Raw genomic sequence first — 57,671 nt, forward strand, 5'->3', positions numbered from 1 at the left:
GCGATGCCGTCGAGTTGGCGGACCGTGTTTTGGTCAACCGACGAAACCCGCCTGTAACCGACGCGCTGATGTTTGCTCATTGTCGTCCTTGCCGTTAAGTGTCAAGGTGAAATCTAGATCCCCATTCGGCATACGTCAAGTAAGTTCTTTTAGACCCTGTTCTGACATGTTTTCGGCTGGTTCCTGACAGTCAGATTGGGCTATACGCAAATTGGACATTCGAGGATGTTGGGTGTGTTTCGTCACGCAGTGCACGTGATCCGCTACGCTGGATGTGGACCATTAGTTTTTATCCACTCCCGTCGAATAGCTGTCGTGCTCTCTGGTGGAGCAAATCGATAACCGCGTCGATCCTTCGCTCGGATAAAGGCATTACCGTGTCCGCAATCCAGGCAAGGATGTCGCCCACCCGGTGCTGGAAGTCCTTCAGCACCAAATGCTCTTCGCGATCCTCTTGTCCGATACAGGCGGGGTCCAAACCGGTGAGGGCGGCTTCAAGTTCGTCATGCTCATCCTTCCAATAACGCACGATCTTCAATCGGTCTTTCGCGCCTGAAATAGGCAGTTCGCCTGCTCTCAGTGGCACCAGTTTGCGCATCAAGTGCTCTCGATCGCCAAGGCTTTGTTGGAAGAGGAAAAGCATTTCCTTCATGCAGTAAATTGAGCGCAGGTACTTCTCGCTCAGGACCACCACGACGAGATCCGCTCGTCCGATCTCCTTCATGAACGAGGAATCCAGGCGCCTCTCCGTAGTTCGTTTTTGTCACGCTTCAGTTTCATATCAGCCGGAAAGCACCGCTCGAGTTCATCCACCAGCGCGGCACTTTCCCCGCTCCACGCGTAGGAAACGTAGACAGGATGCGGTTCTCCCGGAAGCCGAGGCGGTTGCGCAGGATGATGGCTTTGAATGCTTGCTCTTTGGTAATCGATGCCTGCTCTTCGGGCTGCGGATCTCGCCCGGATTGTCCAAGCTCCCAAGTGATCGCTGGCGCCAGTCCGATATTAATTCGCTGGATCGATGCCATGAGGTGCTGGACGAGTGAAGTCGCGCCGGGACCAGCCGCTTCTACCGTTATATTCCCGCCGGTATTGCCGCCACTAACGTCGGGGAGCCTGGAAAAGATACGCACGGTCGAGCGGTGATGGGCATCATAGAAGCACACGCCATAGGCCCAGTAGACGGCATGAACACCGGCTTGCCGGCCTAGGCCGCACAGCATGCCCCTCACCACCCCTTCGTGAAAAAGGGGTAGTCCAGACGCACCGTTGCATCAGGGGCGGCGCCGCGCCAGATTTGCTGAATGTCACTTTCTACCGCTGCATGCGTCGGCAACAGGGCTGGCGCGACGAATACATCATCCGTCACCTTGAAACAGATCTGGCACTGCTCCATCAAGGAGAGAAAGAGTTCTTGCTCTTTCTCTCCATAGTTATGCCACACGAGTAGCGCCAGCAAATGCGGGCTGAAGCGGCCGGCTTGACTGCGGATAACTGATAGCGATGTATTGCGTTCAAGCACGGCGTACACGCCGTCCAACGCCCAAGCGAGGTCGAGCACCAGCCGGTCGCCAAACAACCCCTGATGCCAGAACACCTGGCCGCTTCGGTGCAGATACTCCAGTACAACGTCTGGAACGGAAGCACCGTGTTGCGCATGGCATAGCACGTCGAACTCGTCCCGCGACAAGGTCTTTTCGCCGATGCGAGCGCGCAGTTCCTTACCCACTGCGACCCAACTGGACGGCAGGCGCACCTTGCCATACCGTCCCAACAAATAGCGGGCGGCCCTCTTCAGTTCCAGTTCCAGCCCTTCCATGCCGTCATCCTGCATCGCACTGGACGAAGTGATGCGCATCCGTTCAAACCCATGCTCGGTGGGCAAGGGCGGTGGTCGTACATCCAACTCTTGATCACACTGCGTCTGCACCACAATTACGGGAGCCTGCAGTCCGGCAAGGGAGCGCACGTATTCCAGCCAGTAGACCAAGGGCCGATTGCGCATGGGCACACCATTCAGCTCAGCTTCCTCAGTATTTTCGTACTGAGGCGCCCAGGCGATCACGTAGATCGCCCGCTCGTCCAGAAATAGTGCGTGAGTTCCTAGATAAATGTCCTGCCCACCGAAATCCCACACGTTGGCCGTTACTGCGGGGTAGTCGTTACTGGCATTAGCCAACTGAACTTGGCTCAGACTTATGCCATGCGTGGACGGTATTGAGGAGTCGAAGAGGTCATCGCGAAAGCGACGGCAGATCTGCGTCTTGCCGACTCGCCCGTTGCCGAGCACAAACAATTTGACAGTGCTATTTGGAGCTTCACCAGCCAGAAGGTCTACCTGCCACGCTCGGATTCGCGGCAAGGCGTCGTCGGAATGGTCATCCCGAGATCCGAGATCCATTGGCGCACCAGTCAGGTGATTTGCAAAAAGTTGTTGCAAACGATCCCATGACGCCAGAGGCTGGGCGGCTGGCGAGCAGTCTAGAAAGCTGCAGTCATTCAACTTGAGGGTTTTGAGACTTTGCAAGCTACAAAGCGGCGACAGATCCTGCACCTGCGCGCACCCGCTCAGGCCAAGGTACTGCAGCCTCGACAGGCCGGCGAGCGGCGACAGGTTCTGCAGTTGCTCGCACCATCTCAGGTCAAGGTGCTGCAAGCCCGTCAGGCCGGCGAGCGGCGACAGGTCCTGCAGCTGTTCGCACCCGCTCAGCTTAAGATTCTGCAAGCCTGTCAGGGCGGCCAATTCCCGTGGCAGACGCTCCAAGTCGAGGCCAGCTAGAGATACCTCTGTCGCTCCGGTCGCAAGCGCCTGCTGGATGCGCTGCAACGCTTCGTGGTAGTCGTCGTGCTCGGTTTCCATAAAAAACCCCACGCCGGTACGGTCGGGCAATTTTGAACCCATCCGGTTCATTTGTGGCGATGCCGTATGCCACTACACCGCTGAGCCGATTTCGTGCGACGAATACAAGCTCCGCATTGCCGGCGTCGGAATTGCAGGGAAGCAATGGAAGCAATCTTTTAATTAGATCGGGTTTGCTCTCCTCCGCCATTCTTCTTATCTGCGTGACGTTTGCGCCGCGGGTTTGGCTCTTGATGAACCACCGACACGTCCTGTCACACTGTCGCGAGTAGCGCGATTCGGCCCCTCTGCCGGTTGCACATTCCGATGGCAAACGAACCCGGCTTGCTAATCATCTGTCAGGGTAGACGGCAATACCTATGAATGCGAACCCCACCTGAGCGACCAGTTGACATTTTCGCCCGTGATCCTCGAATTCACGTCAAGTGGTGACGATGCTCGACAGGGCGCGGTGTTGCTCGTTCGTGCTGTGCTCGACTGTCGGCGTTGCGCTACGAGCCGCCGAGCCGCGATCGGCTCGCGCGCGCGTGATACCTGTATGGGGTGCTGACGCGGACGACGCCGCACAGGGAGCGAACGAATCGGGCCAACCGGATCCGAGTTTTCCGCCCGGAAGTGACGATGCGACGCTCCGAATCGTCGATGTCGACAGCGATGAACTATTTGTCTCAATGCCGGTTAGTGGAGTGAAACGCGCGGGCCTGCGCTCGCAGTTCGTCGAGCAATACCAGCTTGCCCGTTTCAATTGCCGCCCATATCATTGCCAGCGCCCTGTCGACCGTGGTCGAGGTGCCGAGGAGCAACGGCATATTGTCCGCCGCTGCCGTGCCGACACGGCAGAATCCCAGCTTCATTCTGCTCCCGTCGCGGACGCGACGGACGAACATGCCGGGGCGTACCATGGCCATTGCCCTTCGAACATGCGCCGTTAGCCTCGGCCCGGCCCGGCCCGGATGGCGAACCATCGGTCGTCGGTCTGCGACGGGCCATCCGTCTAGGGAGCCCACCGCCAGCTCTCGGTGCTGCTGGAGGAAATTGAATTCCGGCAACTTCCCTTCTTCGCTGCGATATTCCTTAACGTGTTGCACCTGCTGCGGACCTGTTGCGCCCAATTGCCCCATCTGCAAGGCGTGAAACCGGTGAAACAGGTGAAACAGGTCAAAGTAGAGATGTAGAGAAATCAGCTTCAGGATCACCGACGGATACTGCGACGATTCGCCTCGTGGGCGTTTTCTTCACCCGACCGCGGTCCTTCCAGAAGAAATCAAAAAACGGTCGTTTGACCTGCTGCACCTGCTTTGGCTTTTACTGGGCAAGGCCCTGCGCGTAACAGGTGCCTTGCAAGGTAGAGAGTTGACGTGTTGCAGCCTGCTTCATCAGTCGTCGATCTTGACCTTCATCGCTGCCTCGAAGGCGGCACGCGATTCGCTCCAGCCTGCGACGCTCCACTCGCGTTTCCCGCCGCTCCGCTGACGGTCGCGCCATTCAAACACGCGCTTGATCGTTTTCGCGAAAACCTCCTGCGAGACGCGGTACAAGCGGGGACGGTCGCGCATGTACGACCGATACGCATCGTACAACTCGCGCTTGACGATCGGTTGCGCGTTTTGATCCCAGCTCTTTCCGCAGATCTCGTGGTTTTCCAAGGATTCTTTCAGGAATTCCTCATGCGGCTCAAGTGACGCGGCGCGCTGGGCCTTGAGTGCGTCGGTCTCGGGAACGAGCCGCACGTTAAAGCCGGTGAGATCAAGGCGCAGCAGATATGTGAGCAGTGCGCGCAGTCCCGGCGACTCCTGTCCCGGCTCGTGCGAGGCCCGCCCGGGTCCATACAACTGCTCGTCGATTGCTTTGAAGTAGGCGTGGTCCTGTTTGTGGTCACTGCCGCAGTCGAGCGCGAACAGGCGGCGTTCATCCGACGAAGCAGGAAACACCCATTCCGAGTTCGAGTTCATCGCGACGCGGGCGCAGGACTTCACCGTCATCGCGTCGACGCCCTTGCGCTCTAGCGTGATGGTCGAGCCCGTGATCAAATGCTTGAGCGCGCTCTCGGCCTGCTTGTCGCCCGCCCAGACAGCCTCTTCGGCGACGATCAAGAGCGCCAGGGCTTGGTGAGCATTGAATTGGCCCGTGAGATGAGTTCGCTGGCTCACCGTCACCGCGTGCGGGCCAAGCAAAGCAGCGATCGCCTCCGTCAACTTCGACTTACCCACACCTTTTTCGCCACGAACGACAACTGCAACACTCGGCTTCTCCGCCGGAGATTGGAACAAATGGGCGTACCAGCCGATGAGGTAATTGAAGGCCTCTTGGTCGCCGCGGCAGACGTTCTCCTTAATGTGCGTCAGAATCAAATTGCACTGGCGAGCGGCTTGCCCGGCGCTCATGTCGGCGTAGGGCTCAACCGCCCATCCGCGGAAAAGGTTGAATACACCCTCACGCGCGCCGCCGCCCGGAGCAAAATCGACAGCCTTGTACGTGCTGCGCGCCGGATGCTTCATCCACATATCGGCGATCGGCTGAAGTTTGATCTCGCCGTGCGCGTTCGGCACCTCGACGGTTCGATTGCGGAGCAGCGTCTTGAACGCCTCAGGCTTCAAAAAATTGACCGGCGACGACGCTACGTCAAGCACGACGGCGGAGCCACCGACCAAGGCCACCGCATACTGCATGTTCAGTTCGGCGACGACGTCATCGACCGCTTTCGAGGTGCGCGGCGTCGCCGCCGTACGGGCTCTCAGACGATTCCAGTACCGCTCGCCTTGCTCGCGCCCCTGGCCGCCGTGCGGCCATGGTTCCATGATCTCGACGATGGCCTCGTGCGAGAAACCGCGGTGCACCAGCATGCCGTAAAGGCTCATGTCCATGGCACTGCCAGTCGTATCGATCAGCCCCTGGTCGCTGCCATCCCAGCGTGCGGACAGATCGTGATCCGTCGCCAGCAACGCTTCAAATCGTTGCACTTCTTCCGACACGTCGCCTTTCGAAAGACCGTTGATGACCGGATTTTTTGGGGGCACAATCGCGCGCTCGTTCTGAGGCAGCATCTGCTTCAACTGCTCGAACGCATAGGTGCGCTTGCTCGCGTGAAGCAGTCGGCTCATGCGCGGCTCTTGCGGATAGCCTTTTTTCAACTTCGCCGCAGTCGGCCAATTCAGCGTACCCGGAAGACGCATGATACGGTCGCAGTTGTGCGTGCCGGGCCCCTGAAATGCCAAGCCGACGCGCTCGTTGAGCGCTTCGTATTCCATGTAGTCACCGTCCCCGAACAGCGGGAACGGCGCGTCGAGCTTGAAGAAGGCCTGCAGGCCATTGCCCGAATCAATCAATAACGATGCAATGGGCGCGAGCTTGGCCGCGTGCGTCGTCAGCAGGTGGTCGCGCGCTGCCTCGAAGCTGCCGTGCTGCTTGATGTTCGGGTCGCAGTCGGCCCAGACATAGCGGGCGGTCATGACATCCTGCTTCCCTGGCTTCTTGTCACCGATGATGGCGACATTGGGCAGCCAGTAGATGTTCCACTTCTTCGGGTTCCACTCCCGCACGGCGGCGACAACTTCATCGGCGGTCGTGCAGGTGCGTGCCTGGAGTGCGGGCGGTGTAATTGAATCGATGCCAAGCAACATCAAGGGCAGACCGACGAGCGCGACGAACTTGCGAACTTCGGCTTCGTCGAAGCTCATGCCGGCTCCCGCCAGCGCCACGCGGTCCACAGGACCTGCTACGTGGCCAAAGCATTCGCGGGTCATCGGAGCTTCGGTGGGCGCTTCAAGAACGCTCACTTCGCGCGGGCAATCGGTGTCGGCAAGTTCGCGAAGTGCGTCTGCCGCCGCGGTGGAGTTGAGCGGCGTTGCCACGCTCGGAACGACGGTATTCGTGAAGGTGGACTGCATTATTTCGCGTCCCCCAGCAGCACCTTGCGCAACTCGCCAACGTTCCAACGGGTCGAACCACCGATCTTGCGCGGGGCGGGAAGTGCGCCGCGCTTCGATCGCTCCCACACTGTCGCTACGTTGCAAGCGCACAGCGCCGCAACAGTGCGAACATCGACGGCGGCCGCGTTCGGCAACTCGTCGAAGTCTTTAAGGCATACGTTGCGATTCATCATGAAACCTCGTCTGTTGTTGGAACAAGACGGATTTCAAAATCGGCGCATATGCCTATCAAGAAGTTGAGACGCTACCGCGAGACCCATTGCTGGCGCGGTTTCCACGGCGTTGTTGAATCGGCGTAGTGAATCGGCGCGGCGTTGAATCGGCGCGCCGATCTATTTCCCCGGTGATTTCTTCCCGTTCTTCGCCCGACCACCGGTCAGGCCAGGGGGCATTAGCCTCACAATCGTAGCCGCCTTCAGATAGGTACGACGATCGCCCGGGTAGCCGTTGGCCTTCAATTCGGTTGCAATGGTCGTCGCGATTTCTTCTTTGGTGAGCAATGTGTTGTCGCGGTATAGCTCACGAGACCGCTTTTCGACGTGCGTGGCAATGGCTTCACGGCTGTTCGGCCGGCCAATTTCAAGTCTGACGTGGTCGTCCGGGCGCGGCGATGCCCGATCATGATAGCGTGCGTGGGACTTAAGGCCGCCGGTTGAACGCGCGATTTGCGCAACAGCCTCTAACCACTCGTCGACCCACCGGTGATACACAAGCCCGCGTTGTTGGGCTATCTCAAGCCACTGTGCCATCGTTCGGTTCGCGCCGGGATCAGCCTGCCGAACGCCATCAAATATCAGGCGCAGTTCTCGATATGCTTCGGACACGGACTTCCGGAGGACGATTTTACCGGTTACCGTGTCGCGACTCGGAAGTCCATCAAGGCTTTTCTCCGCAGTTTCTTCGGCGCGATACTGTTCGGCGTACTTGTAGTGTTGCGGATTGATCCCGCATAGGACCAAGGCTGCCTGCGAGGGTGTGACAGGTTGTTCGGGATCAAACCAGCGTTCCGCGCTCATCGTTTCGTCCCACCATCCAGCGACATACGCGGGATCCGACGGTCCTTTTACTCGCGCGACGTCGACCCAGTCTCTGATTGGGTTTTGTGCAACGATTGGGGCGCTAGGCGTTTCGTTAGGATTCACGCCGGCGACTTGGTCGCGACCGGAATCGTGGTTATCGGCGGCGTCGGTAGACTTACTTTCAGACATGGGATTCTTGCTCGTTTCGGACTGTGATCAGGCAGCGTGCGAAGTTACTGCACCCATGCCGCCGTTACCGCCCGATACGGTCGGGCGGCAGTGTTTACGCCATTTCCTGCATCGGAATGACCGCGCCTTTTGCCATGGGCGTCGCAATGAACGCGGCCCAATCGTTCATCATGCACCGCCGCCGCTCCAGTACGTCGCCACGCCAGTAAGCCGCTTCCGATTCGTCGCCTTTCACGTGGGCGAGCGCCACCTCGGCCAGCTCGCGCGGATAGTTCGTCCGTTCGCCAGCCCAATCGCGGAACGTTGAACGAAATCCGTGCGGCGTCGCGTCGAGGTTGGCGCGGCGAAGAATCGCCAATAATGTCATGTCGGAAAGCGTCTTGCCGGTCGGGCTGGGGAAGACGAGGGAGCAAGCATCAGATCGCGGCATGGCCTTGAGCAACGCGACTGCGACATCAGACAGGGGCACGCGATGCTCTTTCTTCGCTTTCATGCGTTCGGCGGGAACGCGCCACACGGCCTTGTCGAGGTCAATTTCGGCCCACGTGGCGCCGCGCACCTCGCCTGAGCGGGCGGCAGTCAGAATGGAAAACTCCAGACAGCGTGCAGCGTGCGTGTCCATCGCTCGTAGAGCAACCATGAAAACGCCCATGTCGTCAATGGGCATGGCTGGATGATTGCGAACCCGCTTCGTTTTGTTCGGTGCAGACAGCAGCTTGTCGAGGTTACCCCGCCACGTTGCCGGGTTGTCGCCCGAGCTGTAGCCCTTGACGCGCGACCAGTCGAGCACGCTCTCAATCCGGCCGCGCAGGCGCGACGCGGTTTCTGTCTTCGTCCTCCAGATGGGTTCGAGCACCGCCAGTACGTGCTCCCGATTGATATGCCCAACCTGAAGCTTTCCCATCACAGGATAAGCATAAGTCGCGAGCGTGTTGCGCCACTGCTCGGCGTGTTTGGAGTTGCTCCATGCAGCCTCTTTCGCATCAATAAAGCGCTTCGCGGCTTCTTCGAACGTGATTTCGCGCGCCTGACTGGCCCGCAGCAGGCTGTTCCTCTCCTTTTGCGCCAGTACCGGATCAACGCCAGCCGCGATTTCGTCGCGTTTTGCCTTGGCTGCTTCGCGAGCTGCTTTGAGCGAGACAGCCGGATAGGCTCCAAGCCCGATCTCGCGCCGTTTGGCGCCAACCATGACGCGCAAGATCCACGAGCGCGCGTTGGTCGCCGTAACCTGCAGCGCGAGCCCGGCAACACCGCCAACCATATGTAAACCAGGTTGTGTCAAACGCGACACCGCCAAGGCGCCCAACTCTTTTGCAATCTTCGGCATCTATGTACCCCACAACCTACCCGCCATAGATTTTACGATTAAAGGCGACGAAACACAACCGTAAGCGATAGACAATTGACGTTTAGGCCGGAAGTGCGTTGAATTGACTGGTAAAATTCAACTGGTTGCGATGAATCACGACTACTTAAGATGCTATATATGGCGGACCGTCTCTCCGCCAGAGCCAGTCATAAAGCCCCGTTACTTCAATGATCAATGAGTAGCGGGGCTTTAGTTTTACTGGGCCGTCAGATAGCCCGTCAGCGGGCAGCATCTGCGTTCTTCGCGTCAATGCGCGACGCGTTCGCGAAATACAGCGATGGACTATTGCGGACGCCTCGCGATCGGCTACGGACAGAAGCGCTTCGCCCATTCAGCCGTCGCGGCCGAATAGAACTCATCGAGCGTGCGAGCCGTACCCGCTTCGATCCCCAGATATCGCGCCGCGTCAGAAAGCGTCGCGAGCGGATCGTCGAGATTCAGCACCGTAGCGCCCGTCTGCTTGCTGAGCTTCTCGCCGTCGTCGTTCGTGACGAGCGGCACATGCAGATACGCAGGCGTCGCCACGCCGAGACACTGCTGCAGATAAATCTGTCGCGCGGTGGAGTCGAGCAGATCGGCGCCGCGCACGACATTCGTGATGCCAGCCTCCGCATCATCGACGACGACCGCCAGTTGATACGCCCACTGTCCATCCGCGCGCTTGAGCACGAAATCGCCGACTTCGGTGGCTAGATCCTGCGACTGCGCGCCTTGCCAGCGATCCACAAGACTCACACGCGCCGCCGCGCCGTCGGGCACGCGAAGCCGCCACGCGCGCGGCGCGCGGCCGTGCAGACCGTCGCGGCAAGTGCCCGGATAGGCGAGCGTCGCGTGCCGCATGTGCGTATTCAATAGGGAATCGGCAATTTCGCGGCGCGTGCAGCCGCAGGGATAAACGAATCCTGCCGCCTGCAAGCTAACGAACGCCGCTTCGTAGGCCTCGTCGCGTTGGCTCTGCCACACGGGCGGCTCGTCCGAGTGCATGTGAAAGCGCGCGAGCGTCGCGAGAATGTCGTCGGCGGCGCCGGGCACGGTGCGCGGACCATCGACGTCTTCGATCCGCACGATCCACGCGCCCCGATGCGCCCGCGCATCAAGCCAGCTCGCCAGCGCGCTCACAAGCGAGCCGATGTGCAGCGGCCCGGTGGGCGAGGGCGCGAATCGTCCGCGATAGCCGCTCACGCCGCGCGCGACTCCCCGCGAGCGTCCGGATGACACGCCGGGCACGTCTTGCCCGGCACGTAGAAATCGGACTTCTGGTCCTCCACGCTCACCACCGTCCGGCAGCCGAAGCATTGCGACGTCGCGGTCGGCTCGAGGTTCGGGTTCAGCGCCGTGCGGTAATCGAACACGAAGCACTCGCCGTTGTAATGCGCGCCGCCGACCTCCTCGAAGTATTTCAGGATGCCGCCTTCGAGCTGATACACGTGATCGATGCCGACTTCCTTCATATGGATCGCCGCCTTTTCGCAGCGAATCCCGCCGGTGCAGAACGACACGACCGTCTTGCCTTCCAAATCAGCGCGATTCTGCTCGATCACCTCCGGAAACTCGCTGAATTTCGTGATGCGGTAATCGAGCGCGTTGTCGAACGTGCCGACATCGACTTCGAACGCGTTGCGCGTATCCAGCATGACGACGGGGCGGCCCTCGTCGTCGTGGCCGCGATCGAGCCAGTTTTTGAGCGTCGGCGCATCGACGAAGGGCGCGCGGCCGAGTTCGGGCCGGATCGCGGGCTTCTTCATCGTGATGATTTCGCGCTTGAGTTTCACCAGCATGCGGCGAAACGGCTGCTTTTCGGAAAGGCTTTCCGTGAACTGCAGATCGGCGAACTTGCCTTCGAAAAGGGCATCGCTGCGAATGTAGTCGATGAACGCGCGGACGTCTTCGATTCCGCCCGCGACAAACAGGTTGATGCCCTCCGGGGCCAGCAGAATCGTGCCCTTCAGGCCGAGCGCGGCGCAGCGCTCGGTCACGAGCGGCCGCCACGCGGCGCCGTCGTCGATGGTTACGAATTTGTAGGCGGAGAGGTTGACGATATTCATGTAGGTTGCTGTGAAAACCGGCGAAGCCAGACAATCCGGCGGCTCGCGAAACCCGTATTATCCCGCAAACCGCGCTGGCGCCCGGATCGGCCGGTCGGCCAATTCGCCGCGCCCCGCGGCGCCTGCTTTCGCGGCCATTTTCAAGACAGAGCGGGGCCTTGTCCGATCGGCCAACGCGGGCGCGAGCGAGAATTTCGCGAAGAGGGGCATGTACAATATCGCCCATGTCAGATCCCCGCTTCGTTCATCTCCGCGTCCACTCCGAGTTCTCGATTGCCGATGGCATCGTGCGTCTGGACGACGTCGTCAAAGCCGCTGCCAAAGACGGTCAGGGCGCGCTCGCGCTCACCGATCTCGGCAACGCGTTCGGTCTCGTGCGCTTCTACAAGGAAGCGCGCGGCAAAGGGGTCAAACCCATCGCCGGCTGCGACGTCTGGATCACGAATCCGGCCGATCGCGACAAACCTTCGCGCCTCGTTTTGCTCGTGCGCGACAAGGTCGGTTATCTCAATTTGTGCGAGTTGCTGAGCCGCGCGTGGCTAACCAATCAATATCGCGGGCGCGCGGAAGTCCAATTCGAATGGCTCGAAGGCGGCCTTGCCGAGGGCCTGCTCGCAATTTCGGGCGCGCAGCAGGGCGACATCGGCATGGCGTTCGCCGCCGGCAACGACCAGGCCGCGCAGCGCAACGCCGAACGCTGGGCGAAGCTCTTTCCGAACGCGTTTTACATCGAATTGCAGCGTGCCGGGCAGCCGGGCGCGGAGACGTACATCCAGCAGGCGGTCGCGCTCGCGGCGAAGCTGAAGCTGCCGGTCGTCGCCACGCACCCGCTGCAGTACATGACGCCCGACGATTTCACCGCCCACGAAGCGCGCGTGTGCATCTCGGAGGGCGACATCCTCGCGAATCCGCGTCGCCAGAAGCGCTTCACGACGGACCAGTATTTCCGCACGCAGGACGAGATGTGCGCGCTGTTCGCGGACATGCCGTCGGCGATCGCGAATACCGTCGAGATCGCCAAGCGCTGCAATCTCACGCTCGAACTCGGCAAGCCGAAGCTGCCGCTCTTCCCGACGCCCGACGGCATGTCGCTCGACGACTATCTCGTGCAGTTGTCGAAGGACGGCCTCGAAGTGCGCTTGGCGCAGCTCTTTCCCGACGAAGCCGAGCGCGAGAAACAGCGCGAAACGTACTACGCGCGCCTCGATTTCGAGTGCAATACCATCATCAAGATGGGCTTCCCGGGCTACTTCCTGATCGTCGCCGACTTCATCATGTGGGCGAAGAACAACGGCGTGCCGGTCGGCCCGGGGCGGGGTTCGGGCGCGGGTTCGCTCGTCGCGTACGCGCTCGGCATCACCGATCTCGATCCGCTGCGCTACAACCTGCTGTTCGAACGTTTCCTGAACCCGGAACGCGTGTCGATGCCCGACTTCGACATCGACTTCTGCCAGGAAGGGCGCGACCGCGTCATTCAATACGTGAAGCAGAAGTACGGCGCGGACGCCGTCTCGCAGATCGCGACCTTCGGCACGATGGCGGCGAAGGCGGCGGTGCGCGACATCGGCCGGGTGCTCGATCTCGGCTACATGTTCACCGACGGCATCGCGAAGCTGATTCCGTTCAAGCCGGGCAAGCACGTCACCATCGCCGACGCGATGAAGGAAGAGCCCGCGCTGCAGGAGCGCTTCGACAACGAAGACGAAGTGCACCAGTTGCTGGAGCTCGCGCAGCGCGTCGAAGGCTTGACGCGTAACGTCGGCATGCACGCGGGCGGCGTGCTGATTGCGCCCGGAAAGCTCACGGATTTTTGCCCGCTCTACACGCAGGGCGAGGACGGCGGCGTCGTCAGCCAGTACGACAAGGACGACGTCGAAGCCGTCGGCCTCGTCAAGTTCGACTTCTTGGGCCTGACCACGCTCACCATCCTGGATTGGGCGGAGCGTTACATCCGCCGGCTCGATCCGTCGAAGGAAAACTGGAATCTCGCGCAGGTTCCGCTCGACGATCCCGCTTCGTTCAGCATCCTCAAGAAAGCGAACACCGTCGCCGTGTTCCAGCTTGAAAGCCGCGGCATGCAGGGCATGCTGAAGGACGCGCAGCCGGACCGCTTCGAGGACATCATTGCGCTCGTGGCGCTGTACCGGCCGGGTCCGATGGACCTGATTCCGAGCTTCTGCGCGCGGAAGCATGGGCGCGAGATCGTCGAATATCCGGACCCGCGCGTCGAACCCGTCCTGAAAGAGACCTACGGCATCATGGTCTACCAGGAGCAGGTGATGCAGATGGCGCAGATCATCGGCGGCTATTCGCTCGGTGGCGCCGACTTGCTGCGCCGCGCGATGGGCAAGAAGAAAGCCGAGGAGATGGCGCAGCATCGCGAGCTGTTCCGGCAGGGCGCAGCGGTCAACGGCCTGACGGCAACGAAAGCCGACGAAATCTTCGACTTGATGGAAAAGTTCGCGGGCTACGGCTTCAACAAGTCGCACGCGGCGGCTTACGCGCTCCTGGCCTACTACACGGCTTGGCTCAAGGCGCACCATCCGGCCGAATTCATGGCGGCCAACATGTCGCTCGCCATGGACGACACCGACAAGGTCAAGATCCTGTTCGAGGACTGCCTGAACAACGGCATGTCGGTGCTGCCACCGAACATCAACCAGTCGGCGTATCGCTTCGAGCCGGTTCCGGAAGCCGACGGCAAGCGCTCTAAGACGATCCGCTACGGCCTCGGCGCCGTGAAGGGCAGCGGCCAGAACGCGATCGAGGAAATCCTGCGCGTGCGCGAAGAAGCGCCGTTCACCGATCTCTTCGATTTCTGCCTGCGCGTCGACCGGCGCGTCGTGAACCGCCGCACGGTCGAGGCGCTGATCCGCGCCGGCGCGTTCGACGCGCTCCACGAGAACCGCGCGCAACTGATCGCCTCCGTCCCGCTCGCGATGGAAGCCGCCGACCAGGCCGCCGCCAACGCGATGCAGGCCGGTCTCTTCGACATGGGCGACCATCCGCAGCAGGGCCACGAACTCGTCGACGAACCCGCGTGGTCGGACAAGAAGCGCCTGCAGGAAGAAAAGACGGCGCTCGGCTTCTACCTGTCGGGCCATTTGTTCGACGCCTACAAATCCGAAGTGCGACGCTTCGTGCGCCAGAAGATCGGCGAATTGAAGGAAGGGCGCGACAAGCTCGTCGCGGGCGTCATCACGATGATGCGCACGCAGATGACCCAGCGCGGCAAGATGCTGATCGTCAATCTCGACGACGGCACCGGCCAGTGCGAAGTCACCGTCTTCAACGAGCAGTTCGAGGCCAACAAGGCGCTCTTCAAGGAAGACGAGCTGCTCGTCGTGCAGGGCCAGGCACGCAACGATGCGTTCACGGGCGGCATCCGCTTCACGGTCGAATCGGCGATGGACCTCGAACGCGCGCGCAGCCGTTATGCGCAGGCGGTTAAGCTCGAGATGAACGGCAACGCCGATGCGCTGCGCCTGAAACGCGTGCTCGAAGCGCATTGCGCCGGGCCCGACGAACCGGCGAGCGCCCCCGCGCCGATGCCCTCGCGCGGCGGCCAGCGTGGCGAGCGCGACTTCGGCCGGGGACAGCGCCAGCCGGTGCACATCCCGAGCGGCCTGAACGTGAGCATCGTGTATCGCAGCGAGCACGCCGAAGGCGAAGTGCGACTCGGCGATGCCTGGCGCGTCAAGCCCACCGACGATCTCATCACGGCGCTGCGCGGCGAATTCGCCGGCAGCTCGATCGAGATCGTCTATTGATGCGACTCGGCATCTCCGCCAACGCGCTGCGCTTGAGCGGCGGCCTCGAACGCTACGCGATGGACCTCGTGCGCGGCCTCGCGGAAGCCGGATTCACCGGCAGCCGCAAGCCCGCGTTCTTCGCGCGCAAGATCGACGCGTCGCTGCCGGAGGCGCAACTCGTCGAGGCGCACCGGATCAAAGTCGGCTTGCTGCCCGGCAAGTTTCGCGACGCGTGGTTCTCCTGGGCGCTCAGGCGCGCGCGCCGCAAGGCGCAGGTGGACGTGCTGATCGGCTGCAATCGGGTGGAATCGTCGGAGATCGCGATTTGCGGCGGCACGCATATCGGCTTTCTGAAGGCCACCGGGCGGCGCGAAAAGCAGTCGGATAGCCGGCAGATCGCGCTGGAGAAGCGCCAGTACCGCGCCGCGCGCGTGATCGTCGCGCATTCGAAGCTGATGCGCGACGAACTGCGCACGCTCTACGGCATCGACGACCGGAAGATTCGCGTGCTGTATCCGCCGGTGGACAGCCGGCGCTTTTCCCCAGTCGATGCCCCGACGCGCGCGAAACTGCGCAAGCAGTTCAATTTCGCCGACGACGAAATCGTGCTGCTGTTTCCGTCGAGCAGCCATGTGCGAAAAGGCTTGCCGCTGATCGAAAAAGCGCTGGCCGGCACGACGCTGCCGGTGGTCGTCGCGGTTGCGGGGCGCGCGCCGGAGAAGCCGTCGGCGTGCGTGCGCTATATCGGCTACGCGAAAAATATCGAGGATTGCTACCGCGCCGCCGATTTCACGATCCTAGCCTCGACCTACGAGCCGTTCGGGCTCGTCGGAGTGGAGTCGGTGATGTGTGGCACGCCGGTGATCTTTCCACAGAGCATCGGCTGCTGCGATGCGATCGCGGACCACGCGAAGCACATCTTCTGTTCCGGCGACGCCGCCGATCTGCGCCGCGTCATCGAGCAGGCGGTTCAGGCGCCGCCAGCGCGCGAACTCGTGTCGCGCGAGGCGATTCTCTACGACGCGGACGTTTCCGTGCACGTCGCGGAGCTGCTCGCGCTCGCAAACAATATCCACGCGAGCCGCTGACGCTTCAATGTGGCTCGTTCAGTTGCGCGAGCTTCAGGAAACGGTAATAGACCGTTTGCGCGTTTACGACCGCGATCATGAAGCCGGTGCGGCCGTCGAGAAAGCCGCGCCGCAGAAAATACGTCCGCAGGAACGCCCACGCGCCGCGCGTCACCGCGATGCTGAAGCTGCCGCGCTTGCCCGCCGCGTGGCGCTGTTCGGCGCCGGCGCTCGAATACGCGTCGAGCTTGCGCAGCACCGTCTCGAAATCCTCGTACGAGTAGTGCATGAGCCGGCCTTCGAGCCGCGCGACCGGCTTTCCCGTCGACAGCACGAGGCGCTCGTGCACGAGATCGTCGGAAAAGCGCGCCGTGCCGCGTTTGAAGAGGCGCGGGATCCAGTCCGGATACCAGCCGCTGTGCCGCACCCACACGCCGCAGAAGCTCGACAGCCGATCGACCGAATAGACATCGGAGCGCGGGTCTGTGATCGCTGCGCGAATCGATGCGGCTAGTTCAGGCGTGACGACTTCGTCGGCGTCGATGGAGAGCACCCAGTCGGTGGAAAGCGCGTCGAGCGCGCGGTTTTTCTGCGGGCCGAAGCCCGGCCAGTCGCGCGCTTCGATCACGCGCGCGCGATGCGCCTCGGCGATGCCGGCGGTCGCATCGGTGCTGCCGCCGTCGATCACGACGATCTCGTCGGCGAACGAGACAGCCGACAGGCACTGGGCGAGCCGGGCCGCCGCGTTATACGTGATGATGGCGATGCCGAGGGTAGGCTGGGTCATGGAGCGTGTGGGGTATTCACGGAGACCCGTGTTGACGCGGTTGAACGCTTGGGAAGCGAGGGGCGCGGCTGCGGACGCCATTCGATGGTGAAATCGCTGGAGGCGATGTTCCGGATCACGCCCGCAAGTGCCATTTGATGAAAAAGAACGGGCTCAGGAGCCACGGGCACGTCGCATACACGAACATGCGAATGCGAAATCCTGCGCTTACGTTTGCCGCTCCCACGAGCATGGCGAGCTTTCGCGACAACGGCTGGTTACTGAAAACCGCTGCGACATACTCCTCGCGCGCCGCTTTCTTGGCCAGAAGCGCACGCATCTTGTCGCCCGCGCCGACTCGGTTTGCGTCGCGTTGCAATTGCCGTGTCTCGCCCGTGCCGTTCACATTCGCGAGCTTGATGCGCGCGACGAACTCGCCCGGCGTGCGCCAGCGGCGCTTCCTCGACAAGCCGCCACGCCGATACTGCACGAGCGGTTCGCGCAGCGTGAAGGCGCCGCCGCTCATGATCGCGCGAAACACCATGATCTGATCTTCGCCGTAGATGCCTGGCTCCATCGGGCCGAATTCGGTAAAGAGCCGCCGAGCCCAGGCGTGCGCCGCGCCCACGACGTGCGGCCGGCTGCGCGACCAGTCGTCGAAGCCCTGATAGCCGGATAGGTCGGTCACCGTTAGGATGTCGTGGACGTTGCCGGCGGCGTCGAGGTCCTGCAGGTCGGTGGCGATCAGGCCGTAGCGCTTGCCGCTTTCGATCCAAGCGTTCATCACACGCTCGCATCGCTGGGGCATGGAGATGTCGTCGCCTGCGGCCACGAAGAGGAGTTGTCCCGAAGCCCTAGCGGCGAGCGCGCTCAAATGCGCGCTGATGCCGAGGTTCGTCTCGTTTCGAAAGAGGCGCACCGTATGCGGACCGTCGTAGCCGCTAACGCATTTCTCAGCAATGGCGAACGTGTCGTCCGTGGAGGCATCGTCCGAGATGAGGACTTCCAGTGGCGTCCAGGTCTGGGACAGTGCGCCCCGAATGGCGTCAGCGACGCTATGTTGCTGATTGAAGGTGATAAGCATCAGGCTCGCGAGCGGCGCAGCCGGCTCTCGATGAGGCGTTGCGGGCATTTCTGTTCCAGAGAGCGTCTTAAGGCCTGGGCATGAACGGCATCGGGTATCTCGCGAAGCACGCGTCCGGTATGCGCCAGGCGGCTGCGGCTATAATAGCGCGGGTTTTTGGGACAAGCGAACGGACCAGCGGGTCCACCCACTTCATGATTCTGGAAAAAAGTCTACGCTTTCTCATTGCCGGTCTTGTTTTTCTGGCACCGGCGACTACGCTGGTCATGCGCGGGGGAACTGGCTACTGTTTCTTCGCATTACTTTTCCTTGCACTGGCGCTCGCCTTTACGAAGCGATATCGGCTGGACCCGAGGCTATTGTTCAAGGCGTTCCCGCTCTACACCGCCGGCATGCTCGTTTTCATGGTGCTGCTGCCCGCCCAGCAAGCTGTCGAAGGATATTACCTGCCACGCGAATTCGACGGCATGTCGCGCTTCGCGCTCAGTCTGCCGATCTTCCTTCTGCTCGCGAACGTACCGGTCAAGTCGCTGAAAGCGATTGGCTGGGGCTGCGCATTCGGCGCGATCGGCGCTGGGCTGTGGGCGCTCGACAGTGCCATGCACATGACGGCGACAGAGCTCGCGCGCCTCGGCAACGCCTACACGAACCCGATTCCGTATGGCAATACGGCGCTCCTGCTCGGCTTTCTTTCTGCGATGTCGATACGGTGGGATACCGACCACAAGCGGATCGCAGTGTCGGTCAAGTTGCTCGGTCTCGCAGCGGGCATTTACGCGTCGTATATGTCGGGCACGCGTGGCGGCTGGCTTGCGATACCGCTCTTCCTTGTGCTGTGCTCGCTGAATTTCGGCTGGATCAGGCACAAGCGGCACTGGTTTGCGGCCGTTGCGGCAGCGGTGATCGCGATGTCAGCGCTCCTCGCCACGCCGCACGGACAGGAGCGGCTGACGGCGACGAAGTCGGATCTGACGCGCCTGGAATACGGAGCGGCCGCCGACAGCTCGATCGGTGCCCGCTTGCAACTGTGGCGGGCGTCGCTGCGGCTTTTCGAGGCCCATCCGGCGCTGGGCATCGGCAAGGGGCGGCTCGAATCGTCGTTGCGGGAGATGGCGAAGGCGGGCGAGGTGTCGCCGCTCGTCGTCAACCAGCGTGCGCACAGCGAGTTTTTCTCGACGATCGCGGAACTCGGCGGCGCGGGTGTTCTCTGCCTTGCGCTGCTGTACGCGGGACCGCTCGTCTATTTCATCCGACACCGCAAATCGCCGAACAGCGATGTGTCGACGGCTGCATATTGCGGCATCGCCGTATCCGGCTCGGTTATCATCTTTGGCTTGAGTATCGATGTCTTCACGGTCGTCATGAGCACCGCGCTGATCGCGCTGTTCTGGGCCGTGCTGCTCGCCGTCATCGCCCACGACGCGCGCATGCCGCTGGGCAAGCCGGGCACGGGTCCGTCCGCCTGAAGGGCGCGCGACGCGGCATTTTACGCGGCGCGCACCATCGATCTTCCGGGTGCGGCCGCGATCGTCACGCCCTGATTGTTGTACAGCGAAGTGAGGTGCGTTTTTGAATCAGCAAGCGAGTTTAAGCAAGACCATCGGCGGGGGCCAAACCACGTCGCCCACGGCCGTGATGAGGCGCTTGTGGCCTTACATCAAGCCGCTGATGGGCATCGTGATCCTCGGCCTCATCGCGATGGGTTTCGTCGCCGCGAGCGAGGCCGGCATTCCGATGCTGCTCAAGCCGCTACTCGACCACGGTTTCGGCGCGAAGGGCAGCGACAAGGCCATCTGGGTCGTGCCGGCCGCGGTGATCGGGCTGTCGGTCGTGCGCGGGGTTGCGCAATACGCGTCGGGCTATCTGCTCTCGTACGTGTCGAACAAGATTCTGCTGCAACTGCGGCTCAAGATGTTCGAACGCATGATCCACACGAGCGCGGGCTTCTTTCAGCGCGAGACGGCGAGCACGGTCATCAACGCGATTGTCTTCGAGGTCAATCAGATCCTGCAGGTACTTTCCAGCGTCATCGTCACGCTGGTGCGCGATTCGCTCACGGTCGTGTTCCTGCTCGGCTATCTGTTCATCCTCAACTGGCGCCTGACGCTCATCGTCGCGGTGATCCTGCCGGGCATCGGGTGGCTCGTGTCCAAGATCAACCGGCGTCTGCGGCGCCTGAACCGCGAGCATCAAATGCTCACGAACGAGCTGTCGTACATCGTCGAGGAGACGGTGGGCGGCTACAAGGTCGTCAAGGTGAACAATGGCGAGCCCTACGAAATGGGCCGCTTCAACGAAATGAGCCACCGCCTGCGCGGCTATTCGATGCGCATGCAGGTCTCCGGCGGCCTCGCGCAGCCGCTCACGCAGTTTCTCGCGTCGATCGCGCTCGCCATCGTGATCACGATCGCGGTCGTGCAATCGGCGAGCGACCAGACTACGGTCGGCGGCTTCGTCGCGTTCGTCACGTCGATGCTGCTCGTGATTTCGCCGCTCAAGCACCTGATCGACATCAACCAGCCGATGCAGCGCGGCATGACGGCGGCGGAACTCATCTTCGGCCTGATCGATGAACCAGCCGAGCCGGATGGTGGCGGCCGTCCGCTTGAGCGCGCGAAGGGTCACGTCGAGTTCCGCGAAGTGTCGTTCAACTACGGCTCCCCCGACCGGCCGACGCTCGATCGCGTGTCGTTCAAGGTCGCGCCGGGCGAGATGGTCGCGCTCGCGGGACCGTCGGGCAGCGGCAAGACGACGCTCGTCAACCTGCTGCCGCGCTTCTTCGATCCGACGCAGGGCGAAGTGCTCATCGACGGCGTGCCGCTCACCGAATACAGTCTGCATGACGTGCGCAGCCAGCTCGCGATGGTGAGCCAGGACGTCGTGCTCTTCAACGACACGATCGCGGCGAACGTCGCGTACGGCACGACGCCCGATCGTGACCGCGTGCAGGCAGCGCTCGTGGCGGCGAATCTCGCGGATGTCGTCGCGGCGATGCCCGACGGCGTCCATACGCTCGTCGGCGGCAATGGCATGCGGTTGTCGGGCGGGCAGCGTCAGCGGCTCGCGATTGCGCGCGCGATCTACAAGGACGCGCCGATCCTGATCCTCGACGAAGCGACTTCCGCCCTCGATTCCGAATCCGAGCGCCACGTGCAGTCCGCGCTCGAAACGCTGATGAAGGGCCGCACGACGCTCGTGATCGCGCACCGGCTGTCGACCATCGAGCGCGCGGACCGCATCCTCGTGATGGAGGCGGGGCGTATCGCCGAGCAGGGCAGTCACGCCGAGTTGCTGCAGCACGACGGGCTCTACGCGCACCTGCACCGGATTCAGTATCAGCAGCAGGCGGCGTGAGGCGTCTTTTGATCAACCGGGCGGCTCACGCCCGTAACGTGGCAGCAGAATGAAGCGAATTTTGGTGGTGAAGGTCACCTCGCTCGGTGATGTGATACATGCCCAATCGGTCGTGGGCGACCTGCATCGGGCGTTCCCTGGCGTGACGATCGACTGGGCCGTCGACGACGCCTTCGCCGACATTCCGCGCTGGAACCCAGGCGTCGCACGCGTGTTGTGCGCTCCTCTCAGACGCTTCAAGAAGATGCGCAGCCTGGGCGATCTGTCGGCGATCTGGTCGTCGATTTCGGATCTGCGGCAGGAACGTTATGACGCCGTGCTGGATCTTCACGGCGTCTACAAGAGCGCGATCATTTCGTTCCTGACGCGTTCGAAGCGCCGCTTCGGCTATTCGGCGGTGAATCTGGGCGAGCGCGGCGCCGCGTTCGCCTACACCCATCGATTCGCGCCGCGCAACGATGCCAACGCGTGGGAAGGCATGCGCCGCACGCTCAGCGAGACGTTCGGCTATTCGATCGAGGCCGTCCCGCCTACCGTCTTCTCGATCCCGAAGCCCGCCACGAAGCCCGAGGCGATGAAGGACATGCCGTTTGCGCTGCTGTTTCACGCGACGTCGAAGGACGAGAAGAAGTGGCCGACGGCCAACTGGATCGCGGTGGGGCGCTCGCTTCTGGAGCGTGGGATTACACCGCTGATTCCGTGGGGCTCCGAGGGCGAATTGCGTGAAGCGGAGGCGATCGCCCAAGGGCTGGAGGGCGCAAGGGTGCTGCCGAAGCTGTCGATCCAGGAGATCGCGCAGCATGTGGAACTGGCGGCGCTCGTCGTCGGGACGGATACGGGGCTCGTGCACCTCGCCACCGCGCTGCGCAAGCCGACGGTGATGATCTTCACCGCGACGTCGCGGCCGCATTTCGGGGTGGAGATTCCGGGGGTGGTGCGGTCCATCGGAGATGATGGAAGGGCGCCGTCGGTGGAGGAGGCGCTGGAGGCGATCGAGGGGGTGAGTGGGCGAGGCGCGGCTATTTAGGCGCGCGCCTCTATCGCAAGGTTATGCGGATTCGATTCGCAATGACCTGAATTCAACGATCATTTTCAACGCCGACTGTCGCAGCGACCAGAGCGAGATGTATCGGCTCTTTTTCGGAGAATCGATCAGACTTTTCGAGCGCTTTCAGGGCTTGGTCGTAGCGCGGCGTGCCAGGTTCCAGAAACTTGATGTCGTAGACAATGTTGAGAAGGCCGTAGTGTTCGATCACGCATCTGGTCGTTTCGGCGAATGTCACGGTTGCGCGCCGATCATCCAGTTTTAGTCCCAATGTCAGGCTATCGCCGTCATCCGTTACGGCGAGGATGTCGATATACCAATCGTGAATATAAGTGAAGCTTTTGAGGTCGTTCATGATTGGAGTGAGTCAGTAGGGCAGGAGGGCAAAGGCGTTGCCCTTGTCGCGGCTGTTACCGTCCCAGTTATGCGCGTGAGGGCTGCCGAATCCGTGATCATGATCGAAGTCGATATTGACCGCCGCGTTCCCTTTGCTGTCATAGAGCCGCATTTGCCCGCTTCCGGACGGGTTCACGACCCAGGTATCGGCCGGGCCGCTGGTGCGCGGCAACCACCCAAACTGACTGTCCGCAGCTGGCAGGGGTGGCTTCTTCGCCATACTCGAACGGTTGCGCATCGGTAAGCAGTGAGGGTACGACGCCCGGAGTGTCGGCATATTTGTCCTTCCAGCCCGCCGCCTCAAACATGGCGTCGAGCAGTGGCGACGCGCTTGTCATGCGAACCATGAAGCCCGCGTTGATGTCGTCGAGCAGCGCCTCGGTCACTTCCCACGAGGGGCGCTCGGCGTTTATCCGTTCGAGCTGCGCGAGATACCGTTCTTTGAACGACATGTCCGACGCCGCTTCTTCCGCAGCGCCGAGCCATGGCGCCTTCCGTTGCGCCGGTGGTACGTAGCCGCCTGACGAGGGAATCTTTTCCTGAACCACGTACACCGCGCCTTGCCGCACGCTGCGAGCCAGTTCTTCGAGCGTGTCACGGGCGTTGCGAGCGCTATGCCACGGAAAGGCGTTGCCCAAGAATTTCTGCACTCGGGCGACCAACTCCGCGTTTCGCTCCCATATATCCAAGTGCGCCGCGTCAAACATTTTGCGGCCATTCTCGACCGCGTTCTGCCGTTCGTCGGCGCTCCACCAAGGCCAATTCACGTCGTAGTCAGGCCGCAGACGAAGCGTGTATCGATACCCTCGATATAAGATAAGTTCGGTCCCCAATCATTGCGTTCTCTTATTGTGGAGGGACAAATCTCGCTCCCTTCGCGCGAAGGGCATCTCAATAAGCCGAACCAAGGCGTAGCGATGGAGCGAGCAGAGCGAGCAGAGAGAGAAATTCGGGACGTGCGTGCGGTCACACCCACGGCGGCGCTCTCAGCTTCTTGATGTCGGTAGCCATTAAAAGGAAGCGCGATGGCGTGGCCGGGCAGAAAGCCGTCACATCAACACAATATCGTACTGTTCCTGACTCAAATTCGACTCCACCTGCAGCGAAACCGGCTTCCCGATGAAATCCATCAGCATCGCGAGATGCTGCGACTCTTCCTCAAGAAACAGATCAATCACCTGCTGCGACGCCACCACGCGAAACTCGCGCGGATTGAACTGCCGCGATTCCCGCATGATCTCGCGCAGCACGTCGTAGCACACCGTGCGTGGCGTCTTCACCTGCCCCTTGCCCTCGCACACCGGACACGGTTCGCACAGCACATGCGCGAGCGATTCGCGCGTCCGCTTCCTCGTCATCTCGACGAGCCCGAGCTGCGAGAACCCATTGACGGTCACCCGCGTGCGATCCCGTGACAGCGCCTTCTTCAACTCGCCCAGCACCTGATCGCGATGCTCGACGTTCTCCATGTCGATGAAATCGATGATGATGATCCCGCCCAGATTGCGCAGCCGCAACTGCCGCGCGATCGTATGCGCGGCTTCGAGATTGGTCTTGAAGATCGTATCGTCGAAATTGCGCGCCCCGACGTAGCCGCCCGTATTGACGTCGATGGTCGTCATCGCCTCGGTCTGGTCGATCATCAGATAGCCGCCCGACTTCAGGTCGACGCGCCGCGACAGCGCCCGTTGAATCTCCGCCTCGATGTTGTACAAATCGAAGAGCGGCCGCTCGCCCGTGTAGTGATGCACGCGCGAGGCCACCGCTGGCGTGAACTCGGCGGCGAAGTCGGCGAGCATCTGATACGTTTCGCGCGAATCGACCTGAATGCGCGTGGTTTCATCGTTGACGAAATCGCGCAGCACGCGTTGCGCGAGGTTCAGGTCCTGATAGAGCAGCGTGGTCGGCGGCACGCGCTGCGCCTGAGCGACGATCGTCGCCCACGTCTTGCGCAGATACGCGACATCGGCGGCGAGTTCTTCGCTCGTCGCGTCCTCGGCGATCGTGCGCACGATGTAGCCGCCTTTCTCGTCGGCGGGCAGCACGGCGGTGAGCCGCGCGCGCACGGCTTCGCGCTCGGCCTCGCTCTCGATTTTCTGCGAAATCCCGATATGTGGTTCCTGCGGCAAATACACCAGCGTACGTCCGGCGATGCTCACCTGCGTGGACAGCCGCGCGCCCTTCGTGCCGATCGGGTCCTTCACGACCTGCACCATCAGCGACTGTCCTTCGAACACGATCTTCTCGATCGGCGTATGCGGCGTGTTCGAATGCGAGACGCCCGGAATGCGCGGATGCCAGATATCGGCGACATGGAGGAACGCGGCGCGCTCGAGGCCGATGTCGATGAACGCGGACTGCATGCCTGGCAACACGCGCACGACTTTGCCGAGATAGACATTGCCGACGCGTCCGCGCGACAGCGTGCGTTCAACGTGAAGCTCCTGCACGGCGACTTGCTGAACGAGTGCAACGCGGGTTTCCTGCGGTGTGACGTTGATCAGGATTTCTTCGTTCATGGCCTGTTTTAGAAGTCGACGCGCGCCACGCGCAAGAGTGCTGCGGTTTCGAAAAGGGGCAGACCCATGATACCCGAATAGGACCCCTCGATCCGCTCGATGAACTCAGCCGCCCGTCCCTGGATGCCGTATGCGCCGGCCTTGCCGAGCGGCTCGCCGGTCGCGGCGTAACGCTGCAACGCAGCACGATCGATGGCACCGAAGCGTACTTTAGAGCGCGAGAGCGCGGGTGGCAGCAGCGCGCCTTCCGCATCGACGACGGCGAGCGCCGTCAGCACTTCATGCTCGCGCGCGACAAGGCGTTCGAGCATCGCGATGGCTTCGGCAGCATCGGCGGGCTTGCCCATGATGGCGCCATCGACGGTGACGGTGGTATCGGCGACGAGGATCGGTGCGGCTGCGTGATGACCGCTTACGCGTCGCGCGTGCGCGGCCTCGGCCTTCAACGCGCAGACGCGCAGCACGTATGCATCGGGCGCTTCGCCGGGAAGCTCGGCTTCGAGCGCTTCGGCATCTTCGCCCGGACGCGGCAGCAGCAACTCGAAGCGCACGCCGAGCTGTTGCAACAGATCCTGCCTTCGCGGGCTTTGCGACGCGAGATACACGAAGGGATGAAGCGGCGAAGAAGTCGTCATGGGAAAGCGGGTCTCGGAAGGGAGGCGCGAGGACCGCTTTCGACGGGAGAAGGTCGGGTCTCTGGCGTGATCTCAGGCGCGATGATAGGGATGATTCTGCGTGATGCTCCACGCGCGGTAAAGCTGTTCGGCGAGCAGCACGCGGACCATACCGTGCGGCAGCGTCAGGCTCGACACGCGCAGCAGCACTTCGGCACGCGCCTTGACGCTGGGATCGAGCCCGTCGGCGCCGCCGATCACGAACGCGACGTCGCGTCCGTCCTGCTGCCAGCCGGGCAGGGCGCCCGCGAGCTGCATCGTGGTCCAGTCGCGGCCGCGTTCGTCGAGCGCGATCACGCGCGCGTTCTTCGGCAGCGCCGCTTCGATGCGTTGCCGCTCGGCCGCCATCACGCTCTCGGCGTTGCGCCCCGACGAGCGCTGCTCCGGCTTGATCTCGCGCAGTTCGATGCGCAGTTCCGGCGGCATGCGCTTCGCGTATTCGTCGAAGCCGCTCGTGATCCAGTCGGGCATCTTGTGTCCGACCGCGAGGATATGCAATTTCATGACGCGCGCCGCGTGAAGCCGCGGCTTAGCGGCGCGTCGTCTTGCGGGCCGGCCTGGCGGCGGGTGCGTCGTCCTCGTCGTCTTCCAGCGGCTCGCTCGCGCGTGCGCCGCCGAACGTGTTCTGGGTCTGCAGCTTGACGCGCACCGGCTTGTCGCCCCACACCTCTTCGAGGTTGTAGTACTGGCGCAGCGCGGGTTGCAGGATGTGCACGACGGCGTCGCCGCAATCGACCAGCACCCATTCGCCGACCTCTTCACCCTCGGTGCTCACGACGTCGCCGCCCTGTTCCTTGACCTTCTCGCGCACGCTGTTCGCGAGTGCCTTGGTCTGCCGGTTCGAGGTGCCGCTCGCGACGATCACACGGTCGAAGAGGGCGGTCAGGTGCGTCGTGTTGAACACCTTGATGTCCTGCGCCTTGACGTCTTCGAGACCGTCGATGATCGCGCGTTGAAGTTTTTGAATTTCCATAGTTACCGTTGATACAGATGATGTTGAACAATATAGTCCCACACGGTGGGCGGGACCTGGCTTCTCGCGTCAGGGTGGCCCGCCGGGTGGGACTGGAGTGAGGAGCGGCTCATCGCGCGCACGGCTTCGCGGATGGCGGTCGCCGAGACTTCCACCGCGAGCGTCTCGTCGATCAGGAAACCGCCGTGCGGCGTCGACTGCAACACGGACGGCGGCGCACGGCGCGCAGCGACTTCGGCCGCGACCGCTCCCGGTACGGTCGATACATCGAAGCCGGGCCGCGTTTCCACGCAGACGTGCGCGAAGTCGAAGAGGCGTTTCCAGTCGTGCCAGGAATCGAGATGCACGAGCTGGTCGGCGCCGATCAGAAGCGCGAGCGATGCATCCGCGCCTTCGCGCTCGCGCCAGCTCGCGAGCGTATCGATGGTGTAGGTCGGGCCGTCGCGCTCGACTTCATCGGTGGCGACGATCACCTCGACGCCCTCGAAGCGCATCGACGCCGCCGCGGCGCGCGTCATCGCGAGCCGGTGCTGCGGCGCCGAGACGTCCTTTTTTTGCCACGGCTGGCCGGCTGGCAGAAGCACGAGTTCGGTCAGTTGCAGCAAGTCGACGAAACGCGCCGCGAGCGCGAGGTGTCCGTCGTGGATCGGGTCGAACGTGCCGCCGAGCAGGCCGACGCGTCGCGCAGAAAGTCGATTCGGATTCAGTGGTCGATCCTTTGTCCGGTGAGCGCCTCGAAACACGAGCCGCACGAGCGCCACGAGCGCATTACACCCAATCCCGCGGCACGAGGAAATCGGTATAAAGCCGCGCTTCCGGCGTGCCCGGCTCCGGCTGCCAGTTGTAGCGCCAGTTCGCGACGGGCGGCATCGACATCAGGATCGATTCGGTGCGTCCCCCGCTTTGCAGCCCGAAATGCGTGCCGCGATCGAAAACCAGGTTGAATTCGACATAACGGCCACGCCGGTACGCCTGGAAGTCGCGCTCCGCTTCAGTGTACGGCGTGTCGCGGCGGCGCTCGATGATCGGCAGATACGCCTTCAGAAACGCGTCGCCGACGCTTTTCATCATCGCGAATGAGCGCTCGAAGCCGGGCTCCGAATAATCGTCGAAAAAAATCCCGCCGATGCCGCGCCGTTCGTCGCGGTGCTTCAGATAGAAATATTCGTCGCACCACGTCTTGAAGCGGGGGTACAGATCGGCGCCGAACGGTTCCAGCGCGTCGCGGCAGACGCGGTGGAATTGTCGCGCGTCTTCCTCGTAGCCGTAGCAGGGCGTTAGATCCATGCCGCCGCCGAACCAGAAGAGCGGCGCTTCGCCTTCCTTCGTCGCCATTAAAAGGCGCACGTTCATGTGCACTGTCGGGCAGTGCGGATTGCGCGGATGCATTACGAGCGAGACCCCAAGCGCCTCGAAGCCGCGCCCGGCCAACTGCGGCCGCGCGGCGCTCGCGGACGGCGGCAGCGCATCGCCCGCCACGTCCGAGAAGCCGATGCCGCCGCGCTCGAAAAACGCGCCGCTTTCGAGAATCCGCGTGCAACCGCCGCCGCGCAGGCGTTCCTCGGGGCCGCGCTGCCAGAGGTCGGTGGCGAACGCGGCGCCGTCGAAGGCGCCGAGCGTCGAGGCGATCTGCGCCTGCAGGCCGGTGAGGTAAGTGCGGACAGCTTGTACGTCGGGGGTCGTGTCGGTCATCGTTGCTGTATTGCGTGATACGGGCGCACGGTTTTAAAGCGTTCCCTTAAAAACGCGCTGCCGGACGCGAAGGTCCGGCAGCGCGAGTGAAGCCTCATTCACCGGTCCGTTCAGCCGTGGCGATCGGCCTGCTTGCGGTTTACCGCGCGATGGCCGATGTCGCGGCGATACTGCATGCCGTCGAAGGAAATCTGGTTCACTGTATCGTAGACCACGGATTGGGCGCCGCGCACCGAATCCGACAATCCGACGACACACAGCACCCGTCCGCCGTTGGTCGTCAGTTTGCCGTCCGCGAGCGTCGTGCCCGCGTGGAATGTCACGGCGTTGGCGGTTTCGGCCGGAATGCCGCTGATGCGGTCGCCTTTGCGCGGCGTCTCCGGGTAATGGTGCGCGGCGATCACGACGCCGAGCGCCGTACGACGGTCCCATTCGAGCTCCGCGCCGTCGAGCGTCCCGGCGATCGCCAGTTCGACCACTTTCGAGAAATCGCCCTTCAGACGCGCCATGATCGGCTGCGTCTCCGGGTCACCCATGCGGCAGTTAAATTCGAGCGTCTTCGGGTTGCCGTGCGCGTCGATCATCAGGCCGGCGTAGAGGAAACCGGTATAGCGGATGCCTTCGCTTTCCATGCCGCGCACCGTCGGCAGGATGATTTCGCGCATCACGCGCGCGTGCAGTTGTGGCGTGACGATCGGCGCGGGCGAGTACGCGCCCATGCCGCCGGTGTTCGGGCCGCGGTCGCCGTCGAGCAGGCGCTTGTGGTCCTGGCTCGACGCCAGCGCCAGCACGTGCTTGCCGTCGACCATCACGATGAAGCTCGCTTCCTCGCCTTCCAGGAATTCCTCGATCACGACGCGCGCGCCGGCGTCGCCGAGCTTGTTGTCGGCGAGCATCGAATCGACGGCCGCGTGCGCTTCTTCAAGCGACGTCGCGACGACCACGCCCTTGCCGGCCGCGAGCCCGTCGGCCTTGATGACGATCGGCGCGCCTTTCGCGTCGAGATACGCGTGGGCGGCGGCGGCATCGGTGAAGGTTTCGTACTCGGCGGTCGGGATATGGTGGCGCTTCATGAACGCCTTCGCGAAATCCTTCGAGCTTTCGAGCTGCGCGGCTTCCTTCGTCGGCCCGAAAATCTTGAGGCCACGCGAGCGGAACAGGTTCACGATGCCCGCCGCGAGCGGCGCTTCGGGGCCGACGACCGTCAGCGACACGTGCTCGGCCTCGACGAAATCGGCGAGAGCGGCCGGATCGGTGATGTCGATGTTGCGCAGGCGCTCGTCCTGCGCGGTGCCGCCGTTGCCGGGCGCCACGTAGACGATCTGGACGCGCGGCGACTGCGCGAGCTTCCAGGCGAGAGCATGTTCGCGACCGCCGGAACCGACGACGAGTAACTTCATTTGAATCCCCGAAATACTTAAAAAGCCAGTGGCGGCGTCGCGCGAGTCGACGGTGCGGGTTGCTGTCGTTGGTGCTGGAACAAGGTCAATTGAGAAGGGCGCTCGCGCGAGTGTCTGCGGCGTCACGCACTTTGCGGCAACAATTTCCGTCTCACGCTATCCGCGTCAGTTCGAACTAAAGCGAAACCCGTTCCATGCGCGCGCCTGAGCGCCATTACGCGTCGTTGATCGCCGCGTTTGTAAAGACTTCCTGCACGTCGTCGAGATTTTCGAGCGCATCGAGCAGTTTTTGCATTTTCGCCGCCTCGTCGCCGCTGAATTCGACTTCCGTTTGCGGCTTCATAGTGACTTCGGCGAGTTCCGCCTTGAAGCCGGCGCCTTCCAGCGCGCTCTTCACTTTCGGGAAATCGTTCGCCGGGCAGATCACCTCGATGCTGCCGTCCTCGTTCGTCACGACGTCGTCCGCGCCCGCCTCAAGCGCCGCGTCCATCAGCTTGTCTTCCGGCGTGCCGGGCGCGAACAGGAACAGGCCGACGTGATCGAACATGAACGACACCGAGCCGTCCGTGCCCATGTTGCCGCCGAACTTCGAGAACGCGTGCCGCACTTCCGCCACCGTGCGCGTGCGGTTGTCCGTCATCGTGTCGACGATGATCGCCGCGCCGCCGATGCCGTAGCCTTCGTAGCGGATTTCCTCGTAGTTCGCGCCGTCTACGCCGCCCGTGCCGCGCTGGATCGCGCGGTTGATGTTGTCCTTGGGCATGTTGGCGTCGTACGCCTTGTCGACGGCGAGCCGCAGGCGCGGGTTCGTGTCGGCGTCGCCGCCGCCCATGCGGGCCGCGACCTGGATTTCCTTGATGAGACGCGTCCAGACCTTGCCGCGCTTCGCATCGGCCGCTGCTTTCTTATGCTTGATGTTGGCCCATTTCGAATGACCCGCCATTACCTTTCTCCGTCCCGCGCGCAGGGTCGATGAACCGCGCGCCTTGTTTCAATGTGTCCGCCCGGCTTAAGCGACCGGCTTGCGACCGGCTTGGGAGAGCGTCGATCGATGCGTGCTTTTTTGCCTGGGTTTTGCCCGCTCTTGCATCGGCGGTGCTGCGTCCCGCTTGGGCTGCGGCGTTTTCCGCAGGATCGATGCCTGCGCTGCATGCCTGCGGCCGCGAGTTTGAGCAAAACGAAATTTTATCACGGCGCCCGATGCCATCAGGCGCCGCCAGCCGCGAAAAACGGCCGCAGACAATCGGAAAACGCCGGAAAGAGGGGTTTTCGCGGGACGTTTGGGAATCGTCCCGCATGCGGATGAGCTTCGGCCAGCCTCAGTTGCGGGTGCCGAACAGCCGGTCGCCGGCGTCGCCCAAGCCGGGCACGATATAAGCATGGTCGTTCAGGTGCGAATCCAGCGACGCCACGTACAGCTTCACGTCCGGGTGCGCATCGGAAAAAACTTTCACGCCTTCGGGCGCCGCGACCAGCGCCACGAAGATGATGTTTTCGCCGTGCACCTTGCGCCGCTTCATCACGTCGACGGCGTGCACCGCCGAATAGCCCGTCGCGACCATCGGATCGCACAGGATGAAGACGCGCTCCTCCAGGTCTGGCGGCAGGCGCACGAGATACTCGACCGGGCGATGATCGTCGTCGCGATACACGCCGATGTGGCCGACCCGCGCCGACGGCACGAGATCGAGCAGCCCGTCCGACATGCCTATGCCCGCGCGCAGCACCGGCACGATCGCGAGCTTCTTGCCGGCGATCACGGGCGCGTCGATCTCGACGAGCGGCGTTTCCACGCGCTTGGTCGTGAGCGGCAGGTTGCGGGTGATTTCATAGCCCATCAGCAGCGTGATTTCGCGCAGGAGCTCGCGGAACGTGCGCGTGGACGTGTCCTTGTCGCGCATGTGGGTGAGCTTGTGCTGGATCAGCGGGTGATCGAGGATGAAGAGATTCGGAAAACGGCTGTCCTGTTTCATGGGATTCGCGCGCGAGGCGCTGCTGGAAGTGAGGTTCGGCCGACGGCGCTCGTGCCTTGCTATGCCGTGATGCTGTCGACGCCTGGAGCGCACATGCGCCGCGCTTTAGGCGATCTCGCCAGTTTACCGAATTTGGGATGGACCATCGCCAAGATTCGACGGACGGCGGTCAGGGCGTCGAGGATGCGTCCAACGTCCGCGCCCCGATTCTTCTAGAATTGCGCGAACGGGTCCGTCCCGGCATCGACAGCGGCATCTCGTCACAAGTCAACCGAAAGGAGCAACGATGGATATGGGAATCGCGGGCCGCACGGCCCTGGTTTGCGCCGCCAGCAAAGGACTCGGGCGCGGCTGCGCCGAAGCGCTCGCCGCCGAGGGCGTCAATCTCGTGATCACCGCGCGCACGAAGGAGACGCTCGAGGCCACCGCCGCCGAGATCCGCGCGAAGTACGGCGTCGACGTGACGGCGGTCGCGTGCGATATCACCACGCCCGAAGGCCACGCGGCGGCGCTCGCGCCGTGTCCGTCGCCCGACATCCTCGTGAACAACGCGGGCGGACCGCCGTCGGGCGACTTCCGCCAGTTCTCGCACGACGACTGGATCAGGGCGCTCGACGCCAACATGCTCACGCCGATCGAGCTGATCAAGCGGACCATCGACGGCATGATCGACCGCGGGTTCGGGCGGATCGTGAACATCACGAGCTCGTCGGTGAAGGCGCCGATCGACGTGCTCGGTTTGTCGAACGGGGCGCGCTCGGGGCTCACGGGCTTCGTCGCGGGCGTCGCGCGCAGGGTCGCTTCGACCGGCGTCACGATTAACAACCTGCTGCCGGGCGCGTTCGACACGGATCGCATCGCGGTCACGCTCGTGGCGCAGGCGAAGGCGGAGAACATCACGCTCGAGGAAGCGCGTGCGCGCCGCGCGAAGAGCCTGCCCGCCGGCCGCTTCGGCACGCCCGACGAATTCGGCCGCGCCTGTGCGTTCCTGTGCAGCGTGCACGCCGGGTACGTGATCGGGCAGAACTGGCTCATCGACGGCGGGGCTTATCCGGGCACGTATTAACGGGCCCACTCGATAAACATAAACAGGAGATACACCCTCATGAGCACACGCGTCGCTTTGATCGCGCACGACATGAAGAAGGACGACATCGTCGCGCTGGCGGGCGAATACGTCGATACGCTCGCGCAATGCCAGTTGCTCGCGACCGGCACGACCGGTTCGCGGATCGCGGCGGCGCACGGGCTGGAGGTCGAGCGCAAGCTCTCGGGCCCGCACGGCGGCGACTTGCAGATCGGCGCGGAACTGGCGGAAGGGCGCGTGGACGTCGTGATCTTCCTGCGCGACCCGATGACGCCCCAGCCGCACGAACCCGACATCAACGCGCTCGTGCGCGCCTGCGACGTGCACAACATCCCGTGCGCGACGAACATCTCGACGGCGCGCATGATCCTCGACGAGCTCAAGCTGCGCTTTTCGCGCGCGGCGTGACCGGCCAATCAGACAACGAACGGAGATACCCATGACAAAGACAAAAGCGATTCGATTCGACAAGACCGGTGGCCCGGAAGTGATGAAGTGGGTCGACGTAGAGGTCGGCGAGCCGGGCAAGGGCGAGATTCGAGTGAAGCACCACGCGGTGGGCCTCAATTTCATCGACGTGTATTTCCGCAACGGCCTCTATCCGATGCCGCTGCCCGGCGGCCTCGGCATGGAAGGCGCGGGCGAAGTGACGGCGATCGGCGAGGGCGTTTCGCAATTCAAGCCGGGCGATCGCGTGGCGTACGCGTCGCGGCCGCCGGGCGCGTATGCGGAGGAGCGGGTGATGTCGGCGGATTACGTCGTCGCGCTGCCCGATTCGATCGGCTATGAAGATGCCGCGTCGATCATGCTGCAGGGGCTCACCGCGCAGTATCTGCTGCGGCGCACGTATCGCGTGAAGGCGGGCGATACGGTGCTGATCCACGCGGCGGCGGGCGGCGTTGGCTTGCTCGCGTGCCAGTGGGCGAAGGCGCTTGGGGCGACGGTGATCGGTACGGTCGGTTCGGATGAGAAGGCGGAGCTCGCGAAGGCGCACGGCTGCGATTGCCCGATCGTCTATACGCACGACAACTTTACGAAGCGAGTTCGCGAGATCACGAACGGGGCGGGCGTGCCGGTGGTCTACGATTCGATCGGGAAGGATACGTATACGGCGTCGCTCGACTGTCTGGCGCCGCTGGGGCTCTTTGTGAGCTTCGGGAATTCGTCGGGGCCGCTGCCGCCTATTGATTCGTCGGAGTTCGCCGGGCGCGGGTCGCTCTACTTCACGCGGCCTACGTTGTTCAGCTATATCGCGAAACGGAGCGATCTCGATGCGATGGCGGCGGAGTTGTTCGAGGTGGTGGGCTCGGGGAAGGTCAAAACCAACGTTCGGCAAAAGTATCCGCTTCAGGAAGCAGCGCGGGCGCATGAGGATCTCGAAGGGCGGAAGACGACGGGGTCGACGGTTTTGTTGCCGTGAAGTTTGATACTCAGAAGCGCAGCGGGCGCCGTTTCTGTGGTTCGCTAAGTGAAATGCCCATGAGCTACGTCATGGGCATTTTTTTGCGCCGCTACGACTAACCCGCGAACCAATTGCGGTGCAGTTCGTTTATGTGTTGGACGACTTTATCCCCGTCCTTGACATGAGGCTGGACGATTTCACTGGACTTCGTAAAGCGATGTCCGACTCGAACGGCATAGGATTTGCATGCCCAACTGACAAAGCCGGGATAGCAGCCTGCGCCGTCAACGTCCTGCCACTTGACGCCATTCGAGAAACGGTCCCAGGGAAGAATGCCGCGGCGAATCCAGACGCCGTCACTGTTGGTGTATATGTGGACGCTCCTAAGCCCTGGCGCTCGACGAAGCGCAGCCGCGAAGTTGAAAACACCAGGCGGCCGCTTTGGCCCCGCGACCGACCACCATGAGCCGCCCCGACCCCGACCAACTGCTCGACAAACTGCAACGCGAGGAAGAGCAGCGCCAGCGCGGACGCCTGAAGATTTTCTTCGGCGCGTCGGCGGGCGTTGGCAAGACCTACGCGATGCTCCAGGCTGCACGCCGCCGTCACGACGAAGGCGACGACGTCGTCGTCGGCATCGTGGAGACGCATGGACGCAGCGAAACAGCGGCGCAGCTCGAAGGGCTCGACGTGCTGCCGCGCGCGACGATCGGCTATCGCGAGCGCACGCTGACCGAATTCGATCTCGACGCGGCGCTCGCGCGTCATCCGCAACTCATCCTCGTCGACGAACTCGCGCATTCGAACGTGCCCGGCGCGCGCCATCTGAAGCGCTGGCAGGACGTACACGAACTGATCGACGCGGGCATCGACGTCTATACGACGGTCAACGTCCAGCATCTGGAGAGCCTGAACGACGTGGTCGGCCAGATTACCGGCATCCGCGTGTTCGAGACGGTGCCCGACCGCGTGCTCGACAGCGCCGACGAAGTGACGCTCGTCGACCTGCCGCCTGAGGAACTGCTCGAGCGCCTCGGCCAGGGCAAGGTCTACATGCCGCAGCAGGCCGAGCGCGCGGTCCGCAATTTCTTTCGCAAGGGCAACCTGATCGCGCTGCGCGAGCTGGCGCTCAGGCGCACGGCCGATCGTGTCGATGCGCAGATGCGGGAATATCGGGCGGATCGTTCGATCGCGCGCATCTGGCAGGCGCGCGAGCGGCTTCTGGTGTGCGTCGGCCCCGGCACCGATGCGCCCGCGCTCGTGCGTGCCGCCGCGCGTCTCGCCGCGAGCCTCAAGGCCGACTGGATCGCGGCCTACGTCGAAACGCCGCGTCTGCAGAAGCTGCCGGATGCGCGCCGCGAACGCACGATGCAGGCGCTTAAATTCGCCACCGAGCTCGGCGCGGAAACGGTGACGCTCGCAGGCGACGATGCCGTCGCGACGCTGATCGGCTATGCGCAGGCGCGCAATGTATCGAAGCTGGTCGCGGGGGCTTCGGCGCGGCGCGGGCTCGCGCGCTTGCTCCGGCGGCCGTTCAGCGAACAACTCGCCGAGCGCGCCGGCGACCTCGATCTCACCTTGATCCGCGCGCGGGAAGACGTACGGCACATGCCGGCCGATTCCTCCGATGCCGCCGCGAGCGCGTGGCGCGACGCGCTTTCGGCGGCGCGCGAGCAGCGCTCGCCGCCGCGCGCGTACGCGTATGCGGTCGCGATTTGCGCGGTGGCGACGCTCGTCGCGAGCGCTGTCAGCGATCGCCTCGATCTTGCGAACCTCGTGATGCTGTACCTGCTCGGCGTCGTGTTCACCGCCGTGCGGCTCGGGCGCGGTCCCGGCGTGATGCTGTCGTTCCTCTCCGTCGCGGCGTTCGATTTCTTCTTCGTGCCGCCGCTCATGTCGCTGACGGTATCGGATACGCAATACGTGCTGACCTTCGCCGGCATGCTGCTGACGTCGCTCGTGATCAGCCATCTCACGTCGAGCCTGCGGCGCGAGGCGCGCGTCGCCGAGAAGCGCGAGCGGCGCACGAGCGCGATGTACGCGATGGCGGGCGAACTGGGCGCGGCGCTCGCGACCGAGCAGATCGTCGGCATCGGCATGCGGCACGTGAGCGAAGTGTTCCGCGCGCAGGTCGCGATGCTCCTGCCCGACAGCGCCGACAAAATGCGTCAGAAGCTCGATGCGACCGCAACGGATAGCGCCACGTTCCTGCTCGATGCCAAAGCGCTCGATCCGGATGTCGCGCAATGGGTTTACGACCAGCAGAAGCCGGCGGGGCGAGGCACCGACACGCTGCCCGCCGCCGCCGCGCTCTACTTGCCGCTCAGGGCGCCGATGCGCACGCGCGGCGTGCTGGCCGTGTTGACGCGCGATCCGGCCGAGCTCGACGTGCCCGAGCAAAAACGCATGCTCGACACGTTCGCCGCGCAGATCGCGCTTGCGCTGGAGCGCGTGCATTACGTCGATATCGCCCGCGATGCGCTCGTCAGCATGGAGTCCGAGCGGCTGCGCAATTCGCTGTTGTCGGCGGTGTCGCACGATTTGCGCACGCCGCTCACGGCGATCGTCGGCTTCGCTTCCATGCTGGGTCAATCGAACGGCGACGTGCGCTCAGCAGCGAACGCCGAGCTGATCGAAGCGATCCACGACGAATCGTTGCGCATGGCGAGCATCGTCGCGAACGTGCTCGACATGGCGCGGTTGCAGGCGGGCGGCTTGCGGCTCAACCGGCAATGGACGCTCCTGGAGGAGACGGTGGGCGCCGCGCTCAGGGCGTGCCGGCGGATGCTCGGCGATCGTGCGGTCGACGTGCGTCTTCCCGCCGACCTGCCGCTCGTGCAACTCGATGCCGTTCTGATGGAGCGGCTCCTGTCCAACCTGCTGGAGAACGCATCGAAATACACGCGTGCCGATGCGCGCCTGGCGATCGGCGCGGAGCGCATCGAGATCGACGGCAAGCCGTTCGTGCGCGTGACCCTCGACGATACCGGCCCGGGCCTGCCGCCCGCGATGGTCGATCGCGTGTTCGAGAAGTTCACGCGCGGCGAGAAGGAATCGGCGCAACCGGGGATCGGGCTCGGGCTCTCGATTTGCCGTGCGATCGTCGAGGCGCACGGCGGTACAATCGGCGCGGCCAACCGGGCGGACGAACGAGGGCGTATCGAAGGCGCGCGCTTCTGGTTCACGCTGCCCGTCGACGCGCCGCCGCCTGCGCCGGTTCTCGAAGAAGACGAACGCGACCCTGCGGCGCATGAACCGCCCGCATCGAAGACCACGACATGACCGAGCCCACCGTTACCGTCGTCCTGATCGAAGACGAAAAGCAGATCCGCCGCTTCGTGCGTGTCTCGCTCGAAGCGGAGGGCATTGCGGTGCACGAAGCGGAGACGGGCAAGCAGGGGCTCGTCGAGGCGGCGACGCGCAAGCCCGATCTCGTGATCGTCGATCTGGGATTGCCGGATACCGACGGCATCGACGTGATCCGCGAATTGCGAAGCTGGACCGAACTGCCGGTGATCGTGCTGTCGGCGCGCACGCAGGAAGAGGAGAAGGTCGCCGCGCTCGATGCCGGCGCCGACGATTACCTGACCAAGCCGTTCGGGGTGTCGGAGCTGATGGCGCGGATTCGTGCGCATCTGCGACGGCGGAATCAGGCGGCGGGGAGCGAATCGCCGCGGGTTTCGTTTGGAGCGGTGGTGGTCGATCTCGGGCTGCGGCAAGTGACGCGCGACGGCGCGCCCGTGCATCTGACGCCGATCGAATATCGTCTGCTCTCGACACTCGTGCGGCACGCAGGGCGCGTGCTGACGCATCGGCAACTGCTGCGCGAGGTGTGGGGGCCGTCGCATGTGGAAAGCCACCACTACCTGCGCATTTACATGGCGCATCTGCGGCAGAAACTCGAGCGCGATGCCGCGCAGCCCGAGCATATCGTTACGGAGACGGGGGTGGGGTATCGGTTGGTGGGGGCGTCCTAGCTGGCTTTAGTTGGCAAGCGCTTCGAGTTCGTCCAGCACGTCATCGATCGCCGCATCCCCGCCGACAAACCCGATCACTTTATCCTTCACCCCGCGCTTCACGCTTTCGACCGCGATCCGCGCCACATCTTCGCGCGACACCGCTGGTGCGTTCACCACACGCTCGCTCGCCAGCGCGATCGTCCCGCTGGCAGCTTCATCCGACAGCGGACCCGGCCGCAGGATCACATACGGCACGCCGCGCCTTTGCACGTAGTCGTCGCTTTCGCGCTTCATCTTCGCGTAATGCTTCAGCGCGAGCGAATTCGCCTCGGGCCAGTACGCCGAGATCGCGCTGATCACGACGAGTTGCTGCACGCGCCGGCGCTTCGCGTAATCCGCGGCGCGCTGCACGGCGTCGCGATCGATCGCGCGCTCCTCGTTCACACCCTCCGTTTCCGACGACCCGGCGGCGTAAATGACGTGCGTGACGTCGTCGAAGGCGTGCGAGAAATCGTGACTGAGATCGCCGAGCACGATCTCGGCGCCCAAAGCCGCGAATTCGGGTTTGTGCGCGGACTTGCGCAACAGTGCCTTGAACGCGACGCCTTCACGTTGCAACTGCCGCGCGATGTGGCGGCCAGTACGGCCGTGCGCGCCGATCAGCAGGACTTTCATTGAAAACGCTCCTCGTGAGGTTGGAGTGCCTTAACGTTAAGCGATTTTTTCGGATCGTGCTGTCGGGACTTTTACTCTGTCGCGCTCGCCGTTTGCGCGCCACCTTCCTTACGCGCCCGCCGCTCCTCCGCCCGCACCCGAAACCGGTCCATATAAAGATAAACCACCGGCGTCGTATAAAGCGTCAGCATCTGGCTCACGATCAACCCGCCGACGATCGCGATCCCCAGCGGCGCGCGCATCTCCGACCCTTCGCCCGTGCCGAATGCGAGCGGCAGCGCGCCCAGCAACGCGGCGGCGGTCGTCATCATGATCGGCCTGAAACGCAGCAGACACGCCTGCTCGATCGCCTCCCGCGAGGTCGTTGCGCCGTGCCGCGACGCCTCGATCGCGAAGTCGACCATCATGATCGCGTTCTTCTTCACGATGCCGATCAGCAGGATCACCGCGATCATCGCGATGATGCTGAACTCGGTCTTGAAGAGCAGCAGCGCGAGCAGCGCGCCCACGCCCGCGGAGGGCAGCGTCGAAAGAATGGTGATCGGATGGATGTAGCTCTCGTACAAAATGCCGAGCACGATGTACACCGCCGCCAGCGCCGCGAGAATCAGGAGCGGCTGGTCGTTCATCGACTGCTGGAACGCCTGCGCCGTGCCCTGAAAACTGCCGTGGATTGTGCTCGGCACGCCGATGGTCGCCATCGTCTCGTAGATCGCGGCCGTCGCATCGGACAGCGACTTGCCGGGCGGCAGGTTGAACGAAATCGTCGAGGCGACGAACTGGCTCTGATGATTCACCGACAGCGGCGTGTTGCCCGGCCCGAACTTCGCGATCGCGGAGAGCGGGATCATCGTTTCCTTCGACGTCGATACCGCCGCGCCCGATGACGATCCCGACTTGCCGCTCGCCGCGATCGCGTTGGTCGCGGAGTTGCGCACGGAGTCGAGCGAGAGCTGCGTCGCGGTATCCGTCGTGGCGCCGGAGGTGGAAGTGGAGGCGGTCGCGGCCGTCGCGTTGGAGGTGGTGGTCGAATTCGTCGATGCCGCTCCGCTCGCCGTTCCGCCCGACGTGCTGACGTAGATCTGCTTGAGCATCTCCGGGTCCTGCCAGTACTTCGGCGCGACCTCCATCACGACGTGGTACTGCGACAGCGCGTTGTAGATCGTCGATACCTGGCGCTGGCCGAACGCGTCGTAGAGCGTGTTGTCGATCTGCGCAGGCTTGATGTTGAAGCGCGCGGCGGTCGCGCGGTCGAACGTGACCATCGCTTCCAGGCCGCCTTGCTGCTGGTCGGAGTTGACGTCGGTGAGTTCGGAGCGGCGTTGCAGCGCCTCGGTGAGCAGCGGGCCCCATTTGTAGAGATCGGCGGTGGAATCGGAGAGCATCGTGAACTGATATTGCGCGTTCGACTGCCGCCCGCCCACGCGAATATCCTGTACGGCCTGCAGGAACGTGCGCGCGCCGGCGACGTCCGCGAGCGGCTTGCGCAGGCGCTGGATCACGGTATCCGCCGAGTCGCCGCGCACGCTCTTGGGCTTGAGCGACACAAACATGAAACCCGAATTGGTCTGCCGCCCGCCGGTGAAGCCCGCGACGCTGTCCACGGCCGGATCGGCCTGCACGATGCGCATCATCTCGGCGAATTTCACCTTCATCGCCTGGAACGACGTGCTCTGGTCTGCCTGAATCCCGCCGACGATGCGCCCCGTATCCTGCTGCGGGAAAAAGCCCTTCGGCACGATGATGTATAGATAGACGTTGAGCCCGATCGTCGCGAGCAGCACGACGAGAATCAGCCGCGGATGCTCGAGCGCCCAGCCGAGCGTGCGCGCATAGCCGCGCTGCATGCGCTCGAACTGGCGCTCGAGCCATGCGCCGAAGCGCCCCGGTTCCTGCAATTCGTGCGGCTCCTGTAAAAGCCGCGCGCACATCATCGGCGTGACGGTCAGCGAGACCGCGAGCGAGACGGCGATCGCAAGCGAAAGCGTCAGCGCGAACTCGCGGAACAGCCGCCCGACGATGCCGCCCATCAGCAGGATCGGCAGGAACACGGCGACGAGCGACACGCTGATCGACAGCACCGTGAAGCCGACTTCCTTCGCGCCGAGGATCGCGGCCTTCATGCGCGGCACGCCGTTTTCGATATGCCGCGTGATATTTTCGAGCACGACGATCGCATCGTCGACGACGAAGCCGGTCGCGATGGTCAGCGCCATCAGCGAGAGGTTGTCGAGCGAGAAGCCGAGCAGGTACATCGCCGCGAAGGTGCCGATGATCGAGATCGGCACGGCGACGCTCGGAATGAGCGTCGCGCGCCAGTTGCGCAGGAAGAGGAACACGACCATCACGACGAGCGCGACCGCGATCGCGAGCGTGAGCTCGGTGTCGTGCAGCGAGGCGCGGATCGTGGTCGAGCGGTCGGCGGTCGGCGTGATCTCGACGTCGCGCGGGAGCGCGGCCTGCAGCTGCGGCAGCATCGACTTCACGCGATCGATCGTTTCAATGATGTTCGCGCCCGGCTGGCGATACAGGATCACGAGCACGGCGCGCTTGCCGTTGATGAGGCCGAGGTTGCGCAAGTCCTCGACCGAATCGACGACTTCGCCCACGTCCGAGAGCCGCACCGCCGAGCCATTGCGGTACGCGACCACCAGATCGCGGTACTGGTCCGCCTTGCTCGCCTGGTCGTTGGTGTAGAGCTGAAAGCGCGTGCCCTTGAACTCGATCGCGCCTTTCGGGCTGTTCGCGTTCGCCGAGGCGAGCGCCGCCCGTACGTCCTCCAGCCCGATGCCATAGTGAAACAGTGCGCCCGGTTCCAGCTCGACGCGCACGGCCGGATTCGCGGAACCGCTCACGTCGACTTCCCCGACACCCGGCACGGTCGAAAGCGTTTGCTGAAGCACGGTCGCGGCCGAGTCGTAGAGTGAGCCGGCCGTGCGCGTCGGCGACGAGAGCGCTAGCACGAGGATCGGCGCGTCAGCGGGATTGACCTTGTGGTATGTCGGATTGCTCTTGAGTGACGCCGGCAAGTCGGCGCGCGCGGCGTTGATCGCGGCCTGCACGTCGCGCGCGGCGCCGTCGATGTCGCGATTCAGGCCGAATTGCAGCGTGATGCGCGTCGAGCCGACCGCGCTCTGCGACGTCATCTCGGTGACGTCGGCGATCGAGCCGAGATGGCGTTCCAGCGGACTCGCGACGCTCGTCGCGACGGTCTCCGGGCTCGCGCCCGGCAGGCTGGCCTGCACGGAGATCGTCGGGAAATCGACTTGCGGCAAGGGCGCGACCGGCAACTTCACGAACGCGAACATGCCTGCGAGCGCGACACCGATCGCGAGCAGCGTCGTCGCGACAGGGCGGGCGATGAAGGGGCGCGAGAGGTTCATCGCGTCACTCCGCTTCGCTAACCGGGCGCGGCGGCGCGCCGCGATTAAAGCGCTCCCGCACGCGGCGGCCGAGCGAATCGAACGCGAGGTAGATCACCGGCGTCGTGAAGAGCGTCAGCAACTGCGAGACGATCAGCCCGCCGACGATCGCGATCCCCAGCGGATGGCGCAGTTCCGACCCTGCGCCCCAGCCGATCATCAGCGGCAGCGCGCCGAGGAGGGCGGCGAGCGTCGTCATCAGGATCGGGCGGAAGCGCAGGAGACAGGCCTGGAAGATCGCGTCGCGCGGCGACTTGCCTCCCTCGCGCTCGGCTTCGAGCGCGAAGTCGATCATCATGATCGCGTTCTTCTTCACGATACCGATCAAAAGCACGATGCCGATGATCCCGATGATGTCGAGATCGTGCCCGGTGATCATCAGCGAGAGCAGCGCGCCGACGCCCGCCGAGGGCAGCGTGGAGAGAATCGTGATCGGGTGGATGAAGCTCTCGTACAGCACCCCGAGCACGATGTACATCGTGACAATCGCGGCGAGGATCAGGAACAGTTCGTTCGACAGCGACGCCTGGAACGCGAGCGCCGCGCCCTGGAACCGGATCTGGAACGCCGCGGGCAGGCCGACTTCCTGCTTCGCCTTGTCGATCGCCTTCACGGCCGCGCCGAGCGAGGCGCCGGGCGCGAGGTTGAACGAGACGGTGGTCGCCGGGAACTGGCCGAGGTGCGTGACGAGCAAGGGCGCCGCGCGCTCGTGGAACTTGGCGATCGCCGAGAGCGGCACCTGACCGCTCGACGCGGTGGAGGAGGGCAGGTAGATGCCGTTGAGCGTCTCGCTGTAGTGCGCGTCGCTCGGCTCGGCTTCGAGGATCACACGATACTGGTTCGACTGCGTGAAGATCGTCGAGATGATGCGCTGGCCGAACGCGTCGTAGAGTGCGTTGTCGACGGTCGCGGGCGTGATGCCGAAGCGTGCGGCCGTCGCCCGGTCGATCTCCACGTAGACCGACTGGCCGTTCGCCTGCAGGTCGGTCGCGACATCGGCGAGTTCGGGCGCGTGCTGCAGGCGCTCGACGAGCTTCGGCACCCACTCGGCGAATTCCGCCGCGTTCGGGTCGGTCAGCATGAACTGGTATTGCGTCGGGCTGACGGTGGAATCGATTGTCAGGTCCTGCACCGGCTGCATGTAGAGGCGGATGCCGGGAATGTTCGCGACCTCGTTCTGCAGCGCGCGAATCACGTCGCTCGACGTGCTGCTGCGGTCGTCGCGCGGCGTCAGGTTGATCAGCATGCGGCCGCTGTTCAGTGTGATGTTCGTGCCGTCGACGCCGATGAACGACGTAAGACTCTCGACATCCGGATTCTTCAGAATCTGTGCGGCGAGCGCCTGCTGCTGCTCGGCCACCGCCTGATACGACGCGGCCTGCGGCGCCTGCGTGATCGCCTGGATGACGCCCGTGTCCTGCGTCGGGAAGAAGCCCTTCGGAATCACCACGTACAGGAGCGCCGTGAGGAAAAGCGTCAGCACTGCGACGAAGAGCGTTGCGCGCTGGCGCTCCAGCACCCACGTCAGCGCGACGGCATAGCGCCCGATCACGTAGTCGATGAACTGGTGCGCGCGCGCCTCGAAGCGTTTGCTTTCCTTCGGCGGCGTGTGGCGCAGGAGCTTCGCGCAGAGCATCGGCACGAGCGTGAGCGAGACGACCGCCGAAATCACGATGGTCACGGCGAGCGTGATCGCGAATTCGTGAAAGAGCCGGCCGACCACGTCGCCCATGAAGAGCAACGGGATCAGCACCGCGATCAACGAGACCGTCAGCGAGATGATCGTGAAGCCGATCTGCTTCGAGCCCTTCAGCGCGGCTTCGAGCGGCGGATCGCCTTCCTCGACGTAGCGCGCGATGTTCTCGATCATCACGATGGCATCGTCGACGACGAAGCCGGTCGCGATCGTCAGCGCCATCAGCGAGAGGTTGTCGAGCGAGAAGCCGCACAGGTACATCACGGCGAGCGTGCCGACGAGCGACAGCGGCACCGACAAGCTCGGAATCAGCGTCGCCCAGACATTCGCGAGGAACAGGTAAATCACGAGCACGACGAGCACCACCGAAAGCGCCAGCTCGAACTGCACGTCGCGCACGGACGCGCGGATCGTGGTCGTGCGGTCGGTCACGATGCGTACGTCGAGCGCGGCCGGCAGCGCCTGTTGCAACTGCGGCAGGATCTTCTTGATGCCGTCGACCACCTGGATCACGTTCGCGCCCGGCTGGCGCTGCACGTTCAGGATGATCGCGGGCGTCGCATCGACCCACGCGCCGAGCTTCGTGTTCTCCGGCCCTTCGACGATCGTCGCGACGTCGGTCAGCATCACCGGCCGGCCGTTCTTGTACGCGACCACCGCGCTCTGATAGGCCGCGGCGTCGGTCAACTGGTCGTTCGCGTTGATCGTGTAGGAGCGGGTGGGGCCGTCGAAACTGCCCTTCGGCGTGTTGACGTTGAGATTCGAGATCGTAGTGCGCAGGTCGTCGATGTTGAGCCCGTACGACGCAAGCGCGCGCGTGTTCGCCTGAATGCGCACGGCGGGGCGATTGCCGCCGCTCACCGACACGAGGCCGACGCCCGCCACCTGCGAAATCTTCTGCGCGAGACGCGTGTCGGCGAGATCCTGCACTTGCGTGAGCGGCAGCGTCTTCGAGCTGATCGCGAGCGTGATGATCGGCGCGTCGGCGGGATTGACCTTCGCGTAGATCGGCGGGGCGGGCAGGTCGGACGGCAGCAGGTTGCCCGCCGCGTTGATCGCGGCCTGCACTTCCTGCTCGGCGATATCGAGCGGCAAGTCGAGGCTGAACTGCAGCGTGATGACCGATGCGCCCGCCGAACTCTGCGACGACATCTGGTTCAGGCTCGCCATCTGGCCGAACTGCTTTTCGAGCGGCGCGGTGACGGACGACGTCATGACGTCGGGCGACGCACCGGGATAAAACGTCTGGACCTGGATGGTCGGGTAATCGACGGCGGGCAGCGCGGAGAGCGGCAAGAAACGCAGCGCGACGAGCCCGACCAGCATGATCGCCGCCATCAGGAGCGCCGTGCCGACCGGGCGCAGGATAAATAGGCGTGAGGGATTCATGCTTTACGTGCCCGGCCGTTCATGGCTGCGACTGCTGATGACGGCGGTCGGCGTGATGCGCGCCCGAGGCGCCCGAAGCAGCCGCTGCCGGAACCGCAGCGGAAGCACCCGAAGCACCCGAAGCACCCGAAGCACCCGAAGCACCCGAAGCACCCGAAGCACCGGTCGGCTTATCGGCGGGGATCGTGATCTTCGCGCCTTCCTTCAGCCGGTCCGAACCGTCGATCACCACACGCTCGCCCGCCTGCACGCCCGTCTTGATGCTGGTGCGTTCGCCATCGACCGGGCCGATTTTCACGTTGCGCACGGTCACCGTGTTGTCCGGCTTCACCACATAAACGAACGCGCCCGACGAGCCGTTCAGCACCGCCGAGGTCGGCACGATCGTCGCGTTCTTGATGACATCGACGAGCAGCTTAGTGTTCACGAACTGATTCGGGAACAGCATGTTCTGCTGGTTCGCGAAGGTCGCGCGCAGCTTGACGGTGCCGGTCGTCGTGTCGATCTGGTTGTCCACCGTTTCGAGATAGCCGGCTTCGAGCGACGTGGTATTGGCGCGGTCGTAGGCCGTCACCGACATCTTCACGCCCGCGCGCATCGGCTTCATGATCGCGGTGAGATTGTCCTCGGAGGTCGTGAATATCACGCTGATCGGCTGCAATTGCGTAATCACGACGACACCGTTCGTGTCGCCCGTGGTGACGTAATTGCCCGGATCGACCTGCCGCAGCCCGACGCGCCCCGACACCGGCGCCGTGATGCGCGCGTAGGTCAGGTCGAGCTTGTACGTATCGACGTTCGCCTGGTCCGATTTCACCGCACCTTCATATTGCTTGACGAGCGACGCTTGCGTATCGACCTGCTGCTTCGCGATCGAATCCTGTGAAAGCAGCGTCTGATAGCGCTGCAGGTCGAGCCGCGCGGTTTGCAGCAGCGCCTGGTCCTTCGCGAGCGTGCCTTGCGCGTTGCGCAACGAGATTTCGTAGGGGCGCGGGTCGATCTGCGCGAGCAGGTCGCCCTTCTTGACCATCTGGCCTTCCTTGAACGCGACATCGACGAGGATGCCGTTCAGCTGCGTCTTCACCGTCACGTTCGCGAGCGGCGTCACCGTGCCGAGCGAATTGATGACGACGGGCATCTCCCCCGTCTTGACGGTCGCGACGTGCACCGGCTGCGGCTGGTTAGCCTGATTCGCGCCGCCGCGCCTCGCGCCCCCGGTCGACGATCCCGCCTGCTGCGCCTTCGCTGGATCGTTGCGGCTCCACGGATGCCACCACGCGAGCGCCCCGCCGATGATCAGCAGCGCGACGATCAGCCATCCGAAGCGGCGCCGCGCGGGGCGGAGAGAAGTGGCGGAAAGCGAGGGGTCGGTCTTGCGCGGCGGCGGCGTTGGCGTCTGCGTCGGAGATTTTTTTTGGTCGTCCATCGTGTGGTGGCTTGCGTGTTTCGGTGATGTCGTTCGGGGCGCGGAGGGCGGTTCGGGCGCCCGCGGACGCGAGGCGCCGGCGAACCCGATCGAGGTTGATTTTCCCGCGCGAAACCCGGGAGGTCTTCGTCTGGAAAGCTTTGAAAGCCGGGGCCCGGGCCCGCGAAGCATGATGCTACGTCCCGCCCTTCGTAACAGTCCAGCTATCTTTCTTTCGGATGATTACGAGTGTTACATCGTGAGCGGTACGGTTGGGGCGGGCGATTACAGGCGCTCCGCGCGCGGGCTGCGCAATGCGGCCCGGCGCGTCGTGCATGTTGTCGCGAGGACGCTGCTTGCCCTGACGGCCTATTCGGCGAGGCGCGCGGACGGCGTGCCGCCGATCTCGTGGACGATCTTATCGACATACCCGAGCAACGCCGGCGCGACGCTTTCGATCAGCGTATCGCGCGGACATTGATGCGCCGCGCCGCCGCAATTCACGGCGTAGCGCTGCCCCGACGGTCCGACGAACCCCGCCGCGACCGCGTTCAGGCCGTGGTGCCATTCGCCCGTCGAGATCGCGAAGCCGAGCGTGCGCACGGCGTCGAGCCCTGTCTGCAATCCCCCGATGATGCTCGGCCAGTCGTCTCCGGCTGCGGTCTGCACGCTCGCAATCAGCGTCTGCCGCTCGGCGGCCGGCAGCACCGACAGATACGCGCGGCCCACGGCGGTCCGGCACAAATCGATCCGTCCGCCCACTTCCAGCCGCGACACGAGCACGGCGGAGCGTGGCCGGATCGCATCGATCACGACCATCTCCAGCCGGTCGCGCACCGCGAGATGCACGCTCAGGCCCGTCAACTCGGCGAGTTCGATGAGAAACGGCCGCGCGCGTGCGCGAATATCGAAGTTGCGAAGGAACCCATTGCTCAGTTCCAGCACCGAAGCGGTCAGCACGAAGCGCTCGCTGTCCGGCAGCCGGAACAGCAGACCCGTGTTGACGAGCGTCGCGGTGATGCGCGAGACGGTTGGTTTAGGGATACCGGTCCATTCGGTCAGTTCCCGATTGCTCACCGGCGCATCGGCGCCAGCGATGCGGCGCAGAACGTCCAGTCCGCGCGCAAGCGCAGTGACTTCCTCGCCGTCTTTTTCCTTGCCTTTTTCCCGACCGGAGGGTCGGCTCTCAGGTTTGTTCATTGTTTTTTTAAAACATAGTTTCGTTTGGGGCTCGAAAGCTTGGATGATACGCGAACTCTTTTTCCAACTTTGCAGGGCATGCAAGCCTTACGAAAAGGTGCAGATGCCGCGACACTTTTCCACTTTCGCGCTTTGCAGTAAGCATGTTGGGCAGATGCCCAAGTCACGAAATTTTGCTTGACTTAGGCAGCGATAACATAAAAAATGGAACCCGATTTCGAAAGCACGATCGCGCGACAATTTTCCGCTGGACGGTCCGCTTCGGATACAGGCTCTCAGGTTCTAGCACGGCCCTCGGAATGGCTAGAACTTTTAAGGCGCTGCGGCAACGCAGCGCCTTTTTTTTGCCCGTTTTCTGGCGCACGAGAAGTCTTCGAATGGACCACGCGCCGCGCGCCCGGCAGGCACTTCATAGCCGGATTCTATCAACGCGCCAGAGACACCGCCGTGATCCATAGGCGCGTCGTCCGGCAACGTCAGTGGATCACCATCGCGGTGAACGGATAGACGTAGGCCTGCAGCGAGACGAAGAGTCCGACGAGGATCGCCAGCGCCAGCGAGTGGAAGAACACGAAGCGCAGGATGTCGCCCTCGTGTCCGTACCATTTGGTTGCAGTCGACGCCACGACGATCGACTGCGCGTCGATCATCTTGCCCATCACGCCGCCCGAGCTGTTGGCCGCCGCCATCAATACGGGCGAGAGCCCGAGTTGCATCGCGGTGGTCTTCTGCAAGCCGCCGAACAGCACGTTCGACGATGTATCGGAGCCCGTCAGCGCGACGCCCATCCAGCCGAGCATCGTCCCGAAGAGCGGATAGAACACGCCGGTGTGGGCGAATGCGAGCCCGAGCGTGCTGTCGACGCCGGAGTAGCGCGTGAGGAAGCCGATCGCGAACATCGCGCAGATCGTGATCAGCGACAGCCGCACCGTGACGATCGTGTTGAAGAACTCCTTGATGAGCCGCGGTATCGAGTAGCCCATCAACAACCCGCCGACGATCGCCGATACCAGAATCCCCGTGCCCGCCATCGACAAAATGTTGAACGAGAAAACGGCCGCTTCGTGCACCGGTTCCGGCACCACGGGGGGCATGCGGACCACCAGCTTGTCGAGGCCGGGAATCGCGTATTTGAGGGCCCAAAGGGCGTCGGCGGCCTTGCGGAACTGCGGCGTGCCCCACGCAAAGACGAAGACCGTCAGGATGATCCACGGCATCCATGCTTTCATTACCGACGGCCGCGCGCCGCCGGCGGACGGCGCCTGCTGCGTCTCCCGTGGAGGAACGTCCGCGTTGGTCGCGACGGTCGAATCGTCGGCGCGACGGTGGAGCTTGGTCGTCGTCCAGACGCTTTTCGGCGACCAAACCTTGAGGAAGCCGGCAAGGCTCGCCATCGAAATGAGCGCGGAAATCACGTCGACGAGCCACGGCCCGTGATAGTTCGACACGAGGAACTGCGGCACAGCAAAGCTGACCCCCGCGACGAGCGCAGCCGGCCAGATTTCCAGCATGCCGCGCCAGCCCGCGAACGCCCACACCACCCAGAACGGCACGATGACGGAGAAGAGGGGCAATTGCCGGCCGATCATCGCGGAGAGCGTCAACTGGTCGATGCCCGTGACCGCCGACAATCCGATGATCGGCGCACCCAATGCGCCGAACGCGACCGGCGCCGTGTTCGCGATCAGCGCGAGGCCGGACGCCGCGAGCGGCGAGAAGCCGAGCCCGATCAGGATCGCGCCCGTCACGGCGACGGGCGTCCCGAAGCCGGCGGCGCCTTCGAAGAACGCGCCGAAGCTGAACGCGACGAGCAGGACCTGAAGCCGCCGGTCCTCGGTGATGCGCCCGATGCTCGACTGCAGTACCTGGAACGAGCCGTTCAGCGTGGTCAGGCGATGCAGGAAGATGATGTTGAGCACGATCCAGCCGATCGGGAAGAGGCCGGACGCGAAGCCGAGCCCGACCGCCTTGCCCGCCATCGCGCCCGGCATGCCGAACACGAATACCGCGACGAGAATCGCGACGCCGACGGCCGCCAGCGCCGCGACGTGTGCCCGCACGTGAAAAGCCGCGAGCGAGATGAGGAGCACCGCGACAGGCAAGGCGGCGGCGAGCGTCGATAGAACGGGACTTCCGAGTGGGTCATACACCTGTTGCCACATCTCGCCTCCTGTCATCGGATGGATGGTGCTTCTTTCCGCCGACGTCAGCCGTGTGTGGAGCGCTCAAGGCTGCCGTCGTTCGGCTCGTCCCGCCCGAATCGCTGGGTAGTCCCCAAGCGGAAGGCGGTTCTGTCGCGTTTTCTTGCAAATTGATAATGGTCGGCCGATCGTTCGCGCGCAAGGTGGAATTTCACTTGGCGGTTAAAAGGGCGGGGCGGGCGTTGCTGAGGAATTCCGCAGTGGATGCAGCAGCGCGGAAACAAGACGGACGCAGCGCCGAGTGCGCTCGACGCTGCGTCTTAAGGGGAGGGGGAAAGAAGGGGCAACCGCCCCGATCGACGCCTTAGCGCCGTTCCGCGAACATCCGCAGCGGTTTCATCAGGCGCTTGCCGCGAACCATCCAGTAGACGCTCGCGAGAATCAAAGCAGCCGCGACGCCGAATACGAGCACCGGCGAAATATGCTGGGGTGCGGGGCGACTCGTCGCGACCATCATCGCGGCTGTGAACGCGACGCCCGCCTGCAAGTACGAGCGTCGCGCGCGGCTGCGGCGCGCGGAAAAGCGCATCGAGCGCGAGACGGGCGCGCGCGTGAAGGGTTCGAAAAGGATTACTGCGGCGACGAGCGCGACGACGAGGTTCATCAGGGTCATGACGGGACTTCTGGGATAGGGCGGGATTTGACCCGCGACTATACGAATCCCGCCGCGTCGGGATAACTGGAAACATCTTAAAGATTGTGACGGATTAAAGCGGCGGCGACCCGCGCGAGTACTTATCCACGCGACTCGCCGCCGCCCGCGCCGTTCACATTCCTATAACTCGATGCGCGTGCCGAGCAGCGCCACGAACTGGCGCAGCCATTCCGGATGCGCGGGCCACGCCGGGGCCGTGACGAAATGCCCGTCGGTGATCGCGGAATCGACGGGGATGTCCGCGTATTCGCCGCCCGCAAGCCGCACTTCCGGCGCGCAAGCCGGATAAGCCGAAATGCGCCGCCCCTCGATCACGCCCGCTGCCGCCAGCAGTTGCGCCGCGTGGCACACGGCCGCGATCGGTTTTTTGGCCTCGGCGAAGTGACGCACGATGTCGAGCACGCGATCGTTCAGCCGCAGGTATTCCGGCGCCCGGCCGCCGGCGATGGCGAGGGCGTCGTAGCTGGCGGGGTCGATGTCGTCGAAGGTGGCGTTGAGCGCGAACAGGTGGCCGGGCTTCTCGGTATAGGTCTGGTCGCCCTCGAAATCGTGGATCGCGGTCTTGATGCGCTCGCCGGTCTTCTTGCCGGGGCAGACGGCATCGACCTTGTGGCCGATCGCCTGCAGGGCCTGGAAGGGCACCATCGTTTCATAGTCCTCGGCAAAATCGCCGGTGAGGAAGAGAATCTTCTTTGCTGCCATCGATAACCTCCGTGGTGTGGAAGTCCGGCCGCGCCGGACGAGTCGAGCCATCGACGAGTCTACACGCGCCGCTCTGACAGTTTCGCGTCGACTTCGCGACTGAAAGGTAGCTACGCGAGCACATCACGTATGATTGGCGCGCTTTTGAGATTAGCGGATTGCCTGGCGCCCAGCGTCGGCAAGCCGGTCTGAACCGTGCGCGGACCCCGCGCACGCCTAAATGTGGATGGGCCCGATGATGCAGAACCAACCCTTGAAACGAATCGCGATCGCGCTTGCGGCGCTGGCCGTGCTCGCCGCGTGCGAAAAGCACGACGCCACGGCCGGACAGGCTGCGAGCGCGCTCAACAACCTCGCGAGCCAGACGAACCAGAAGTTCGACCAGGCGGCGAGCTACGTCGGCCAGCACGTCGATGCCGCGAAGCAGGCCGCGCAGGACAATCTCGACCGTGCGGGCACGCTGCCGAGCGTGTCGGCGAGCGGCGTCGCCGAGACGGCGCGCGCGAATCTCGAAGGCGCGGCGAGCGCGACCAACGCGGCGATCGCGAACGCGGCCAGTTCGACGGGCGCCGGGCTTGAAACCGCCGGTAAAAAGCTCCAGCAATGGTCGGCGAAGGACGGCATCGGAAATCAGGGCGCGAGCACGTCGTCGGCTGCGGAATCGAGTGAGACCCGCACCGATATGGACAAGTAATCAAGGACTTGTAGCGTCTTTTATCGAATCATCAGACGAAATTCGCCTAACATTCGGTTACGTCCGCGCGGCGCGTCGACGGGGACTGACGGGCTAAACTGGCGGTCTTTCGGATTTCACTGACCGCTATGCAATCAAGCACTCTGGCGATCGTCGCGATCCTGTTTTCGACTTTTGCGCTCGCCGTAGCCCGCCGCATGCGTGGCTGCGCGGCGATTCTGCTGTTCGCCGCTTTCCTCGCGCCCGCCGCCCACGCCGCCGGCCCGGCCCTCGCACTGCCCACGTTCCAGGAACTGCTCACGCCGCCTGCACCCGCGTCGGCGCCGGCGGCCGCCTCCACGCCCGCCGTCGACGATGCCGAGATGGTCCGCTCGCTCGACAGCATCATCACGACGCTCGACAGCGACAAGCAGCGCGCCGCGCTCGTCGCGCAACTGAAAAAACTGCGCGACGCGAAGCGCGAAGCCGAAGCGGCGGTGTCGCAAGCACCGGCCGCCGTCGGCACGACACCCGCCAGCGATGGCGCCAGCGCGCCCGCCGCCGCGAGCGCGAGCGCCGCACAGACGCCGGCATCATCAGCGGTGGCGGCGATCGCGCAAAACGCAGGGCTGCTCGGCGCGATCGCGTCGGTCCTGACGAACGTCGAGGCCGACATCAAGCGCGGCAAGACGCCCTTCGCCTACTGGGGCGGGCGTTTCAACGCCGCGGGCAATGAACTCTTCACGATCGTGACGAGCCACAGCCGCGAGTCGTTCGGCCGCACGGCGCTCAATTTCTTCCTGACATTCATCGGTTGGGGCACGTGCGCGTACCTGCTGCTGTACCTGCAGCGCCGCATCCACGCGCGCTTCGGCATCGAGGCGCACCTGCACCCGAACCCGACGACGCGCGAACTGCTCCTCTTCGCACTGCGCCGCGTGGCGCCCTACCTCGTCGCGTTCCTCGCCGCGCTCACGTTCGTGCGCATCATGCCGCAGTCGCTCGGACGCACGCTCGCGATGGTCACCGCCTACGCGATCGTCGCGGGCGCCGTGTTCTCGTCGATCTGTCTGATCATGTTTTCGCTGTTCGGCTCGGCGCACCGGCGCGTCGCGGTCGATATCCTGATCCATCACGCGCGGCGCCTGCTGTTCCTGATCGGCACGCTGGGCGCGCTCGGCGACGCCGCCTCGAACTACGACGTCGCCCAGCAGCTCGGCACGAACCTCGCGGCGCTGATCTCGACGGTCGCGAACATGGGCGCGGCCATGCTGACCGCGTATTTCGCCCTCGCGTTCCAGCGGCCGGTCGCGCACCTGATCCGCAGCCGCTCGTACGAATTGCGCCACAGCCGGCGCGCGGCGACGGAAACCTTCGAGATCGTCGCGTCGCTGTGGCAGGTGCCGATGCTGCTGCTCGCGGGCGCGTCGGTAGTCGCGACGCTCGCCGGCATCGGTACATCGGAAAACGTCTTGCAGATGGCAATCGCGACGGCCGGACTGCTTGTCGTGGCGTTCTTCCTCTCGGCGGTCGTCGTGCGCATGACGCGCCCGAAGGCGCACCGGCCGCGCCGGCAATCGGCGTACGTGCGGCGCCTCGTGAAATTCGTCGGCACGCTGTTCGTGCTCGGCATCTGGCTCGCGTTCTTCGAGGCGGCGTCGCGCTTCTGGGGCCTTTCGCTTGCGAAGCTCGCCGAGGAAAGCGTCGCGGCCCGCGGCATCACGCACGCGGTGAGTGCGATCATCCTGACGTTCTTCATCGTGTGGCTGATCTGGATTCTGATCGATACCGCGATCCAGGAAGCGCTCAACCCGAACGCCGCGCGCGGCAAGTCGCGCGGGCCGAGCATGCGCGCCCGCACGATGCTGCCACTCGTGCGCAACGTCGTATTCGTCGCGCTGCTGGTGATCGCCGGCATCGTGACCGCGGCGAATCTCGGGCTGAACGTGACGCCGCTGCTCGCCGGCGCGGGCGTGATCGGTCTTGCGGTCGGTTTCGGCGCGCAGTCGCTCGTCGCCGACCTGATCACGGGGCTTTTCATCATCATCGAGGACACGATTTCCGTCGGCGATTCGATCGAGGTCGACGGCGGCCACGCGGGCACCGTCGAGAGCCTGACGATCCGCACCGTGCGCCTGCGCGACGGGCAGGGCGCGATCCACGCGATTCCGTTCTCGCAAATCAAGATTGTTAAAAATTTGTCGCGGGATTTTGCGTATGCGGTGTTCGAGGTGCGCGTGCCGTTCTCGGCGGACGTCGACAAGGTCACGCAGATGATCCGCGAAGTCGGCGCCGAGCTGATGGCCGATTTTCGCTACCGGCGCGAGATGCTTGGGCCGATCGAGGTCTGGGGGCTCGACCGGTTCGATCCGAACTGGATGGTCGTGAAGGGGCAGATCAAGACGCGACCGCTGCAGCAGTGGAGTGTCGCGCGGGCGTTCAACGTGCGCATCAAGCGCAAGATGGACGAGGTCGGCATGGACGTGCCCGTGCCGCAGATGCAGGTGCAGATGTCGCGCGAGAAGACGGTGTTCGCCGCGCCGCGTTCGGAAGAACACGAGTTCGACGTGCTGGAAGAGCTTGAATCGGCGCGCGCGGCTGCGGCGGTGGAACCAGTGGAGGCGCCGCCGGAGCCGGAGCCGTTGTCGCCGGCGGTGAAGAGCGCGGTGTCGAAGGCGCGCGACGTGTCGCACGAGCCGCGGCCCGCGCCGCCGCCGACGGATCAGTCGGTGCAGATTCCGCCGCAGATTCCGACGGCGACCGAGCCGGGCAAGGGCTGACGGCCTGAATCAGACGGCGACGAGATCGTTGACGTGCGTTGCGATCTGCGCGGCCGCGACGCCGTAGACGTGCAGCGACATCGCGCGCCGGCCTGCATCCGGCGGGTTGCCCAACTGATGGATCGCGCCACGTCCCGCGCCGACGTACGACACGGCGCCCGGCTCGCGGGCATGGCGGCGCGTTTCGATCGCGCGATTCGTGGCCGGGTCCCAGCGGAAGAGCGTTTCGGCGAGCGTGCCTTCGATCACCGCGTAGGCGCACCACGTCCGGTGGCCGTGGACGGGGCTCGCCTGGCCCGGCTCCCAGACGAGCGCGGCGATCGCGTAGCGACCGTGCGGATCGGCGGCGAGTAGATGGCGCGTGTAGGTTTGCGGGTCGCTCGTTCGCTGCGCAGGCGACAGCAGTTGCGTATCCTGCGATGCCGCGAGCAGCGCCGCGCGGATGCGTTGCGGGAAGTCGGCAGAAGCGGCGAGGGCAGCGTCGATTTCGCTGACAAGGCGTGGGAGCGCTTGGACGGAAAGGGCATCGCGGATCATGATTCGGGTTCGTTTTTGTCGTTGAGTCGTAGATCCATTTATACCCATTTGCATCCGGAAATAGTTTCCATATAATTCCGTGCAATGATCCAAAAATAGAATAATTTCCTATCAGGTGGGCGGTATGGGAATGGACCTCATCGATCGCAAGCTGCTCGAACTCCTGCAGACCGACGTCACGATGCCGATCGCGGAACTCGCGCAGCGCGTCAACCTCTCGCAGACGCCCTGCTGGAAACGCGTGCAGCGTCTGAAGGAGACCGGCGTGATCCGTGCGCAGGTGGCGCTCTGCGATCCGAGGAAGCTCGGCGTCGGGACGACGGTGTTCGTGGCGGTGCGCACGAACCAGCACACGCAATCGTGGGCGGAGGATTTCACGCGCGCGGTGCGCGACATTCCCGAAGTGGTCGAGGTGTACCGGATGAGCGGCGAGACGGATTACCTGCTGCGGGTCGTGGTGTCGGATATCGACGATTACGACCGCGTCTATAAGGAGCTGATTCGCGCCGTGCCGCTTTATGACGTGAGTTCCAGTTTCGCAATGGAGCAGATCAAGTATTCGACCGCGCTGCCGGTGCGGCCGCCGCCCTTAGCCGACCTCGGCCGTTAAAACACAGCAATCCATCTGAAACCCAGCCCGGGTAACATGGCGCCTTCTTCCAACGCACCACGCCCGAGCCTCCTTTATGTCAGATGACCGCCGTCCGCCCCGACGCCCCAAGAAAAACCCGACGCGCGCGATCAGCGTGTTCATCGTCGTGGTCGTGCTGCTGGTGCTCGGGACGTTGCTCTTCAACGCGATCCGCGAGAAACGCGAGTTCGAGCGGCAGAACGCGCAGCCATCGGCGGCGAGTGATGTGAAGCGGGCGACGCCTGTGATCGGCGCTTCGCAATAACGCTCAAGCCTACGCCGGCAGCCGGATCAAACTCGCGTCCTTGCGAATCAGGTTCGACGCAGCCAGCATCTGCTTGCATTGATGCGCGAGCAGCTTCAGATCGTGGACGGCATCGCTCGGCATCTTCTCGGCGCGTTCGGCTGCGACGACCATCGCATCGAGATCGCGCCGCAGTAGCTTCACCTGCTCGCCGTGATCGTCGGGCGGCGCGACGCCTGCCTGCGCCTGCGCCAGATTCTCCCGGACGACGCCGAGCCCCCGCTGCACCGGATCGTTTGCAAAGCCCTCGACGTTCGCGAGCGATTGCAACAGCGGCGCGGCCGCCGTGATCTGCGACGCGAGGACGTGACTCTGCACGAGCAGATCGTTGAGTTCCGCGACGAACTTCTGCTGCGCCTTCGGCTCGAGCATCATCCGCTGGAACGCCTGCCCGAGATTCGCGAACGCGATATGCACGTTCTTGCGCGCGAAGCGGTAGCGGTAATCGCGATCGAGCGCCGTCGCCGCGACCGTCGCCGCCGCCGATGCCCCCGCGCCCGTCGCAGCAGCCGTGCTTTCCCCGACGCTCACCGATGACAGTTTTGCCGCCGTGGCATTGGCCGTTCTCATCGCGGGCGTTTCCTGGGCGGCCGCAGCGCTTTCCGCAACTCGCGGCGGCGCGGCGACGGCGACGTCGCCCGCCTGGCCCTCGGGCGCAGCAAGAACGGCCGCGCCCGCATTGCTGTCCGCGAAGACGGCGGCGCCCGATTGCGTTTCGGCAAGCGCCTGCGCGGCCCGTCCGACGCCCGCCTCAGCTTTCTCGCCACGCCCACCCGACGGCTTCGCATTCCACCACCAGCTTGCTTCGAGATAGCTGCGCATCGCGGCGATCATGTCGTTGACGAGTTTG

Annotated in this window: 50 protein-coding genes (2 of these 50 only partly in view); 14 read left to right on the plus strand and 36 right to left on the minus strand. The window is 63.9% G+C overall.

The annotated features are described in order from the left end of the window. From AWB67_RS11280 to AWB67_RS11330, 11 genes are all read right to left on the minus strand, one after another. A protein-coding gene (locus tag AWB67_RS11280; protein WP_087656329.1) for a recombinase family protein crosses the window boundary here: on the minus strand, positions 1-80 show its beginning. Its footprint begins 484 nt before the window's first position; 80 of the gene's 564 nt are visible here — the first part of the coding sequence; its start codon is at positions 78-80; its stop codon lies off the left edge, out of view. Positions 81-289: 209 nt separating this feature from the next. After that, the gene (locus AWB67_RS11285; protein ID WP_087656330.1) at positions 290-724 is read right to left on the minus strand and encodes a toll/interleukin-1 receptor domain-containing protein; all 435 of its coding nucleotides are present in this window, start codon (positions 722-724) and stop codon (positions 290-292) included. Between the two features lie 52 nt (positions 725-776). Continuing rightward, a complete protein-coding gene (locus tag AWB67_RS11290; protein ID WP_087656331.1) occupies positions 777-1,229 on the minus strand; it encodes a hypothetical protein in 453 nt (150 codons plus the stop codon). Next, positions 1,226-2,908 carry a COR domain-containing protein gene (locus AWB67_RS11295; protein ID WP_087656332.1) on the minus strand — a complete coding sequence of 561 codons (1,683 nt, stop codon included), beginning with the start codon at positions 2,906-2,908 and terminating at the stop codon, positions 1,226-1,228. Before AWB67_RS11295 ends, AWB67_RS11290 begins: the two co-directional genes overlap by 4 nt. A 617-nt stretch (positions 2,909-3,525) precedes the next feature. Continuing rightward, positions 3,526-4,053 carry a hypothetical protein gene (locus AWB67_RS11300; RefSeq protein ID WP_087656333.1) on the minus strand — a complete coding sequence of 176 codons (528 nt, stop codon included), beginning with the start codon at positions 4,051-4,053 and terminating at the stop codon, positions 3,526-3,528. A gap of 180 nt (positions 4,054-4,233) precedes the next feature. Then, the gene (locus AWB67_RS11305; RefSeq protein ID WP_087656334.1) at positions 4,234-6,744 is read right to left on the minus strand and encodes a DUF5906 domain-containing protein; all 2,511 of its coding nucleotides are present in this window, start codon (positions 6,742-6,744) and stop codon (positions 4,234-4,236) included. Then, entirely contained in the window at positions 6,744-6,959 is a 216-nt protein-coding gene (locus tag AWB67_RS11310) for a helix-turn-helix transcriptional regulator (protein ID WP_374729813.1), read from the minus strand. Before AWB67_RS11310 ends, AWB67_RS11305 begins: the two co-directional genes overlap by 1 nt. Before the next feature lie 159 nt (positions 6,960-7,118). Then, on the minus strand, positions 7,119-7,994 hold the full coding sequence (locus tag AWB67_RS11315; protein ID WP_087656335.1) for a hypothetical protein: 876 nt from the start codon (positions 7,992-7,994) through the stop codon (positions 7,119-7,121). Between the two features lie 94 nt (positions 7,995-8,088). Further along, a complete protein-coding gene (locus AWB67_RS11320) occupies positions 8,089-9,321 on the minus strand; it encodes a tyrosine-type recombinase/integrase (protein ID WP_087656336.1) in 1,233 nt (410 codons plus the stop codon). Positions 9,322-9,669: 348 nt separating this feature from the next. Next, positions 9,670-10,545, minus strand: coding sequence for a tRNA glutamyl-Q(34) synthetase GluQRS (gluQRS, locus tag AWB67_RS11325; protein ID WP_235025116.1), 876 nt, complete (start codon positions 10,543-10,545; stop codon positions 9,670-9,672). After that, positions 10,542-11,408: a sulfurtransferase gene (locus AWB67_RS11330; RefSeq protein WP_087656338.1), complete on the minus strand. Its 867-nt coding sequence runs from the start codon at positions 11,406-11,408 to the stop codon at positions 10,542-10,544. The genes gluQRS and AWB67_RS11330 overlap by 4 nt, the downstream gene beginning before the upstream one ends. 215 nt (positions 11,409-11,623) lie before the next feature. Here AWB67_RS11330 and dnaE point away from each other — a divergent pair, with 215 nt between their 5' ends. Further along, positions 11,624-15,178 carry a DNA polymerase III subunit alpha gene (gene dnaE, locus AWB67_RS11335; RefSeq protein ID WP_200822209.1) on the plus strand — a complete coding sequence of 1,185 codons (3,555 nt, stop codon included), beginning with the start codon at positions 11,624-11,626 and terminating at the stop codon, positions 15,176-15,178. After that, positions 15,178-16,248 (plus strand): glycosyltransferase family 4 protein, encoded by a 1,071-nt coding sequence (locus tag AWB67_RS11340; RefSeq protein ID WP_087656340.1) that lies wholly within the window; start codon positions 15,178-15,180, stop codon positions 16,246-16,248. The genes dnaE and AWB67_RS11340 overlap by 1 nt, the downstream gene beginning before the upstream one ends. Before the next feature lie 4 nt (positions 16,249-16,252). On the opposite strand, the gene AWB67_RS11345 is transcribed toward AWB67_RS11340, so the two are convergent. Together AWB67_RS11345 and AWB67_RS11350 are read right to left on the minus strand one after the other, a co-directional pair. Next, the gene (locus tag AWB67_RS11345) at positions 16,253-17,014 is read right to left on the minus strand and encodes a glycosyltransferase family 2 protein (protein ID WP_087656341.1); all 762 of its coding nucleotides are present in this window, start codon (positions 17,012-17,014) and stop codon (positions 16,253-16,255) included. A 115-nt stretch (positions 17,015-17,129) separates the two neighbouring features. Continuing rightward, the gene (locus AWB67_RS11350; RefSeq protein ID WP_235025106.1) at positions 17,130-18,125 is read right to left on the minus strand and encodes a glycosyltransferase family 2 protein; all 996 of its coding nucleotides are present in this window, start codon (positions 18,123-18,125) and stop codon (positions 17,130-17,132) included. A 311-nt stretch (positions 18,126-18,436) separates the two neighbouring features. On the opposite strand from AWB67_RS11350, the gene AWB67_RS11355 reads away from it, so the two are divergent. The 3 genes from AWB67_RS11355 (at position 18,437) to waaC (ending at position 22,458) form a co-directional block, all read left to right on the plus strand. Continuing rightward, complete coding sequence (locus tag AWB67_RS11355; protein ID WP_235025107.1) at positions 18,437-19,543, plus strand: O-antigen ligase family protein; 1,107 nt, start codon at positions 18,437-18,439, stop codon at positions 19,541-19,543. Between the two features lie 169 nt (positions 19,544-19,712). Next, entirely contained in the window at positions 19,713-21,431 is a 1,719-nt protein-coding gene (msbA, locus tag AWB67_RS11360; protein ID WP_200822210.1) for a lipid A export permease/ATP-binding protein MsbA, read from the plus strand. Positions 21,432-21,480: 49 nt separating this feature from the next. Then, a complete protein-coding gene (gene waaC / locus AWB67_RS11365) occupies positions 21,481-22,458 on the plus strand; it encodes a lipopolysaccharide heptosyltransferase I (RefSeq protein ID WP_087656343.1) in 978 nt (325 codons plus the stop codon). Between the two features lie 52 nt (positions 22,459-22,510). Here the strand turns inward: waaC and AWB67_RS11370 are convergent, their stop codons facing one another. From AWB67_RS11370 to upp, 13 genes are all read right to left on the minus strand, one after another. Further along, positions 22,511-22,831: a hypothetical protein gene (locus AWB67_RS11370; protein WP_087656344.1), complete on the minus strand. Its 321-nt coding sequence runs from the start codon at positions 22,829-22,831 to the stop codon at positions 22,511-22,513. 12 nt (positions 22,832-22,843) lie between these two features. After that, entirely contained in the window at positions 22,844-22,984 is a 141-nt protein-coding gene (locus AWB67_RS40775) for a hypothetical protein (RefSeq protein WP_159964828.1), read from the minus strand. Continuing rightward, a complete protein-coding gene (locus tag AWB67_RS11375; RefSeq protein WP_125477582.1) occupies positions 22,971-23,639 on the minus strand; it encodes a hypothetical protein in 669 nt (222 codons plus the stop codon). Before AWB67_RS11375 ends, AWB67_RS40775 begins: the two co-directional genes overlap by 14 nt. Before the next feature lie 282 nt (positions 23,640-23,921). Continuing rightward, positions 23,922-25,391: a ribonuclease G gene (gene rng, locus AWB67_RS11380; protein ID WP_087656346.1), complete on the minus strand. Its 1,470-nt coding sequence runs from the start codon at positions 25,389-25,391 to the stop codon at positions 23,922-23,924. An 8-nt stretch (positions 25,392-25,399) separates the two neighbouring features. Continuing rightward, on the minus strand, positions 25,400-26,026 hold the full coding sequence (locus AWB67_RS11385) for a Maf family protein (RefSeq protein ID WP_087656347.1): 627 nt from the start codon (positions 26,024-26,026) through the stop codon (positions 25,400-25,402). 72 nt (positions 26,027-26,098) lie between these two features. Beyond that, the gene (gene rlmH, locus AWB67_RS11390; protein ID WP_087656348.1) at positions 26,099-26,569 is read right to left on the minus strand and encodes a 23S rRNA (pseudouridine(1915)-N(3))-methyltransferase RlmH; all 471 of its coding nucleotides are present in this window, start codon (positions 26,567-26,569) and stop codon (positions 26,099-26,101) included. 25 nt (positions 26,570-26,594) lie between these two features. Then, positions 26,595-27,038 (minus strand): ribosome silencing factor, encoded by a 444-nt coding sequence (gene rsfS / locus AWB67_RS11395; RefSeq protein WP_087656349.1) that lies wholly within the window; start codon positions 27,036-27,038, stop codon positions 26,595-26,597. Positions 27,039-27,040: 2 nt separating this feature from the next. Beyond that, complete coding sequence (locus AWB67_RS11400) at positions 27,041-27,781, minus strand: nicotinate-nucleotide adenylyltransferase (RefSeq protein WP_235025108.1); 741 nt, start codon at positions 27,779-27,781, stop codon at positions 27,041-27,043. Between the two features lie 25 nt (positions 27,782-27,806). Beyond that, on the minus strand, positions 27,807-28,730 hold the full coding sequence (hemF, locus tag AWB67_RS11405; protein ID WP_087656350.1) for an oxygen-dependent coproporphyrinogen oxidase: 924 nt from the start codon (positions 28,728-28,730) through the stop codon (positions 27,807-27,809). 110 nt (positions 28,731-28,840) lie between these two features. Continuing rightward, entirely contained in the window at positions 28,841-30,130 is a 1,290-nt protein-coding gene (gene purD / locus AWB67_RS11410) for a phosphoribosylamine--glycine ligase (RefSeq protein WP_087656351.1), read from the minus strand. Between the two features lie 214 nt (positions 30,131-30,344). After that, a complete protein-coding gene (locus tag AWB67_RS11415) occupies positions 30,345-31,073 on the minus strand; it encodes a YebC/PmpR family DNA-binding transcriptional regulator (protein WP_087656352.1) in 729 nt (242 codons plus the stop codon). After that, positions 31,036-31,428 (minus strand): hypothetical protein, encoded by a 393-nt coding sequence (locus tag AWB67_RS40780; protein ID WP_159964830.1) that lies wholly within the window; start codon positions 31,426-31,428, stop codon positions 31,036-31,038. The genes AWB67_RS11415 and AWB67_RS40780 overlap by 38 nt, the downstream gene beginning before the upstream one ends. A gap of 21 nt (positions 31,429-31,449) precedes the next feature. Then, entirely contained in the window at positions 31,450-32,103 is a 654-nt protein-coding gene (gene upp, locus AWB67_RS11420) for a uracil phosphoribosyltransferase (RefSeq protein ID WP_087656353.1), read from the minus strand. A 286-nt stretch (positions 32,104-32,389) separates the two neighbouring features. On the opposite strand from upp, the gene AWB67_RS11425 reads away from it, so the two are divergent. The 5 genes from AWB67_RS11425 (at position 32,390) to kdpE (ending at position 38,569) form a co-directional block, all read left to right on the plus strand. Next, positions 32,390-33,169: an SDR family oxidoreductase gene (locus AWB67_RS11425; RefSeq protein ID WP_087656354.1), complete on the plus strand. Its 780-nt coding sequence runs from the start codon at positions 32,390-32,392 to the stop codon at positions 33,167-33,169. Positions 33,170-33,208: 39 nt separating this feature from the next. Beyond that, entirely contained in the window at positions 33,209-33,598 is a 390-nt protein-coding gene (locus AWB67_RS11430; protein ID WP_087656355.1) for a methylglyoxal synthase, read from the plus strand. A 31-nt stretch (positions 33,599-33,629) separates the two neighbouring features. Then, positions 33,630-34,610, plus strand: a complete 981-nt coding sequence (locus AWB67_RS11435; RefSeq protein ID WP_087656356.1) for a quinone oxidoreductase family protein — start codon at positions 33,630-33,632, stop codon at positions 34,608-34,610. 444 nt (positions 34,611-35,054) lie between these two features. Then, entirely contained in the window at positions 35,055-37,874 is a 2,820-nt protein-coding gene (locus tag AWB67_RS11440) for a DUF4118 domain-containing protein (RefSeq protein ID WP_087656357.1), read from the plus strand. After that, the gene (gene kdpE, locus AWB67_RS11445) at positions 37,871-38,569 is read left to right on the plus strand and encodes a two-component system response regulator KdpE (protein WP_087656358.1); all 699 of its coding nucleotides are present in this window, start codon (positions 37,871-37,873) and stop codon (positions 38,567-38,569) included. The genes AWB67_RS11440 and kdpE overlap by 4 nt, the downstream gene beginning before the upstream one ends. 6 nt (positions 38,570-38,575) lie before the next feature. Here kdpE and AWB67_RS11450 read toward each other — a convergent pair whose 3' ends face one another. The 8 genes from AWB67_RS11450 to AWB67_RS11485 all read right to left on the minus strand — a co-directional run bounded on the left by AWB67_RS11450 (position 38,576) and on the right by AWB67_RS11485 (position 51,896). Further along, the gene (locus AWB67_RS11450; RefSeq protein WP_087656359.1) at positions 38,576-39,226 is read right to left on the minus strand and encodes an SDR family oxidoreductase; all 651 of its coding nucleotides are present in this window, start codon (positions 39,224-39,226) and stop codon (positions 38,576-38,578) included. Positions 39,227-39,297: 71 nt separating this feature from the next. Then, positions 39,298-42,609: an efflux RND transporter permease subunit gene (locus AWB67_RS11455; protein WP_087656360.1), complete on the minus strand. Its 3,312-nt coding sequence runs from the start codon at positions 42,607-42,609 to the stop codon at positions 39,298-39,300. Positions 42,610-42,613: 4 nt separating this feature from the next. Then, positions 42,614-45,733: an MdtB/MuxB family multidrug efflux RND transporter permease subunit gene (locus AWB67_RS11460; protein WP_087656361.1), complete on the minus strand. Its 3,120-nt coding sequence runs from the start codon at positions 45,731-45,733 to the stop codon at positions 42,614-42,616. A gap of 19 nt (positions 45,734-45,752) precedes the next feature. Further along, the gene (locus AWB67_RS11465; RefSeq protein ID WP_087656362.1) at positions 45,753-47,159 is read right to left on the minus strand and encodes an MdtA/MuxA family multidrug efflux RND transporter periplasmic adaptor subunit; all 1,407 of its coding nucleotides are present in this window, start codon (positions 47,157-47,159) and stop codon (positions 45,753-45,755) included. Between the two features lie 348 nt (positions 47,160-47,507). Further along, positions 47,508-48,338, minus strand: a complete 831-nt coding sequence (locus tag AWB67_RS11470) for an IclR family transcriptional regulator (RefSeq protein WP_087656363.1) — start codon at positions 48,336-48,338, stop codon at positions 47,508-47,510. A gap of 476 nt (positions 48,339-48,814) precedes the next feature. Next, a complete protein-coding gene (locus tag AWB67_RS11475; protein ID WP_087656364.1) occupies positions 48,815-50,500 on the minus strand; it encodes an L-lactate permease in 1,686 nt (561 codons plus the stop codon). A gap of 343 nt (positions 50,501-50,843) precedes the next feature. Continuing rightward, positions 50,844-51,152, minus strand: a complete 309-nt coding sequence (locus AWB67_RS11480; protein ID WP_087656365.1) for a hypothetical protein — start codon at positions 51,150-51,152, stop codon at positions 50,844-50,846. Positions 51,153-51,314: 162 nt separating this feature from the next. After that, entirely contained in the window at positions 51,315-51,896 is a 582-nt protein-coding gene (locus AWB67_RS11485; protein WP_087656366.1) for a DJ-1/PfpI family protein, read from the minus strand. A 235-nt stretch (positions 51,897-52,131) separates the two neighbouring features. On the opposite strand from AWB67_RS11485, the gene AWB67_RS11490 reads away from it, so the two are divergent. Together AWB67_RS11490 and AWB67_RS11495 are read left to right on the plus strand one after the other, a co-directional pair. Next, positions 52,132-52,590: a BCAL1086 family glycoprotein gene (locus AWB67_RS11490; RefSeq protein ID WP_235025109.1), complete on the plus strand. Its 459-nt coding sequence runs from the start codon at positions 52,132-52,134 to the stop codon at positions 52,588-52,590. Between the two features lie 197 nt (positions 52,591-52,787). Further along, positions 52,788-55,349 carry a mechanosensitive ion channel family protein gene (locus tag AWB67_RS11495; RefSeq protein WP_235025117.1) on the plus strand — a complete coding sequence of 854 codons (2,562 nt, stop codon included), beginning with the start codon at positions 52,788-52,790 and terminating at the stop codon, positions 55,347-55,349. A gap of 9 nt (positions 55,350-55,358) precedes the next feature. Here AWB67_RS11495 and AWB67_RS11500 read toward each other — a convergent pair whose 3' ends face one another. Continuing rightward, positions 55,359-55,886, minus strand: coding sequence for a cysteine dioxygenase family protein (locus AWB67_RS11500; RefSeq protein ID WP_235025110.1), 528 nt, complete (start codon positions 55,884-55,886; stop codon positions 55,359-55,361). Between the two features lie 124 nt (positions 55,887-56,010). Here AWB67_RS11500 and AWB67_RS11505 point away from each other — a divergent pair, with 124 nt between their 5' ends. Beyond that, positions 56,011-56,496 (plus strand): Lrp/AsnC family transcriptional regulator, encoded by a 486-nt coding sequence (locus tag AWB67_RS11505; RefSeq protein WP_087656369.1) that lies wholly within the window; start codon positions 56,011-56,013, stop codon positions 56,494-56,496. A gap of 76 nt (positions 56,497-56,572) precedes the next feature. Continuing rightward, complete coding sequence (locus tag AWB67_RS11510) at positions 56,573-56,782, plus strand: hypothetical protein (RefSeq protein ID WP_087656370.1); 210 nt, start codon at positions 56,573-56,575, stop codon at positions 56,780-56,782. A gap of 9 nt (positions 56,783-56,791) precedes the next feature. Here AWB67_RS11510 and AWB67_RS11515 read toward each other — a convergent pair whose 3' ends face one another. Further along, positions 56,792-57,671 carry the final stretch of an FUSC family protein gene (locus tag AWB67_RS11515; RefSeq protein ID WP_087656371.1) on the minus strand. It continues 1,646 nt past the right edge of the window, so only the last 880 of its 2,526 coding nucleotides appear in the window; its start codon lies beyond the right edge, outside the window; its stop codon occupies positions 56,792-56,794.

The organism is Caballeronia terrestris (assembly GCF_001544515.1).
GTDB lineage: Bacteria > Pseudomonadota > Gammaproteobacteria > Burkholderiales > Burkholderiaceae > Caballeronia > Caballeronia terrestris.

Coding starts and splice junctions, on each gene's coding strand:
- AWB67_RS11490 (WP_235025109.1), top strand. CDS start 52,132: ATGATGCAGAACCAACCCTTGAAACGAATCGCGATCGCGCTTGCGGCG.
- AWB67_RS11435 (WP_087656356.1), top strand. CDS start 33,630: ATGACAAAGACAAAAGCGATTCGATTCGACAAGACCGGTGGCCCGGAA.
- AWB67_RS40780 (WP_159964830.1), bottom strand. CDS start 31,428: ATGCGGGACGATTCCCAAACGTCCCGCGAAAACCCCTCTTTCCGGCGT.
- AWB67_RS11460 (WP_087656361.1), bottom strand. CDS start 45,733: ATGAATCCCTCACGCCTATTTATCCTGCGCCCGGTCGGCACGGCGCTC.
- AWB67_RS11285 (WP_087656330.1), bottom strand. CDS start 724: ATGAAGGAGATCGGACGAGCGGATCTCGTCGTGGTGGTCCTGAGCGAG.
- hemF (WP_087656350.1), bottom strand. CDS start 28,730: ATGACCGACACGACCCCCGACGTACAAGCTGTCCGCACTTACCTCACC.
- rng (WP_087656346.1), bottom strand. CDS start 25,391: ATGAACGAAGAAATCCTGATCAACGTCACACCGCAGGAAACCCGCGTT.
- AWB67_RS11465 (WP_087656362.1), bottom strand. CDS start 47,159: ATGGACGACCAAAAAAAATCTCCGACGCAGACGCCAACGCCGCCGCCG.
- AWB67_RS11475 (WP_087656364.1), bottom strand. CDS start 50,500: ATGTGGCAACAGGTGTATGACCCACTCGGAAGTCCCGTTCTATCGACG.
- purD (WP_087656351.1), bottom strand. CDS start 30,130: ATGAAGTTACTCGTCGTCGGTTCCGGCGGTCGCGAACATGCTCTCGCC.
- AWB67_RS11385 (WP_087656347.1), bottom strand. CDS start 26,026: ATGACGACTTCTTCGCCGCTTCATCCCTTCGTGTATCTCGCGTCGCAA.
- AWB67_RS11510 (WP_087656370.1), top strand. CDS start 56,573: ATGTCAGATGACCGCCGTCCGCCCCGACGCCCCAAGAAAAACCCGACG.
- AWB67_RS40775 (WP_159964828.1), bottom strand. CDS start 22,984: ATGCGGCTCTATGACAGCAAAGGGAACGCGGCGGTCAATATCGACTTC.
- AWB67_RS11500 (WP_235025110.1), bottom strand. CDS start 55,886: ATGATCCGCGATGCCCTTTCCGTCCAAGCGCTCCCACGCCTTGTCAGC.
- AWB67_RS11450 (WP_087656359.1), bottom strand. CDS start 39,226: ATGAAAGTCCTGCTGATCGGCGCGCACGGCCGTACTGGCCGCCACATC.
- AWB67_RS11320 (WP_087656336.1), bottom strand. CDS start 9,321: ATGCCGAAGATTGCAAAAGAGTTGGGCGCCTTGGCGGTGTCGCGTTTG.
- AWB67_RS11470 (WP_087656363.1), bottom strand. CDS start 48,338: ATGAACAAACCTGAGAGCCGACCCTCCGGTCGGGAAAAAGGCAAGGAA.
- AWB67_RS11350 (WP_235025106.1), bottom strand. CDS start 18,125: ATGCCCGCAACGCCTCATCGAGAGCCGGCTGCGCCGCTCGCGAGCCTG.
- AWB67_RS11505 (WP_087656369.1), top strand. CDS start 56,011: ATGGGAATGGACCTCATCGATCGCAAGCTGCTCGAACTCCTGCAGACC.
- AWB67_RS11495 (WP_235025117.1), top strand. CDS start 52,788: ATGCGTGGCTGCGCGGCGATTCTGCTGTTCGCCGCTTTCCTCGCGCCC.
- AWB67_RS11415 (WP_087656352.1), bottom strand. CDS start 31,073: ATGGCGGGTCATTCGAAATGGGCCAACATCAAGCATAAGAAAGCAGCG.
- rlmH (WP_087656348.1), bottom strand. CDS start 26,569: ATGAAATTGCATATCCTCGCGGTCGGACACAAGATGCCCGACTGGATC.
- AWB67_RS11345 (WP_087656341.1), bottom strand. CDS start 17,014: ATGACCCAGCCTACCCTCGGCATCGCCATCATCACGTATAACGCGGCG.
- AWB67_RS11330 (WP_087656338.1), bottom strand. CDS start 11,408: ATGAATATCGTCAACCTCTCCGCCTACAAATTCGTAACCATCGACGAC.
- AWB67_RS11485 (WP_087656366.1), bottom strand. CDS start 51,896: ATGGCAGCAAAGAAGATTCTCTTCCTCACCGGCGATTTTGCCGAGGAC.
- rsfS (WP_087656349.1), bottom strand. CDS start 27,038: ATGGAAATTCAAAAACTTCAACGCGCGATCATCGACGGTCTCGAAGAC.
- AWB67_RS11295 (WP_087656332.1), bottom strand. CDS start 2,908: ATGAACCGGATGGGTTCAAAATTGCCCGACCGTACCGGCGTGGGGTTT.
- AWB67_RS11480 (WP_087656365.1), bottom strand. CDS start 51,152: ATGACCCTGATGAACCTCGTCGTCGCGCTCGTCGCCGCAGTAATCCTT.
- AWB67_RS11315 (WP_087656335.1), bottom strand. CDS start 7,994: ATGTCTGAAAGTAAGTCTACCGACGCCGCCGATAACCACGATTCCGGT.
- AWB67_RS11370 (WP_087656344.1), bottom strand. CDS start 22,831: ATGAACGACCTCAAAAGCTTCACTTATATTCACGATTGGTATATCGAC.
- AWB67_RS11440 (WP_087656357.1), top strand. CDS start 35,055: ATGAGCCGCCCCGACCCCGACCAACTGCTCGACAAACTGCAACGCGAG.
- AWB67_RS11455 (WP_087656360.1), bottom strand. CDS start 42,609: ATGAACCTCTCGCGCCCCTTCATCGCCCGCCCTGTCGCGACGACGCTG.
- AWB67_RS11305 (WP_087656334.1), bottom strand. CDS start 6,744: ATGCAGTCCACCTTCACGAATACCGTCGTTCCGAGCGTGGCAACGCCG.
- msbA (WP_200822210.1), top strand. CDS start 19,713: ATGAGGCGCTTGTGGCCTTACATCAAGCCGCTGATGGGCATCGTGATC.
- upp (WP_087656353.1), bottom strand. CDS start 32,103: ATGAAACAGGACAGCCGTTTTCCGAATCTCTTCATCCTCGATCACCCG.
- AWB67_RS11430 (WP_087656355.1), top strand. CDS start 33,209: ATGAGCACACGCGTCGCTTTGATCGCGCACGACATGAAGAAGGACGAC.
- kdpE (WP_087656358.1), top strand. CDS start 37,871: ATGACCGAGCCCACCGTTACCGTCGTCCTGATCGAAGACGAAAAGCAG.
- AWB67_RS11310 (WP_374729813.1), bottom strand. CDS start 6,959: ATGATGAATCGCAACGTATGCCTTAAAGACTTCGACGAGTTGCCGAAC.
- AWB67_RS11340 (WP_087656340.1), top strand. CDS start 15,178: ATGCGACTCGGCATCTCCGCCAACGCGCTGCGCTTGAGCGGCGGCCTC.
- waaC (WP_087656343.1), top strand. CDS start 21,481: ATGAAGCGAATTTTGGTGGTGAAGGTCACCTCGCTCGGTGATGTGATA.
- AWB67_RS11425 (WP_087656354.1), top strand. CDS start 32,390: ATGGATATGGGAATCGCGGGCCGCACGGCCCTGGTTTGCGCCGCCAGC.